The sequence below is a fragment of the Roseinatronobacter domitianus genome (assembly GCF_023336755.1).
GTDB lineage: Bacteria > Pseudomonadota > Alphaproteobacteria > Rhodobacterales > Rhodobacteraceae > Roseinatronobacter > Roseinatronobacter domitianus.
In genome coordinates this window covers 1-55,776 of sequence record NZ_JALZWP010000011.1, presented here as the reverse complement: position 1 = coordinate 55,776, position 55,776 = coordinate 1, and the positions used below count along the sequence as shown (strand labels likewise).

Here is a 55,776-nt window from a genome sequence, read left to right as displayed (position 1 = left end):
CAGCCTTGTCACTGCCATGCAATCGGCCCCTTCGGGTGTGTTGCGGCTGGCGGTGCCAACAGATTTCGGGGCCACCCATCTGTCCCCGATTTTGGGCGAGTTCCTGAACCGTTACCCTGATGTCTCGGTCAATATGGTGCTGAAAAACCGCTATGTCGAACTCATCTCCGAAGGGTTCGATCTGGCCATCCGCATGGGCGAGATGGATGATAGCACCTTGCGCGCCCGCAAGGTTTGTGAAACCACACAGCGCCTGATCGCATCGCCCGCCTATCTGGCGGAACATGGCCGTCCAGACCGGCTGGATGATCTGAACGCGCACCGCTTGCTCTATTATTCGCACAATGCCGCGTCTTCGATGTGGAAGATCACCGCCCCATCGGGTGAAGTGCGGCAAGTGCGTTCGGCAACATGGTTCTCTGTCAATGACGGGCAGTCGCTGCTGACAGCGGCAATCAACGGGCTTGGCATCGCTTATTTGCCCAGCTTCCTTTATGCGGATGCCATGAAATCGGGAATGGTTGAAGATGTCATCCCTGACCTGCCACGCGATGTGCAGGGCTTGCACGCGGTCTACCCGTCGGGCCGCTACACCCAGCCCAAGGTCCGTGCGCTGATTGATTTTCTGGTCGAGAAATTTGGCAGCCGCAATGCCGATGGCTGGTAAAAATAGGCCTGTATGAGGCTATGGCGCAACCCTTGTTCGATGTCCTCAAGGGCCGCTGCCGCGCATTCTGGCTTTTTCATTCCCGATGATAGGGACTACCCGACAGAATGGTCGCGGCGCGGTAAATCTGTTCTGCCAGCATAACGCGCGCCAGCATATGCGGCCACACCATCTGCGAAAAAGACAATAAGGTATCGGCCTGCGCGCGCATTTCCGGGCTTAGCCCATCTGCTCCGCCTATGAGAAACGCCATGTCGCGTGTGCCCCGGTCGCGGGTTTCCGCCAACAATCGCGCAAAATCAGGGGATGTCAGAGATACCCCACGCTCATCCAGCGCCACCAGATGCGCACCATCCGGGGCAGCGCGTGCCAGTAATGGTGCTTGCGCCGATGGGCTGGTCGCCTTGCGCTCATCTATCTCGTGTTCCTCGCACGGGCCAAGCGAAAGGGCGCGCCCGGTGCGATCAAAGCGGCTGCGGTAATCGTCGATCAATGCGCGTTCCGGGCCTTTGCGCAGCCGGCCCACCGCGCAGATATGCAGGCGCATGGCTTAGGCGCCAGATCGCCCGATATCCTGCCACATCTTTTCAAGCTGGTAGAATTCGCGCACTTCAGGGCGGAAGATATGCACCACCACATCGCCCGTGTCGATCAGCACCCAGTCGCCGGTGTCTTTGCCTTCAACGCGGGCGGTCAGGCGGAAGGTCTCTTTCAGGCGGTCCATCAGCTTTTGGGCCATAGCGGCTACCTGCCGAGTTGATCGACCAGAGGCAACGACCATCGTGTCCGCCATCGCGGATTTACCCTTGAGGTCAATCTGGACCACATCCTCGGCCTTGTCATCGTCCAAGGACGACAGAACCAGTTCCAGAACCGCAGCGCTGCTCAGCGGCAGGGCAGAGGCGGGGTGTGCCGCGAATGCGGTCGGGTCGGAGTAGGACAGGGGTTGATCCTCCAGAAATTGCGATAAAAGCACGATAACATTCGCGCGGCCTTATCTCAATCACCCTGCACGGCGCAACCGCGTTATTGATGAAGAAATGCGCAAACGTGAAACCGTTGCCATGGGGCCGGAATGGGCGTATCTAACATGGCATGTATCGCTTTTTCGACATGACAGATCACGCGCGCCTGCCGCAGCGTTTTACCCGAGAGAACCGATCGGTTTTGGCACGGCTGCCCTGATCGTCCGCGCGCGCAGTATCGGCGCGCCCTGAAAGCCAAGCCAAATTTCCGCTTTTCCCGAGAGATATCGCCATGCCAAAGACCCTCTATGACAAGATCTGGGATGCCCATGTCGTGCACGAAGATGCCGATGGCACCAGCCTGCTGTATATTGACCGCCACTTGGTCCATGAAGTGACCAGCCCGCAAGCCTTTGAAGGGTTGCGGATGGCTGGCCGCAGCGTTCGCGCGCCAGACAAGACGATCGCTGTCCCCGACCATAACGTGCCCACCACCGAAGGGCGCGACAACCCTGACCAGATGCCCGAAGACAGCCGCATTCAGGTCGCAGCGCTCGACACGAATGCGAAGCAATTCGGCATTCACTATTATCCGGTATCGGATGTGCGTCAGGGCATCGTGCATATCGTTGGCCCCGAACAAGGCTGGACGTTGCCGGGCATGACCGTGGTCTGCGGCGACAGCCACACGGCCACCCATGGCGCGTTTGGCGCGCTGGCGCATGGCATCGGCACGTCCGAGGTGGAACATGTTCTGGCCACCCAGACCCTGATTCAGCAGAAATCCAAGAATATGAAGGTAGAGATCACCGGCTCACTGCCGCCCGGCGTGACTGCCAAGGATATCACCCTCTCCGTGATCGGTGCCACCGGCACGGCGGGCGGCACGGGCTATGTCATCGAATATTGCGGGCAGGCGATTCGTGAACTCTCGATGGAAGGGCGCATGACCGTGTGCAACATGGCCATCGAAGGCGGCGCGCGCGCGGGCCTGATCGCACCCGATGAAAAGACCTTTGCCTATGTGCAGGGCCGCCCCCATGCGCCCAAGGGCGCGCAATGGGACGCGGCACTTTCTTGGTGGAAAACCCTCTACTCAGATGACGATGCGCAGTGGGACAAGGTCATCACCTTGCGTGGCGAAGACATCGCGCCGGTTGTCACCTGGGGCACCTCTCCCGAAGATGTGCTGCCCATTACCGGCACAGTTCCCGACCCCGCCAGCTTCACCGGCGGCAAGGTCGATGCCGCACGCCGTGCGCTCGATTACATGGGGCTGACCGCGGGTCAGAAACTGAACGACATCGAAATCGACACCGTGTTTATCGGGTCTTGCACCAATGGTCGGATCGAAGACCTGCGCGCCGCTGCCGACATTCTCAAGGGCCAGAAGATCAAGGTCAAACGCGCCATGGTCGTGCCCGGATCGGGCCTTGTTCGCGCACAGGCCGAAGAAGAAGGGCTGGCGCAGATATTCATCGACGCAGGCTTTGAATGGCGTTTGGCGGGCTGCTCCATGTGCTTGGCCATGAACCCGGACCAGCTTGCACCGGGCGAGCGCTGCGCCGCCACCTCGAACCGCAATTTCGAGGGGCGCCAGGGACGGGGCGGGCGCACGCATCTGATGTCACCTGCCATGGCCGCCGCTGCCGCCATCACCGGGCGTCTGACCGATGTGCGTGACCTTATGGTCGAACCCGCCTGATTTCATCCTTGCAAAAATATCCTGGGGTCTGGGGCAAAGCCCCAGTTCTTCCAGCCAGGAGAAGACCTATGGAAAAATTCACCACCCTCACAGGCGTCGCAGCACCCATGCCGCTGGTCAATATCGACACCGACATGATTATTCCCAAGCAATTCCTGAAGACCATTAAACGGTCGGGTTTGGGCGTTAATCTGTTCGACGAGATGCGCTACACGCAAGACGGTGCAGAAATCCCCGATTTCGTGCTGAACCAACCAGCCTATCGCAACGCGCAGATCCTTGTCGCGGGCGACAATTTCGGCTGCGGCTCGTCGCGCGAACACGCACCTTGGGCGCTTCTTGATTTCGGGATCCGTTGTGTGGTTTCGACCAGCTTTGCCGATATATTTTACAATAACTGCTTCAAGAACGGCATTCTGCCGATCGTTTTGCCGCAAGAGCAAGTGGACTCGCTGATGGAAGACGCTCGCAAGGGCGAGAATGCGCGCATCACCGTGGATCTGGCCGAACAGACCGTCACCGGGGCCGACGGCCGCGTGTTCAACTTCGAGATTGACCCGTTCAAGAAGCATTGTCTGCTGAACGGGTTGGACGATATTGGCTTGTCGCTTGAGAAAGTAGCTTCAATTGACGCTTTTGAGGCGCAGGCGGCACAAGCTCGTCCTTGGGTCTGAATCCTGAAATATAACGATTTTCCAGCGGCACCTTATTTTGGTGCCGTTTTTTTTCCACAAATTTGATGCAAAGACGCGACAGTTCGAACTCGAAATTGCCTCATCTCTTCCGGATAGTAAGAGTGCCTCTTGCTAGGATGACCAAAAATGAGCAACATTGTGTCAACATTAAGGCAGTTCCGTTTTAACGGACTGACCGAAAAACTGAGAACAATGAAAACGTTGCGGGGATCAACTCTGCATCAGGCACCGAGACGAGGCAGTCGAGCGTCCATGTCACATGTGGCACAAAGTTTCTTGCGCGGCCTGCTGGTCGCGGCCTTCGTTTTGCTGCCGGCAATGTTGTTGCCCGCAATCTCGCAGGATGTCGCGCAGGCGGCAACGCTGATTGCGCTGATTTCCGCTGCGGTTGTCATGGCGGAATATGCCGCTGCCTATCCTGGATTGATAGAGTTTCGGGATGCCAAGCCCTATAACCGCTTGCGTTTCGGTATGTTGGTTGCCGTTGTTCTTGCGCTGGCCTTGTTGCAGCGCGGGCTTGAGAGTGGCGATGGTGGCGCGCTGGGCGCAACTGCGCTTTGGCTGGCTTCGGCGTTCGATTTTAGCTTCAGTCCGATCCGTCTTTTGGTCTTGTCCTTGCCGCAGGGCTTGCCGGTCGAGCATCTGCTGAACGTAATGGCAAGCGCGGCTCTGGCTTTCGTCATGTGCTTTGTCGGCCTGCTGGTGTTTATCGGCGCGATGGCAACGGGGTATTGGCCCGCGAAGGGCAGTTCCTTCAATGTCTGGATCAATTTGCCCAATTTTGACCCGACCAAAGGGGTCGATGTCGTGCAGCGACTAGAGCGGGATGCGCAGATTAACGGTCTGTTAGGGCTTGTTCTGCCATTCTCGTTGCCGGTGTTGCTGCATCTTTCCAGCTTGCTGGTGCAGCCCATCACGTTTGAAGTGGGTCTAACGCTGGTCTGGGGGGTGGCATTCTGGGCATTCATTCCGTTCAGCCTGATTATGCGCGGCATCGCGATGTATCGTGTCGCACAACTGATCCGCCTGCAACGCCGCCGCATTGCAGAGGAAGAGGCAGCTGTGCCTTTGCCTGCGCGGTCTGCCTATTCCTGATTTGCCTGTGCGGGCCGGTCGCGGCCTTTCCGCCGGCTCCGGATGGAAATTCCTTGCGCGTTGCTTTCTGGCGGATCGACTTTGCCGCAGCCGGGCCGGGGGCTGCCTTGGGAGCAATTCTGGAGCGACGCCCGAATACTGTTGCGATGGCGCAGGTCATTGCCGGGCTCGTGCCTGACATTCTGGTCTTGTCCGGTGTGGACTATGACGCGCAAGGCCACACGGCGGCTGCGTTCAATAGCCTGATTGCCGAACAGGGTCATCATATGCCCCATATGTTGGCGCCCACCCCGAACGCCGGTATGCCAAGCGGGGTTGACCTGAACGGCGATGGCTGGGCGCATGGCGAAGACGACGCGCATGGTTACGGAGGATATCCGGGTGCGCGGGCATTGTTACTTTTGTCGAAGCATCCATGGGCAACTGAGAGGTTGCGTGATTTCAGTCAAACGCTCTGGCGCGATGTGCCCGATGCCCGGCTGTTTTCCGGCGCAACCTCGTCGCAACTTGCGGTGCACCGCTTGTCGAGTGTCGCACATATTGCCTTGCCTGTCCTGTTGCCAACTGGCGCGGAACTCTGGCTGCTGGCCTATCATGCGGGTCCGCCACGGTTTGGCGACCATCCTGACCGCAATCTGAACCGCAACCATGACGAATCCGCGTTCTGGTCGCTTTGGCTGTCGGGAAAATTGGCGGATGTGCCGCCGGATGCCCCTTTCATTCTGGTCGGCGGCAGCAATCTTGACCCGTTCGACGGGGACGGCATGTCAGACGCGATGCGCCACCTGCTTGCTCATCCGCGGCTGCAAGACCCACGTCCATCCGGGCCGGGCGGAAAGTTGGCTGCCGACCCCGACCATCTTGGCCCGCCAGAGCACGACACTGTGGACTGGGATGGCCCGCAGGGAAATTTACGGGTCAGCTATGTTCTGCCGTCATCTGATGTGACGGTGCACGCATCGGGTGTGCTATGGCCGCTGCCGGACACGCCTTTGGCAGATTTGCTTAAAGCTACGAACACCGCGCATAAACCGGTCTGGGTCGACCTATCGCTTAATTGAGCAACCCGGCATGGCGCATGGCGGCATCCATGCGCGCCTGTGCGGCTGCCGTCAGGCCGAGCAACGGCAGGCGAACATCGGTGCGGCATTTGCCCAGACGCGACAGGCCGTATTTCGCACCAACCAGCCCCGGTTCGGCAAAAATCGCCACATGCAAAGGCATCAGCCGGTCGTGAATTTCCAGCGCGCGGGCATAATCACCTGTCAGTGTCGCCTCTTGAAATTCGGCGCACAGTCTAGGTGCCACGTTTGCCGTAACCGAAATGCAGCCTATCCCGCCCTGGGCATTGAACCCCGGCGCGGTTGCATCCTCGCCCGAAAGCTGGATGAAATCGGGGCCGCACGTCATGCGTTGCAAGCTGACGCGTTCCAGCCTGCCGGTGGCGTCCTTTACCCCGATGATGCGGGGCAGCTCTGCCAGACGCGCCATCGTATCGGGCATCATGTCGACCACGGAGCGACCGGGGATGTTGTAGATGATGATTGGCAGATCGCATGAATCGTGCAGCGCGGTGAAATGCGCGATCAATCCGTCTTGCGTCGGCTTGTTGTAATAGGGTGTGACGACTAGGGCAGCATCGGCGCCGACCGCCTCGGCATGGCGCAGAAATCCAATCGCCTCGGTCGTGTTGTTGGACCCGGCACCCGCGATCACCGGCACGCGGCCCGCCGCTGCCTGCACGACCTCTTCGATAACCCGCTTATGCTCATCATGGCTGAGCGTCGGGCTTTCGCCGGTTGTCCCCACAGGCACCAGACCGTGTGAACCTTCGGCGATCTGCCAGTTCACAAGGGTATGCAACGCATCAAGGTCCAGCCCATCATCTTTCAAGGGTGTGACCAAAGCCGGTATCGAACCCCTGATCTGCATGTGCCTGTCCCCCAAGGTTGCGCGCCCGATTGCGCGATTGTGTGTTGTCGCAGGATTTGTGGCGGTTAGAACGAAGCTGCATGATTTTCAAGCTCAAAAGAGGAGTTGCCATGCAACTGCGCCGCGCCAAGACATGGGCGACAGCCTGCCTTTTCGTGGGCTTGGGCATTGGGGTATCGCCCGTGCTCTCGCAAGACACGCCGCCTCCACCGCGTATTTTGGGGGTATTGGGGAACGCTCTGGACGCCGCGCAAGCGGGTGATCTGGACGCCGCGCGCAGGCCATTGGCGCCCTTGGGGGCGGTCGCTGAGAGCCTTGTGGACTGGACATTCCTGCGCAACGGCACCGGAAGTTTGGAAGCCTATGCGCGCTTTCTGGATGGTCACGCGCATTGGCCCTTGGCAGATCGGTTGCAACGCGTGGCCGAAGCGGAATTGGAAAATGCCGATGCCGCGCAGGTGCGGGGGTTTTTCGAAGGACGGGCCCCTGTAACGCATGAGGGCAGGTTTGCCTTGGCCTTTGCCCTGCGCGAGGTTGACCGGGGACGCGCAAATGCCTTGGCGCGCAACCTATGGCTTGAGGCGCCACTGACGGACGATTCCGAGGGGCGATTGCTTGACGCATTCAGCGATGAACTAAGCGCCCTGCATGCAGATCGGGTGGACGCGCTGCTATGGGATGGCGCGCGCGACGCGGCGGAACGCAGCCTGCCACGCATTGATCCTGACCGGCAGGCGCTGGCCCGTGCGCGTATTGCGCTTCAGCAGCGGCAATCGGGGGTGGACGCACTTGTGGCCGCAGTTCCAGAACCTTTGCGCAACCATCCGGGCCTTGCTCATGACCGGTTCGATTTTCGCTATGACCAGGTTAGCCGCGACAGCGCCGCCGACCTGATGTTGCAGCAATCGCGCGCGCCTGAAGGTTTGGGGCGCCCCGAGGCTTGGACGTCGCGGCGCGTGGCACTTGTGCGCGGTGCAATGTCGGATGGCGACTATGCCAAGGCCTATGCCCTTGCCACACCAAATGGGCTGGAAGACGGGATCGCTTTCGTCGATCTGGCATTTCTGGCCGGTTTCTTGGCCCTGGAGCATCTGGACGACCCGCAACAGGCGCTGGAACATTTTCGTGCCTTGCGGGTGCGTGTGTCCAGCCCAATCTCTTTGGGTCGGGCGGGCTATTGGGAAGGGCGCGCCCATGAGGCTTCGGGCGACCCGATCTCGGCGCGGGCGGCTTATGAATTCGCGGCAGAACATCAGACAGCCTATTACGGGCAACTGGCCGCCGACCGGATCGGACTGTCTTTTGACGCGGCGTTGATCGATGGCCCGGTCTATCCTGATTGGCAAGAAACGGCTTTGGCCCAGTCTGATCTGCTGGCGGCTGCCAAGCTGCTTTACGATATGGGCGACTGGTATGAGGCACGCCGCTTTTTGATGCATCTGGCCACGCAATTAACGGCAGAGGCCGAACTTGGTGCGCTGACTGACCTGATGCTGGCTTGGAACGAACCGAATTTCGCGTTGAAACTGGCCAAGATCGCGGTTCAAAACGGCATTGTTCTGCCACGCGCCTATTTCCCGCTGCCCGCCGAGCCCGTGGATGCAAGCTCTGCACCGGCGGACCTGATCCTTGCAATTACGCGGCGCGAAAGCGAATTTGACCCCCGCGCGCGCAGCCGCGCAGACGCACGCGGCCTGATGCAGCTTTTGCCGGGCACCGGGCAGATGATGGCGCGCAAACTGGCGGTTGCGTTCGATCCGCTGGACCTGACGCTTGATCCCGCCCTGAACATGCGGCTGGGGGCCGCCTATCTTGCCGAGTTGCGTGATGAATTCGGGCCCTCATTGGGGTTGGTCGCGGCAGGGTATAATGCCGGGCCGGGGCGTCCGCGCCGCTGGGTGTCCGAAATTGGCGACCCGCGCGACCCACGGGTGGATTTCGTGTCATGGGTGGAACGGGTGCCCTTCGCTGAAACCCGCAACTACATCATGCGTGTCGCCGAATCGCAGGTCGTCTATCGCAGCCGCCTGGCAGGCAGCGTGCAGCCGATTGGACTTGAAAGTCTGATCCGGGGTCGTTGATCCCGGCTAGCCGCCCAGACAGGCCCAATGCGGCGGATGCGGATCTGCCAGGCGTTGATTGATCGCGTCCAGATCCAGCGGGTGCGTCGCGGTTCGCTGGGCAGGTTCGAAAGCTGCGTAGCCGAACAGGTCGAAATCCCAACGGTAAATCTCGTGCACAAGATGCAGGGTCAGGTCGTCGAAGTAGCTTTCGGTCGGCAGGTCGGGTCTGCGGGTGACGTTGAACCGGGGCAACAGGGCAGGCCGCCTGTCGGGTGGTATCCGTGTCAAGATCGGCGCGACCCCGCTGGCGAAGGTTTCGACTGTGAACAGGTGATCGAACAGCAGCCCGTTCACCGTGAAAGACCGCAAGTGCTGCGCTTGCGGGGTCCAGTGGCGATCATACCAAAACCTGTCCCGGTTGCGCAGCGTGTCGCGTATGAACAGCACAAAACGCCGGAAGGCCGGGCGCGGATCTGCCTTGGCGTCCAGATCAGCGCCATAATGCTGTGTCAGCACGTCGCGCAAGTTCCCCCTGTAGAAACTGCCGTCACGCTGCTGGGTACTGACTTTGTCGAAAAAGCAGGCCAATAGCCGCGAATAGGGGTTCCGCACTGCCGCGAAAATCATACGATCGGGCTGGCCAAGGGCAGTGTCGAAGGCCGGGTCCGGCCATTGCAAGGCTTCGGGGCCGGCATCGTGAATATCGCCCGTGAAGAAGTTGCCATGATCGGCGTGATATAGAAGCTGGCCTATGGTCGAGCATGCCGCTTTCGGCACCTCTCGGTAGACCAACGCGCATGTCCGCGACGCACGACCGCCAGCCAGTCGGCCGGGATGCAAACTCATACCGCTCGCGGGCCTTTGCATGGCTGTCCCTTTCCTTTGGACCGTCAGGCGCGTATCATCTTGAAAAAGCCAGAACGCCGGAAGGTTCCATGCCCTACACCTATGACGACCAAAACATTTTCGCCAAGATATTGCGAGGTGAAATCCCCTGCAACAAGGTCGCAGAGACCGAGCACACTCTGGCCTTTCACGATATTGCCCCGCATGCCCCGCACCATGTGCTGGTCATCCCCAAGGGTGCCTATGTGAATTACGATCATTTCGCAGACATGGCATCGGATGCAGAGATTGTGGATTTCACCCGCGCGGTCGGCGCTGTCTGTGTGCAGCTTGGGGTGTGCCCGACCAATGAACAGGCGGGATACCGGCTGATTTCGAATGCCGGGCCTGACGGGATGCAGGAAGTGCCACACCTACATGTGCATGTTCTGGCTGGCACCAGAATCGGGCCGCTGACTGCGAAGCGCACTTGACGTCTGTCTGACAAGTCCCTAGTTCCGGCATCCAGAGGCGAGTTGGCGGAGTGGTTACGCAGCGGATTGCAAATCCGTGTACACCGGTTCGATTCCGGTACTCGCCTCCAGCTTTCCAGCCTTTCGGATAAATCATCCGCAGCCAAAGCGCGAAGCTGCTTCGCGATATTGGTCCGCTGTCGTTGCCTCCCTTGCCGCGTAAGCCGCGCAAGCCTGTCTCGCCAAGGTATGTCGCCTTTGAACAGGTGATGGCGCATCCTAATGTCGCGTTGTTCGGCAGGCTGCACGCATATGACCGAATTGCCGATGGGGTGTTTTCTTGGACAAGACACGACACTTTGCCTGTGACCTGCCCCTTTCACAGGCAAATGTTGCGAATTGTAGGGTATAACCTGTTTAACGGCTTGACCGTTTGGCCAAGCTTGTCGCAGATTGATTAGGCAGATGGTGAAAAATGCGCCATCGCTAATCGCCCACAAGGGCAGACCGCCGCCAAGGCGGCGTCAACAGAGAGGAAACAATGAGAAAATCCGTATTTTACGGCACTATTGCTGCATCCGCACTTCTGGCTGGTGCTGCAAGCGCCCAATCGACGTTGGAAACCGTGCAATCGAATGGCGAAATTGCGTGTGGCGTGTCCACCGGTTTGGCTGGCTTCTCGGCTCCTGATGCAAATGGCGTCTGGCAGGGCTTTGACGTGGCGGTTTGCCGCGCAGTAGCCGCTGCTGTGCTGGGCGACCCGATGGCTGTCAACTTCGTCTCGACCACCGGCCAAACACGCTTCTCGGCGTTGGCATCGGGCGAAATCGACATGCTGGCCCGCAACACCACGTGGACCTTCTCGCGTGATGTGGACCTCAATTTCACCTTCGCTGGCGTCAACTATTATGACGGTCAGGGCTTCATGGTGAACCGCGAGTTGGGCGTCAGCTCTGCGATGGAACTGGACGGCGCGACCGTCTGCATCCAGACCGGCACCACGACGGAACTGAACCTTGCTGATTTCTTCCGTGTCAACGGCATGAGCTATGAGCCGGTTCCGATCGAAACCAATGCCGAAGCACAGCAGCAGTATCTGGCTGGCGCCTGTGACGTTTACACCACCGACGCATCGGGTCTGGCTGCAACGCGCGCGTCCTTCCCGGAGCCGGGTAACCACGCAATCCTGCCCGAGATCATCTCGAAAGAGCCGCTTGGGCCAGCCGTGCGTCAGGGTGACGACCAGTGGGCAGACATTGTCCGTTGGACCTTGAATGCGCTTATCGCAGCTGAAGAGCTCGGCGTCACCTCTGCCAATATCGAAGAGTTGGCTGCTGGCACTGACAACCCGGAAATCAACCGGATGTTGGGCAGCGCTGGTGAACTGGGTGCGATGCTTGGTCTGGAAAATGACTGGGCCGTGCGTGCGATCTCTGCGGCAGGCAACTATGGCGAAATCTTCGCCTCGACCATTGGTGAGCAAACCCCGATTGGCCTTGCTCGCGGTCTGAACGCACAGTGGACCCAAGGCGGCCTGCTGTACGCACCACCCTTCCGCTAAGGTTTAAACAGTAACCGCGCCCCGATTTGGGGCGCGGTTTTTTCGTTTTCATCGAATCCCTGAGCGCCTTTGGCCAGACGTTGCAGCTTTGCAGCGACAGGAGAGTTTTATGTCGAGCACTAGCGATCTTCGCACGCGGACCGCGCCGCCGAAAACGGCTTTCCGGTTGAGCATGTTGCTGTATGACCAGCGCTACAGGTCAATCACGATCCAGATTGTGTTTCTATTTGCCCTGATGCTGGGGATTGCCTGGTTGGTCGACAACACGATCAACAACCTGCGTGCGTTGGGCAAGGATTTCAGTTTCGCATTCTTGTCAGCCCCCGCCGGCTACGACATCAACCAACGACCAATAGAATATGACAGCCAGATGACCCATGGTCGGGCCGCGTTGGTCGGCTTGCTGAACACGGCCATTCTTGCGGTCATGGCCTGCGCCTTGGCAACTGTGCTAGGGGTTATCGCGGGTGTGTTGCGGCTGTCCAATAACTGGATCGTAGCGCGGCTTATGACGGTGTATGTGGAATTGTTCCGCAACATTCCAACGCTGGTCTGGATCATCATATTCGGCGCGATCATGACCGAATCAATGCCCGCACCGTCGGCATTCCGGGGCGATACACCAACCGCGAGCATGCTGTTCAACGACTCCGTGGCCGTGACCAATCGGGGTGTCTATGTCCCTGCCATCCAGTTTTCAAACGACCTGGGTAATTTGCCGCTTGGTGTGGTTGCGCCGTCGATCAACTGGTTGCTGGTGCTGGTCGCGATCATTGTAGGTATTTATGCCCACAAGGTCATTCTGAAGAATGCGACGGCGGTTCAGAATGCGACCGGGATCCGTCCGAAAACCTGGTGGAAAAGCCTGGGCGTCCTGTTCGGTCCGGTTGCACTGCTGTTCATCTTCTTCGGGGCACATCTGGAATACCCTGAATTGCGCGGTTTCAACTTCGCTGATGGTATTCATATGCGCAACTCGTTGATTGCCATGTGGCTGGGGCTTGGCATTTACACCGGCGCTTTCGTGGCAGAGAATGTGCGTTCCGGTATTCTGGCCATTTCGCGTGGTCAGACCGAAGCGGCCTTTGCGCTGGGGATGCAACCGGGCAAGACCATGCGCCTTGTGATCCTGCCTCAGGCGCTGCGGGTGATTATCCCACCGCTGATTTCGCAATACTTGAACATTACCAAGAACACGTCACTGGGCTTGGCGGTTGGATATATGGACCTGCGCTCGACGCTTGGGGGTATCAGCATCAACCAGACCGGGCGCGAGTTGGAGGGGATGCTGCTGATGATGCTGATCTACCTTGCGGTCAGCCTAAGCATCTCTGGTGCGATGAACGTCTACAACAATCGCGTCAAGCTGAAGGAACGGTAAGATGAGTGATACCCATTCCAACACCGTCAGTTATGTGCGTGACACCATGCTTGACCAGCAAGAGCCACCTGTCACCGAGCGGGGCGTTATCAAGTGGCTGCGCGAAAACCTGTTCTCTGGCTGGCTCAATTCCGTCCTCACGATTGCCTCCTTGGGGGTGATCTGGTTCATCATCATCGAAATCGGGCCGTGGTTGTTGAACACAGTCTGGAACGCCGAATCATTGCGTGAATGCCGCGCAATTCTGGATGGAACCTCTGGCGCCTGTTTCGCGGTCATTAAAGACCGTTGGCATCAGCTTCTGTTCGGCTTCTATCCGCCAGAGCATTACTGGCGCCCGGTTCTGGCAATGGTGCTGATGTTGGTCGCGCTGGCCCCGATCCTGTTTTCGGAAGTGCCGCGAAAGATGCTCTATTTCTCGGTGCTGTTCCCCTTCATCGGCTACCATCTGCTCTGGGGCGGGTCGGTCTGGCTGCCCATTTCGGTGCTCTTGGGGTTTGTCGTGGGCTATGTGGCATTCAGGGCAACGGCGAAGCTGTCGTCTTTGGTCAGCGTTATTGCCGCAGTTGCCGGAACTTTCCTTTGGTGGGTGTTCCTTGCCGGACCCTTTGACGCTGCAATGTATTCCGTTGCGCCGATCGGGCTGGAATATGTGCGCTCGGATGCGTTCGGCGGTTTCCTGATCTCCATCGTGATCGGCGTCTCGGGTATCTCATTGTCGCTGCCGTTTGGTATCCTGCTGGCGCTGGGCCGCCAGTCGGACATGATTTTCCTGAAATCGGTCTGCGTTATCTTCATCGAGTTTATTCGTGGTGTGCCATTGATTACGCTGTTGTTTACAGCGTCGTTGCTGCTGAACTACTTCCTGCCGCCGGGCACCAGTTTTGACCTGATCCTGCGGGTTATCATCATGGTGACGTTGTTTGCGTCGGCCTATATGGCAGAGGTCATTCGCGGCGGGTTGGCAGCATTGCCGAAAGGCCAATACGAGGCCGCCGATGCGCTGGGTCTGGATTACTGGAAGGCGCAACGGTTGATCGTCATGCCGCAAGCGCTGAAGATCGCAATTCCCGGCATCGTGAATACCTTTATCGGGTTGTTCAAAGATACGACGCTGGTGGTCTTCATCGGCCTGCTCGACCCTATCGGGCTGTCCAACGCCATCCGCGCCGATACGGACTGGAACGGCATCTATTGGGAGCTGTTCATCTTCATCGGGGCTTTGTTTTTCATCTTCTGCTTCGGCATGTCGCGCTATTCCATGTATCTGGAGCGCAAGCTGAAGACCGATCATCGTTAAGGAGTGCGACCTATGTCGGAAGTAGCTGCCGCCGAAATGCCCGTTGATCGCAGTATCGACACCAGCAAAATGCAGATCAGCGATGAGCTGGCGATCCAGATCACGGGAATGAACAAGTGGTATGGCTCGTTCCATGTTTTGCGCGATATCAACATGACGGTTTACCGTGGTGAGCGGATCGTCATTTGCGGTCCCTCCGGGTCCGGTAAATCGACGTTGATCCGCTGCATCAACCGTCTGGAAGAACATCAGGCCGGGCAAATCATCGTCGACGGAACCGAATTGACGGGCGATTTGAAGAACATCGACAAGGTCCGTTCCGAAGTTGGGATGGTGTTCCAACATTTCAACCTGTTTCCGCATTTGACCATTTTGGAAAACTGCACGCTGGCGCCCATCTGGGTGCGCAAGGTTCCCAAACGCGAGGCCGAGGAAACGGCCATGCATTTCCTGGAAAAGGTGAAGATCCCGGAACAGGCCCATAAATATCCTGGTCAGCTATCGGGCGGTCAGCAACAGCGCGTTGCGATTGCGCGGTCCTTGTGCATGAAGCCGCGGATTATGTTGTTCGATGAACCGACATCAGCGCTTGACCCGGAGATGATTAAAGAGGTTTTGGACACCATGATCAGCCTTGCAGAGGAAGGCATGACCATGCTGTGCGTGACGCATGAAATGGGTTTTGCACAGGCCGTTGCGAACCGGGTGATCTTTATGGACCAAGGTCAGATCGTGGAGCAGAACGAACCCAAAGAGTTCTTCAACAACCCGCAATCCGACCGCACCAAGCTGTTCCTGAGCCAGATTCTAGGACATTGAGAACGACTACGCCACACATCGAAACGGGGGCCGGTTGGCCCCCGTTTTCATTTGGTCAGGATCAGTTTGCCCGCGCGGGTAATGCGCAACTGGTAGGTTTTTCCGTCCAGTATAATCTGTGCCAGATTGCCGCCGCGCGTCAGGCTATAAACATCATGCACCGGCGCTGTGGGCGTTGTTTCTGGGATGAAACGGGTAATGGCGTTCATGGTATCTCTCTCGGGTCAGGAGTGGCATGGCTGACCTGTCGGTTGGCTGTGGACCAATCCTGACAAAATAAATCAGAATTGTCAAACCGGTTTTGCGCCGGGCATCGTGCCGCCCGTCGCCGCCGTGATTTCAGCCGCTGTTTTCACCACCAAACCCCCGATCCGGTCCAGATTGCCCGTCTCCAACCGAAAAGCCGGGCCAGACACCGACACCCCCGCCACCGGCTCTCCATGCGGGTTGAAGATTGGCGCGGCGATGCAACGCATCCCCGGTGCGCGTTCTTCGTCGTCAAAGGCAAAGCCGCGGGCACGGGTGCGAATACAATCTGCGCGCAAATCCTCTGCACAGGTCAGGGATGCGGGTGTGAAGGCTTCCAAGCCGCGCCGCGCCACAACCTGCGCAACGCGCCCCTCATCGAACCACGCAAGCAGTGCCTTGCCGATACCTGACACATGCATCGGGCCTATCGTGCCGGGCGGGAAAAAGGCGCGAATCGCCTGATGGGTTTCGACCTGCGTCAGGAACAAAACCTCGTCCTGCTGTTCAATACCCAGATTGGCAGTCTCGCCGCTTTCGCGCATCAAGGCTTGCATGGGCGCACGCGCACGCTCCACCAGCGATGTGCGGCGCAGAAATGAGGTGCCCGCGCGGAACGTTCCGACGCCCACATGCCAGACCTGCCCGGCGGGCTCCAAATCCACCATTTCGCGCTGTTGCAGGGTAATCAGCACGCGGTACACCGTGGCGGTGGACTGCCCGCACGCAGCGGCGAGATTCGACAAGGTCATCCCCTCAGACCGTGCCAGCGTTTCCAGAATCGCCATCGCGCGATCCAGTGACTGGATGGTGTTCTGTGTTGTCTTGTCATGAAAGGCGCGAGGCCGTCCGCGTCGGGATACCTGTGTCATAGACTACCTTTTTACCGTGTGCTGCACTGCAGGCAGGGAAATGAAAAACACTTACCCTCTGATAGATAATACGAAATTCTCTTTTTTCACAGATAGTAATTATTTTTCAAAAAAATTGAAAAATGCGGCTATGAGTGGCAAACCAATGTCAACACTATGAGGGGGACACTATGTCTTTACAAAACCCGGTTTTCATCCCCGGTCCGACCAATATGCCCGAAAGCCTGCGTAAGGCTTGCGACATGCCGACCATCGACCACCGTTCGCCCGCTTTCGCGGCGGTGTTCCAGCCTGCCGTTGCGGGCGTGAAAGAGGTGTTGGGCATGAGCGCAGGCGAAGTGCTGCTGCTGCCCGCCACTGGCACCGGCGGCTGGGAAGCCGCGATCAGCAATACGCTGTCACCCGGTGACAAGGTTCTGGCGGCGCGCCATGGCATGTTTAGCCATCGCTGGATCGACCTGTGCCAGCGGCACGGGCTGGATGTTCAGATTATTGACGCGCCGTGGGGCGAGGGTTGTCCGACCGACGCTATGGGGGCGGCACTGGCCGCCGATGCCGACCACAGCATCAAGGCGGTTCTGGCGACGCATAATGAAACCGCGACCGGCGTGCGCTCGGACATTGCGGGCCTGCGCGCCGCGATGGACGGGGCAAACCACCCTGCATTGCTGCTTGTCGATGGCGTCAGCTCCATCGCGTCCATGCCCTTCGAGATGGACGCCTGGGGCGTTGATATCGCGGTCGCAGGCTCGCAAAAGGGGTTCATGCTGCCCGCCGGTCTGGCGATTCTGGGTGTCTCGCCCAAGGCGCTGGCGGCGCGTGACAGCGCAAAGCTGCCGCGCACCTATTTCGATTTTGGCGATATGCTGAAAGGCTATGCTGCGGGTGGCTATCCGTTCACCCCGCCCGTGGGTCTGATTAACGGTCTGGCGGCCAGCATTGCCATGCTGAAGGCCGAGGGACTGGAAAACGTCTATGCCCGCCACCACCGGCTGGCCGAAGCGACCCGCCGCGCGGTGGGTGGTTGGGGTTTGCAGGTTTGTGCCGCGCGGCCTGACTTGTATTCTGACACCGTAACCGGGGTCATGGCGCCTGAAGGGTTCAATGGCACCGATGTGGTCACGCTTGCAGCCAGCAAATACGGCGTCGCTTTCGGTGTGGGCCTAGGCGAGGTCGCGGGCAAGCTGTTCCGCATCGGCCATTTGGGCAGCCTGACCGATGTCATGCTGCTGTCGGGTCTGGCCACGGCAGAGATGTGCATGGCCGATCTGGGCTGGCCGGTGAAGCTGGGCAGCGGCGTGGCGGCAGCGCAGGAGTATTTGCGCGGAACCGCGGCAGAGCCAATTGCCAAAGCGGCGTAATGGTGGGGCCGGGCACGCGGGGCTCTGCCCCGCACCCCGGAGTATTTTCGGCAAGATGAAATGAGGGCGAGATGAAAGATCATACAGACGCGCCGTTGCCGACATATCAAGATGTCGTGGACGCGCATGAGCGGATCAAACCATATATTCACCGCACACCGATTCTGACCTCCGAATTCATGAACAAGCTGACCGGGGCGGAGTTATTCTTTAAGTGCGAGAATTTCCAGAAAGCGGGCGCCTTCAAGGTGCGCGGCGCGTGCAACGCTGTTTTCGGCCTGTCCGACGAGGAAGCCGCCAAAGGCGTTGCCACGCATTCCAGCGGCAACCACGCCCTGTCGCTTAGCTATGCGGCCGGTCGGCGGGGGATACCGTGCAACGTCGTTATGCCGCGCACCGCGCCGCAGGCCAAGAAGGACGCCGTGATCGGTTATGGCGGCACAATCACCGAGTGCGAGCCGTCCACGACCAGCCGCGAGGCGGTCTTTGCCGAAGTGCAGGCCCGGACCGGGGCGGATTTCGTCCATCCCTATAACGACCCACGTGTGATTGCCGGACAGGCGACCTGCTCGCGTGAGTTCATGGAGCAGGTCGAAGGGCTGGATGCGGTGATCGCGCCGATTGGTGGCGGTGGCATGATTTCGGGCTGTTGCCTGACGCTGTCGAACATCGCACCCGGTGTCGAGATTTATGCAGCCGAGCCAGAACAGGCCGACGATGCTTATCGCAGCTTCAAGGCGGGGCACATTATTGCCGATGATGCGCCCAACACAATCGCCGATGGCCTGAAGGTGCCGCTGAAAGAAAACACGTGGCATTTCGTGTCACACCATGTGACCGATATCCTGACGGCGTCAGAGCAGGAAATCATCGACGCAATGCGCCTGACATGGGCGCGCATGAAGATCGTGATGGAACCGTCCTGCGCGGTTCCTTTGGCGACCATTCTGAAAAACCCCGAGGTGTTTCGTGGAAAGCGCGTAGGCGTGATCATTACCGGGGGCAATGTGGATCTGGACAAGCTGCCTTGGATGGCAGGCTGACCGATATAAAAGGGGTTAATCTTATGAACGCACCGACCAAATTTGACGGCCTTGAAGTAGGCTTTGATGTTCCTGCGTTGCCGGGTATGGACGAGGCTGACATCCAGACGCCTTGTCTTGTGCTTGATCTGGACGCGCTGGAGCGCAACATCAAGAAGATGGGCGATTACGCCGCTGCGCATGGCATGCGTCACCGTGTGCATGGCAAGATGCACAAATCCGTTGACGTGGCAAAACTGCAAGAAAGCCTTGGCGGCGCTTGCGGTGTCTGCTGCCAGAAGGTGTCAGAGGCAGAGGTCTTTGCGCGCGGCGGCATCAAGGACGTGCTTGTGTCGAACCAAGTGCGCGACCCGGCCAAGATCGACCGTTTGGCGCGCATCCCGAAATTTGGCGCGCGTGCGATCTGCTGTGTCGATGACGTAGCCAATGTGGCTGACCTGTCGGCAGCCGCCGTCAAGCATGGAACCCAGATCGAATGTCTGGTCGAGATTGACTGCGGTGCGGGCCGGTGCGGCGTGACCACCACGCCTGCTGTGGTCGAGATTGCCAAAGCCATCGACGCCGCTGAAGGGCTGAAATTTGCCGGCATCCAAGCCTATCAGGGTGCGATGCAGCACATGGACAGCTATGAAGAGCGTAAGGCAAAGGTCGATATTTCCATTGCCATGGTGCGCGACGCCGTTGAAGGGCTGAAAGCCGAAGGTCTGGACTGCGACATCGTTGGCGGCGGCGGCACCGGATCGTATTACTTCGAGTCCAATTCGGGCGTGTATAACGAACTGCAATGCGGGTCGTATGCTTTCATGGATGCCGATTATGGGCGCATTCTGGACAAGGACGGCAAGCGCATTGACCAAGGCGAATGGGAAAACGCGCTGTTCCTGCTGACCAGCGTGATGAGCCACGCCAAGGCCGACAAGGCAATTGTCGATGCCGGTCTGAAAGCGCAATCCGTGGATAGTGGCCTGCCGTTCATCTACGGGCGCGATGATGTGAAATACGTCAAATGCTCGGACGAGCATGGCGTTGTGGCCGATCCTGACGCGGTGCTGAAGGTTGGCGACAAACTGAAACTGGTCCCCGGCCATTGCGACCCGACCTGCAACGTGCATGACTGGTATGTCGGTGTCCGGGGGGGCAAGGTCGAAACCCTCTGGCCCGTCAGCGCGCGTGGCAAGGCTTACTGAGCTTGCCGCAAAGGACCGCGAGGCTCCGGATCAGGTCCGGAGCCCAAGCACCTACTCTCCGTGCCCCGGACCTGATCCGGGGCCTCTTTCTCTGCGAACACCCATAACAGGAGGCTGTCCCATGTGGATCGTGCCCGAATCCGCCATTGGCGGGCTTGTCGATGACCAAAGCGCGTTCGATGCTGTCGAAGCCACTTTCTCCGCCATGGCGCGTGATGACGCCTATAACTTCCCCGTGGTGCGCGAGGCGCTGGGCGAGGGGCGTCAATATGGTTTCAAGTCCGGCTTGGACCGTGCGGGCGCGCAACTGGGCGTGAAGGCAGGGGGCTATTTTCCGGGCAATGCCGCCAAGGGCATCATTAATCACCAGTCAACCGTATTCCTGTTCGACCCGGACACCGGTATTCTGCAAGCGGCTGTCGGCGGCAACCTGCTGACAGCTTTGCGCACGGCGGCGGCGTCTGCCATTTCGATCGCGCATTTGTCACGGCCTGAAAGCAAAGTGCTGGGTATGGTTGGCGCAGGCCATCAGTCGGTATTCCAGATGCGCGCGGCGCTGCGGCAGCGCAAGTTCGAGAAGGTCGTGGCGTGGAACTACCACCCCGACATGATGGACCGTCTGGCGGCTGCCGTTGCTGATGCTGGCCTGCCGTTCGAGGAGGTCAGTCTAGAGGATTTGGGCGCGCAGGCGGATGTGATTATCACCATCACCTCCAGCCCTGCGGCCAGCCTGATGGATGCGCATGTCCGCCCTGGCACGCATGTCGCTTGCATGGGCACCGACACGATCGGCAAGCAAGAGGTAGACCCGGCGCTTCTGGCCCGCGCCACGGTGTTCACCGACGAGGTCGCGCAATCCATTTCTATTGGCGAGGCGCAGCACGCGATTGCGCAGGGGTTGATTACGGCGGATGCGATTACGCCCATCGGTGCGGTCATCAACGGCACCCATAAGGGGCGTGCCAGTGCCGAGGAGGTGACGTTGTTCGACGGCACCGGGGTCGGTTTGCAGGATATCGCCGTGGCGTCGAAAGCCGTGGAACTGGCGCGTGCCAATGGGAGCGCGATAGAGGTCGCGCTCTAGCCTTGCAACTGACCCGCGCGCGGGTCTAACTGCGCGCGTGGCAGCGGAAGGGCACGTTATGAAAGTGGTTCTGAACGGCTTTGGTCGCATTGGCCGCACTGTGGTGCGCGCGTGGCTGAAAGGCGGTTGGCCAGGCATTGAGATCGTTGGGATCAACGATATTGCCGATGCCGAAACCTGCGCCTACCTGTTTGAATATGACAGCGTGTTCGGACCGTGGCCACAGTCGGTAAAGGCCGCTGACGGCAAGTTGCATATCGGCGCGCAAAGCCTGCGCCTGACGCATGAGCGCGACCTGTCGCGGCTGGACCTGTCTGGTGTCGATCTGGTCATGGAATGCACCGGTCGCGCCGACACAGCGGAGGTTGCAGAACGTGGCTTGCGCGCGGGAGCGTCGCGGATACTGATCTCTGGCCCGTCCGAGGCGGCTGAGGTTACGGTTGTGCTGGGTGCGAACGAGGGCATCTTAACCCGTCGGCACAAGCTGATCTCTAACGCATCCTGCACCACCAATGCGCTCGCGCCCTTGGCGCGGTTGTTGCACGATCAATGGGGTGTTGCGACGGGCTTTATGACCACAGTGCATTGCTACACGGGCAGCCAACCTACGGTGGATGCCCCGCGCGGCGATCCGGCACGCTCGCGCGCTGCGGCGCTGTCGATGGTGCCCACAACGACCAGCGCGCAAAAGCTGGTGGAACGTGTCTTGCCCGAACTGGAAGGTCGTTTACTGGGGGCCGCGGTGCGGGTGCCGACGGCCTCTGTCTCGGCGGTCGATCTATGTGTCATGTTGGAGCGGCCCGCGACCGTCGATCAGGTTAACCACGCCATGCAAAGGGCGGGCGGGGTGATCGGCTGGACCGACCGGCCGCTGGTGTCCACCGACCTGCGGGCACGGCCAGAAAGCATCGTCATGGCGTTGGCAGAGACTCAACAGACCAGCGGCGGCATGCTGCGGGTCTTTGGTTGGTATGACAATGAATGGGGCTTTTCCTGTCGTATGTTGGATATGGCCGCGCGTCTATCGGCGCTACCCTGAGCGAATTTCCTTGCCAGACGCATGGTGCCCATGTATGGAAATGCCTGCGATGTTACCTCTATCGACGACTGTTCTCCTTTACCGGCCACAGTGATATCGATCTTGCACTGACTGAGCCGAGCTGCCGCATTTCGTGGGCAGTGACACACTATTAGGAGAATTCACATGGCCACTGGCACCGTGAAATGGTTTAACGCAACCAAAGGTTTTGGCTTCATTCAACCCGATGGCGGTTCCAAGGATGTGTTCGTGCACATCTCCGCTGTTGAGCGCGCTGGCCTGCGCGGTCTGGACGATGGTCAGAAAGTGACTTTCGATCTGGAAAAAGGTCGTGATGGCCGCGAATCTGCGTCGAACCTGGCACTCGCCTAAATCGACCGCCCATTTTGTGGGCAAGAATTTTAGAAACCGCCCATATTTTGGGCGGTTTCTTTTTTTGGTGAGGTTTCGTATCTTCCTGTCCGGGCTTGGCTTGGACCCAAGCCGCGCAGCGTCCATCTTTGCTCTATGGATACCCTGTCACACCGCCCCATGGCCGGGCAGAGCACCCGAATGGTGCTGGCCACCGATCTGGACGGAACCTTTCTGGGCGGTAGCCCGCAACATCGTCGCATGCTTTACGATTGGTTGCGCGAACAGCCCGATGTCCAGCTAATATTCGTCACTGGCCGCGATCCGGACTTCATTGGTAGCCTGTGCGCGGATGGCACCGTGCCCAGCCCGGAATTTGTGATCGGGGATGTCGGAACGACCATCGCGCGATTCGAGTCTGGCCGCGTCCAGCCCATGATCGACCTTGAAATGCCGATCACACAAGCTTGGCACGGATTGGCGACAGAGGTGCAAGCGCGGCTTCTGTCGGTCGGTGGGCTACGGTTACAAAATGTCCCTTTTCGCCACCGGTTATCCTACGAATACGATACCAGCTTTGATCGCGCGGCGCTGACCGTGCTTGAGGATTTGGCAGTCGATACCATCGTCTCGCATGGGTGCTTTGTTGATGTATTGCCGCGCGGCGTCAGCAAGGGGCCGTCGCTGCTACGGCTCATCGCGCATCTGGGGCTTGAAGCGGAGCGCGTGCTGGTCGCGGGCGACACGCTCAACGACCTGTCCATGTTTGAAACGGGTCTGCATGGCGCGCTGGTCGGTGGCTCTGAAGCTGAACTTTTGAACGCGACCGCCCATCTGCCGCGCGCGCATCGCTGCCGCCATATTGGCGCAGGTGGAATTATCGAAGCCATTCACGCCCACACCCTGCACGCAACCCCACCGGAGCTGCCGCTATGAAATCGGACCTTGTGATCGTTTACCACCGCCAACCCTATGAGGAGGTGATCGAGGATGGGCAGGTGCAGTATCGTGAAAACTCCAGCCCGAACGGGATTGTGCCTACGATGAAGGGGTTTTTGGGGCAGGCCAATCGTGGCGCATGGGTCGCGTGGAAAGAGGCCGAGGATACCGCCAATCCCGGTTTCGAGCCGGTGATAGAGATTTCAGACAGTTTCGGCACCTACACTGTCAGCCGACTTCCACTGACAAAAGAGCAGGTCAGCAGCTTTTACCACGTGACCAGCAAAGAAGCCTTCTGGCCGATCCTGCACGGGTTCAAGGAACGCTACAATTATGATCCTGTCGATTGGCCGACCTTTCGTGCTGTGAACTGGGCTTTTGCCGAAGCTGCCGCCGAACAGGCCACCGATGAAGCTGTGATCTGGGTGCATGACTATAACCTGTGGCTGGTGCCGGGCTATCTGCGGCAGTTGAAACCTAATGCCACGATCTGTTTCTTTCATCACACGCCGTTTCCGGGGCCGGATATGTTCAACGTGCTGCCGTGGCGCGAAGAGATTATCGGCAGCTTGATGACCTGCGACAGCGTGGGCTTTCACATCCCGCGCTACGCCCAGAATTTCGCCGCTGTGGTGCGATCCATAAAGGGTGCAAAGCTGGTGTCAGAGGCTGAAACACCCAGCACGTTGTCCGCCACGGGTGTTGCGTTGAATGACCGGCGTATGCCGCTGATGCTGGAGCATATGGGGTCCACGACCTGCGTGCATACCAATCCTGTCGGGGTAAATTTCGACTACATTCAGGAACTGGCGCAAAAGCCGGAAGTGGCAGAGCGCGTGCGCGAAATTCGTGCGGAGCTTGGCGAAACAAAGTTAATCTTATCAGTATCGCGGACCGACTATACCAAGGGAAATATTGAACAGCTTGAAGCCTTTGAGCGGCTTTTGACCCGTCGTTCCGATCTGCGAGGCAAGGTTCGGCTGATGTTGGTTTCGGTTGGCGCGAACCGCAACATGACTGCCTATGCCGAAGTTCAGGACGCGATCGAAGGGCTGGTCGGGCGGATCAATGGAAGCTTTGGCAGTTTCGACTGGCAGCCTGTCACTTTGGTCAGCAAGGCGATTCCGCTCGCGCAGCTTGTGGCTTATTACCGTGCGGCCGATATGGCATCTATCACGCCGCTGGCGGATGGGCTGAACCTTGTGGCGTCCGAATTTTGCGCCGCGCGGGATCTGACCCACCCAGGCGCGCTGATCTTGTCGGAATTCGCCGGCTGCGCGGTGCTGCTGGATGGGGCAATCCCAGTCAACCCGTTTTCGCATTCCTCGATGGACTCGGCTTTGGAGCAGGCATTGTCCATGGGGATGGAAGAGGCCAGCGCGCGCATGGCTGCCCTGCGCCGGTCTGCCCGGACTTGGGACATTGCCGCATGGACCCATTCCGAAATGGCGCATTTCCGCACGCTGCAACGCGAGCGCCATGGAACAGGTCCACATATGGCCCCAGCCGCCTAAGCCCTCGCCCCTCTGTGCCGCCGACATTCAGTCGGCATTGTCCGGCTTGCCCTGAAGCGATTTCGTGCGCTTCGCATGGGCGCGTCCGATCATATGCGCCGAAATCGGGGCGGTCAGCAGTAGGAACAGCGCTGCCGCAATAACCTTGCTGATGATATCGCCCGTCCCTTGATGCAGGGCAAGACCCGCTAGAACAAGCAATGCGCCCAGCGTCCCGGCCTTGGTCGAGGCATGCATCCGCGTCAGCAGGTCAGGCAGACGCACAATGCCGATTGCGGCGATCAGCACAAACCCAGAGCCAGCCAAAAGCAATGCACCGATCACAATATCAGCCATCTGACTGCTCCTTTTCGGGGTCGGCGCGTTCCGCGTCTTCTTGTTGAAAGCGCTTTTCAGCGTAGCGCGCCAGTGCGACAGTTGCCAGGAACCCGACCAATGCCAGCACGATGGCCACGTCCAGAAATGATGGTTCATCCATGAATACGGCATAGACGCCGCAAAAAGAGATGATCGTAACGGTCATCATATCAAGGGCAACCACACGGTCTGCCAAGGATGGTCCCTTGACCAGGCGGATCAGCGCAACGGCCAGCCCCAGAAGGATCAGGAACAACGAAATCTGAATTGCCATGGACAGAAATACGGCAGATGTCATGTCTCAAACACTCCCATGATTAGGCGCTCGAACCCATCCTTGATATCTTTACATAGCGCGTCGGGGTCATCCGCGAACATGGCGTGCACGGTTAGTATCTTACGGTCCTCGGACACATCTACGCTAAGCGTGCCCGGTGTCAGGGAGATGAGATTGGTCAGCAGCAATATCTCGAAGTCGTTCTTGACCGTCAGCGGGATGTCGATCAGCCCAGGGTTGTTGCGGGGCACAGGGCGTATCACGTCCCACGCGACCTCTACCGAGGACAGCAGCAATTCCCACAGGAAAAACAGGCTCAGATATATAATGCGATACAGACGTTTGAAATACAGCCGGTCAATGCCTGTCAGAGGTTGCGACAGCCAGAGCGCGACAAACCCAAGGACAGCGCCAGTCGTAAGCGAGCTAAGGCTGTAATCCCCTGTCATCACGGCCCAAGCAAAAGCCAACAGCAGATTGAACAAGAAGCCGTTCATGGTTGCACCCCCAGAACAGTCGTGACGTAGTCAGTTGGGTCCAGAAGCTGGTTTGCCGCTGTCTCGGCAAATTGAACGAAGGGTTCCGGGTAGAACCCGATGACGATGGTCATCGCGGCCAGCGCGGCAATCGGCAGGATCATGGCCCGTGTTACCTGCGGCGGTGCGCGGTTGGGGGTGGGGTCAATTCCGTCTGGATGCGGTTTCCAGAATGCCATGGCCCAGATCTTGGTCATGGAATAGATGGTCAGCAAACCGACGAACAAAGACACGAAGGTCACGAACCAGAAATTCAGTTCCAAGGCCGCCTTCACGATCAGGTATTTCGCCCAGAAACCGGACAAGGGCGGGAATCCGGCCAGCGAAAAGGCCGGGATGATGAACAAAGCCGCCAGCAAGGGGGCGGATTTATACAGCCCGCCAATTCGGTTCAGATCGGTGCTTCCGGCATACTGTCGGGCGAGGCCTGCGACAAAGAACAGGTTTGCCTTCACGATGATGTGGTGCACGAGGTAGAATACGCCGCCCATCAGTGCCAAAGGCGTGAACAGGGCCAAGCCCAAGGTCATGTAGCCGATCTGGCTGATGATGTGAAATGACAGGATTTTGCGGAAATCCGTTTGTGCGGCCGCACCGATCACCCCTGTGAACATGGTCAGCAATGACACCCAGAGCAGTATTTCATGGGTAAAGCCAATATCGCCAACAAAGACGAGGCTGAACATGCGCATCAATGCGTAGACACCCACTTTCGTCAGCAACCCGGCGAATACCGCCGACACCGCGAAATAGGGGGTGTGATAGCTGGCGGGCAACCAGAAAAACAATGGAAATACCGCGGCCTTCACACCAAAGCCCACCATGAACATCATCGCGATCACGGTTATCAAACCTTGGTTTTCTGCCGCGGCAACGGCGCCGCGCAGGTCGGCCATGTTCAACGTCCCGGTGACACCGTAGAGCATGCCGATCCCGGACAGAAATACCAAGGTAGAGACAAGGTTGAGCGCAACGTATTTGATGCCCGCATCCAGCCTTTCTTTGCCGCCCCCGATGACCAGCAAAGAGAAGGATGCGATCAGCATCACCTCGAACCAGACATATAGGTTAAACAGGTCGCCTGTCAGAAAGGCCCCTGTGACCCCGGCAAGCAGGGTCTGGAACAGGGCATAAAAGCCAAGTTTCTCTGTTTCTTCTGGGATCTCGCCAAGTGCGTAGACAGTGGTTGCCAACCCTGTGATCGCGGTGATGACAACCATGACTGCACTTAGGTAATCCGCCACCAGAGTAATGCCAAATGGAGCGCTCCAGTTCGACATCTGCGCGGCGACGACCCCTTCTTTCAGAACGGAAACCATCAGGACCGCGGCGGCAACAAGTGCCAGAACCGATCCGACAACGGACACCCACCGATTGGCTGGGGAATTGCGTAATATGAACGCGATCACCGCCGTGATGAACGGAATCACAAGCGGCATAACCAGAACCCAACTCATTTCGTGGTATCCTCCTTGGGTTCTGCATGGCGCATCGCGTCGGTATCGACGACGTGCAGGCGGCGATACGCTTCGAACACCAGTGCCAACAGGAACGCCAGCAATCCAAAGCCGATCACGATGGCGGTCAGCACCAGGGCTTGGGGTAGGGCATTTCCGATGTCAGTCAGGGGTGCGTCCTGACCATAGGGCACCAGGGCCGGTTCACCCTTGGTCATGCGACCGGCGGTAAAGATGGTCAAGTTCACAGCATTCGACAGCAGGATCAGACCGAACATGAAGCGCATGATGTTTCGCGCTAACATCATGTAGACGGCCGCAGCCGTCAGCACGCCTATTAAAATGGCAGTCAGGCTTTCCATGGTTCAGGTCTCCTCGTCGAAAGCAAAGGCGAGGCTGAGGATTCCGCCCAGCACCACAAGGTAAACGCCAATGTCGAACACCAGGATGCTGTTTGGAGCAAAGACGGCGGTGTCGTAGCTGTCCCCCCCAATCCAGAACCACTGGCCGGTGAAGAGCGGATCGCCCATGAAAAACGAAAGCAACCCGGCCAGAAGCGCAATGCCAAGGCCAATGGCAGCGATGGTTTCCGGCGCCATGTGAAGCGCCTTGCGGGCTTCGGCCGGGCCTTTTGCCAAGGAGTAGACAATGAATGACACCGCCCCCAAAAGCCCGCCGATAAAACCGCCACCGGGCAGGTTATGCCCGCGCAGCAACATGAACAGTGAGAACACGAAGATCAGGGCAACCAGCAAGCGCGCCCCGGTTTCAAATATGACCGATTTCATTTCTTGGCCTCATCTGCTTTGCCGCTTCGCGCAAACCCTTTCAGCAGGGCCGCCGCGCCGATTGCGGCAATCATGACCACGGCGATTTCGCCAAATGTGTCGATTGCGCGGAAATCCACCAGGATCACATTCACGATGTTGCGCCCGAAGGCTTCGGTCCAACTGGCCGCTTCAAAAAATTCTGTCAGGCGTCGGTCGAAGGGTTGGTCGACAACCAGCAGCAAGGTCAGCGTTGTTCCGACACCGACTGCGCAAGCCAGGGCGGCATTTGCAAAGCTGTGCTTTTGTACGCCGTCCGGGTCCAGATTCGGCATTTTAAGGAAAGCGAAGGCCATCAGAAGCACCACCAGCAATTCTACCAGCAATTGCGTGATGGCCACGTCCGGCGCAGAGAATATGATGAAAATCATGGCAACGCCTACGCCAACCACGCCAAGCGCGACAAGGGCGACAATGCGCGACGATGTCAGCGCAGTCACCACTGTTCCCGCCACGATGAGGAGCGCCACACCCCATTCCATAAAGCTGAGGCTTGCTAGCCGCAGCTCTATGCCGCCCACGTCGCGTAGCACCAGCGTAACCAGTACGGTTGCCGCAAAGACGCCAAAGGTAGCGAATATGTATTGGCGTAGAACCCCTGTCTGGATCAGCGCAGTCTGTGCTTTTGTGAATGTGACGAAACGGTCCAGCAGCGTGTCCCAGCCTGCATCCAGATCGGGGCCGCGTGCCTCTATCCAGATAAGCGCGCGGCGCAGTTTCTGGTGGCCCAGATACAGCGCGAAGCCGAGTGCGAAGGTTACAAGGCTTAGAACCAGTGGCAGGTTGAACCCGGCCCAGAGCTTGACTCTGCCGCCCTTGTCGGGCGCACCCATAACGGCGTTTACTGCGGGTTCGATCAGGTAATAGGCGCTAATTCCGGGCAGAACGCCAAACGCAAGGCCCAGCGTGCCCAGCACCACCGGGCCGAATAGCATTGGCCACGGCCCCTCATGCGGGGCATGGGGCAGTTTGCCTTGCGGGCCGAAAAATGGCTTATAGGCCACGATACCGGCCACAGCGAACATCAGCGCGAAAGCAGCCAGCGCCATGGGCAGCACAAATACCGACAGTTGCATTTCCAGCGCCCCTGCATAGGCGACCTCTTTGGCTATAAAGCCCAAGACGGGCGGCACACCGGCCATTGCCAGCCCGGCCGCAATGGCGGCGGCGGCGGTGATCGGCATGGCACGCGCCAATCCGCCCAGGACATCCGCGTCGCGGGTATGTGTTGCGTGATCGACGATGCCGATAATCAGGAACAGACCGGCTTTGTAGAGCGAATGCACCAACAGAAAGGTCATCGCCGCCGTGATCGCGTAGCCGCTGGACCCGGCAAGGAACATGACCAAGGTGCCCAAGGCCATCAAGGTCGTATAGGCAAGCGTCTGCTTCAGATCGGTTTGGCGCAGCGCCATGAAAGAGGCAAACACCGCCGTAACGGCCCCGAAAATGGACAATGTCCAGACCCAGACATCGCTGCCCGACAGGGATGGGTGCAGGCGCGCCAGCAAGTAGACCCCAGCTTTGACCATGGTTGCGGAATGCAGATAGGCGGAAACCGGCGTTGGCGCGGCCATGGCGTTCGGCAACCAGAAATGGAACGGCACTTGTGCAGATTTGGTAAACGCACCGCATAGCACAAGAATCAGGATCAGCAGGTAGAATGGATGCTCTGCCATGCTGCCCGCCGCATTCAGTTGCGACAACTCAAACGTGCCTTGTGTGGCGCCGATCAGGATGAAGCCTGCCAGCATGGCCAGTCCGCCCGTGGCTGTCAGCAACAAGGCCTGCAAGGCGTTGCGGCGCGATTTCGGGTCGGTATGGACGAACCCGATCAGCAAATAGGACGTGAAAGTGGTTAACTCCCAGAATACGAACAACGCGATCAGGTTGTCCGCCAGCACCAGCCCCAGCATGGACAGCATGAAGCTGAACAGGTAAATCGCAAACCTGTTATATTGCGGATGTCCGGCCAGATATTTCGCAGCATACAGCATGACCATGGCGCCGATGCCGGTAATCAGCAGCGCAAACATCAGGCTTAGCCCGTCGATCCAGAACGATAGCTGCACACCTAGCGATGGCACCCAATCCCAGACGACCCGCACAGGCTCGCCGCTGGCCACAATGGGCAGGAATTGCAGGAAAAATACGAAAAGCAAGGCTGTTACAGCCGTTGTTCCCAGACCAGACAGGGTCTTCCACTGGGCATTGGGGTCCGAATGATCCGCCATTGTCGGGTCTGGGCTCCTTGCTGGTGCTTCGAATATTGTGGGTCTGATGCCGCCATGGCACGATGCTGTGTATCTTACATTCCACGGTGTCCACAATTCGGTTTGGCACGAAAACGACCCAAAATCGGTATTGCGCAGGTTGAAAGTTGCCAAATCCTGACAAAACCGCCTAACGTTTACCCCACAAGACGCAGCATTGATCGTCATGACGTGCTGTATTGGTTCGAGGCAGACTGAATGAGTGGTAGGATTCCGGCGGAAAGGTGCGCACCCCCCAGCTTGGCGTCTCAGGTCGCCGACGCGCCGGCAACAGAGCCCCAGATAGAGCAGATGACTGCCTATGCGTGCGATGCTGTGGCGGATGTGTCGTTTGCCTTGGCAGCTTTGCCCGTGGAGCTTGCACGCTTGGCGCCGACGGTGCCGGCGTTGCAACTCGTCCTTGTCCTTGCCTCTGCCGCAGATGCCACGCAAAGCATGTTCGGCACGACAGGCCCAAGCGGCCAGCGTTCACAGGAATTGTGGAAACAGGCGGCGCTTATTGGGGTCGATGTGCTTTACCTGTCGCTTCTGGGTCGGCAATCCGCGACAGCAGGTGATCTGCTGGAATATTGGTCACAACAAAATGATACGTCGAATGCCGATGATTCCCTCTGACCGGCCCGGCCTCCGCAATCGGTTGACCGATGTGTGCGGTTTGCGGGTCGGGAACGCGCACGACGCCGCTCTGGCCAGCGGGGTAACGGTTGTGACAGCCGATGCGCCTTTTGCGGCCGGGGTACACATAATGGGTGGTGCGCCCGGCACCCGAGAGACAGAGTTGCTGGCCCCGGATCGGCTGGTGCAGCAGGTGGATGCGCTTGTGCTGTCCGGAGGATCGGCCTTTGGGCTGGACGCTGCGTCGGGCGTGATGGACGGCCTGCGCGCGCAGGGCCGTGGTTATCAAGTCGCAGGCAAAAGCGTGCCCATCGTGCCCGCCGCGATCCTGTTCGATCTGGCAAATGATGGCGCAAAAGACTGGGACGCGAATCCTTATCCGGGGCTTGGGCGCGCAGCATTGCAGGCCGCTACCCCCGATTTCGCCTTGGGCAGTCAGGGCGCCGGGATGGGGGCGACAACGGTTAATTTTGCCGGAGGGCTTGGTTCTGCGTCATGGGTTCTAGAAGGCGGCGCCACCGTGGGCGCGCTGGTGGCCGCCAACCCGGTAGGCAGTGTAACGGTTGGGCAGGGGCCGCATTTCTGGGCTGCGCCGTTCGAGTGGCAGGATGAATTCGGCGGGCTTGGCCCCGCGCCACGGGCGGATTACGCGGCGCCACCCGTGACCAAACTGGCGCGCGAGGCGACGACTTTGGCCATTGTCGCCACCGACGCCTTGCTGACTCAGGCCCAACTTACGCGGATGGCCATTGCCGCGCATGACGGGATGGCGCGCGCCATTGTGCCTTCGCATACGCAGTTCGACGGGGATATCGTCTTTGCAATATCCACGGGCACCGGACCTGCCGCATCGGCGAGAGACATGGTCGCTTTGGGCCATGCTGCGGCCACTTGCCTTGCCCGTGCGATTGCCCGCGCCGTGTATTTGTCCAACCCGCCTGCCTGTATGTCGCGTCCGGCGTATCGAGACGCGCATCTGCGGCTTGACTAGGCCACATGCGCGCCCGACAAAGGCGCTATGAGTGAACATGTTAAAGGTCTGGCCCTGACCACATTGGGCGTGCTTTTCATTGTGCCCGATTCGCTGTTTGTGCGGTTGATCGATGCCCCGGCCATCACGACCGCCTTTTGGCGCAACCTGATCGCGGGCGCGTTGATTCTGGCCTTTGTGCTGGCCACACAAGGGCCGCGGTCGATCACGTCCCTTGCACAGACGGGCCGGGCGGGTCTGGCCTATCTGATCTTTTTCGGCATTGCTGCCAGTGGTTTCGTCTTGGCCGTGTCGCTTACCAGCGTTGCGAATGTGGTGTTCATCCTTGCTGCAACGCCAGTTTTTGCCACGGTGTTCAGCCGGATATTTTTGGCCGAACCGATTTCCATGCGGATGGTTCTGACCATGGCAGGTGTTTTCGCGGGACTGGGCCTTATTCTGCGAGGGTCGCATGAAACTGTCGGCGCAAGCTGGCAAGGCGATCTGGTGGCCCTTGGCGTGGCCGCTGCCTTTGCCGCTGCCATGACCGCGCTGCGGGTGCTGCGCGGCCGCTCGATGCTGGCGGCCGTGCCGGTGTCGCTGATCGGAGCGGCGTTGGTGCTGTTGCCCTTCGCCGATGTCATGGGGCCACTGGCCGCGCAATGGCCACTCCTGCTGGCGCATGGCGCGTTCATTGCCTGCGCCTCATCGTTAATGACGATGGGGCCACGTTACATCACCTCTGCCGAAGTGTCGTTGCTGCTGCTGCTGGAATCGGTGTTGGCACCGCTGCTGGTCTGGGCACTTCTGGGGGAAGACCCCGGCATCTGGGCGATCTGGGGCGGAGCGGTCGTAATCGCGGTTCTGCTGATCTCGAACCTGTGGCTGCTAATGCGGTTTCAGTCGTCCAGAAGGTAGTCTTCCCAGTCGTCCAGTGGCACCACACTTTCAGAAACGGTTTGGTCGTGCATGGACACGCCTGCCTGCCGGACCGTGTCCGGGTCGCCCGTTATCAGGGGATGCCAGAGCGGCAGTTTATGCCCTTCATGCAGCAAACGATAAGCGCAGGTCTCTGGCATCCAATAGGCGATATCCGGCAAGGTGCTGGGCGTTAACACCACGCATTCCGGAACCAGAGACTTGCGGTTCTCGTAGCTTGCACATCGGCACGTGCTGTCATCGAACAGGCGACAGGCAACACGGGTGAAGACCAGTTCATCCGTGTCGATATCTTCCAGCTTGTTCAGGCAGCACCGCCCACAGCCATCACAAAGCGCCTCCCATTCGGGGGCGGTCATTTCCGTCAGGGGCACTGTGTGCCAAAATTCTGGGCGCAGGGTCATGCGCGGCGGGATAGCGCGCTTTTGCCCAGCACAAAAGACCTTTTCGGCACGCGTGGGGCGAGCGCCGTGTCGTGAGTATTTTTGGCAAGATGAAGTCGCAAAGGGTTAGCCCGCCAGCATTTGGCGGCGCAGCTGGACGCCGTTAAGGCTGTCGTTGAGCGCCACATCCTGCATGCGCAGTGTGGTCCCTGCGGGAATGTCGCGGGTCAGGGCTACGCTATGCGCAAGCCCGATGGGCAGAAGCGCTTGCGCGCGGCTAGCTTGGGCCGAAGTGGCGCGGGCGTAGACGGTCCATCCGCCTTCGCCATCCAGAACCTCTCCGGCGCGCAGGTCGCGCTTGGCCACCGCCACGGCATCGCCGCGCCAATCACGGGTCTGCCCGGTGGGTTCACCCCGCAGCGCGACTGACAGGACCGAGACCGACAATTCCAGCCCGATCAGGTGGAAGGGTTTATACATCGCGGCATAGCGCCCCGTGCTGTCGGTGGGCAGGCCGTATTGTTTGAAACAGGCGGCGGCGTAGTCATTCGGCGCTTTCAGCACCACATAGACGCCCCAGCGCAGGTCGCGAAACACGGGCCGCCCGTCGCGTTCGAGTGATGAGACGACCTCAATCATACCATCGCGGGCAAGCTGCCCGCCCGCGCTTTCGGGGCGCAGCACATGGGCCAGATCATCGACCCCGCAGGCCGGAAAGCCGAGGCCCTGTTCCGGCACGTCCAAGCCGCAGGCATTGGCCATGGCCGCCGCTTCGATTGCGGATTTTGTGCCGTCCAGGAACGAGTTGAACATTTGTGGGTTCATGCCCGCGGCTTTGGCAGCGTCGGGCGTCAGGCCGTAATGCGACCACACCTCATCAGGCGTGACATGGTGATAGGCGGGCAGGTATTTGGTGCCTTTGCCGGCGGCTGCCACGTCAAACCCGGTGGCGCGGGCCCAATCCACCATTTCGGACACCAGCGCGGGCTGATCGCCATAGGCCATGGAATAGACGACGCCTGCTTGTGTCGCACGCCGGGCCAGTTCCGCGCCTGCCAACACATCTGCTTCGACATTGACCATGACGATGTGACGGCCTGCATTGATGGCGGCAAGGGCATGGGCGATCCCGGCCTCTGGGTGGCCGGTGGCTTCGATCACCACGTCCACGTCGGCGCAGGCGGCATCCTGGCCATTGTCGGTGAAACGCGTGGCGGCGATGCGCGCGTCATCCCAGCCCACGGTGCGGCAGGCGGCACGGGCGCGGTCGGGGTCCAGATCGGCAATAACGGCGACCTCCAGCCCGGCGATGGTCGGCACTTGCGCAAGAAACATAGAGCCAAACTTGCCTGCGCCGATCAGGGCGGCGCGGATGGGGCGGTCACGTTCAGCGGCCAGACGTGTGAGGTTCATGGCGTGTCCTTTCGCAGCGCGGGAAGGCCCACACCGGTGCTGTCGAAGCCGCCATCGGCGGCCAGAACCTGCCCGGTAATGTAGCTTGCGCTTTCCGAGGCAAGGAAAGTGATCGCGGCCGCGATCTCTGCCTCTGACCCGTAGCGATTGAGCGGGATTGCGTCGTGATACGCGTCGATAATCTCTTGGCTGTGGACTGCCATAGCAAGCTTGGTGCGTACCGGGCCGGGGCAGACGCAATTCGCGCGGACGCCGTATTCGCCCAGTTCCGCCGCTTGCTGTTTGGTTAATTGGATCACGGCAGCCTTGGATGTGCCATAGGCCACCCGCAGGGTCGAGGCACGCAGGCCAGAGATAGAGGCGATATTGACAATGTTCCCGCGGCTGGCCTTCAGCAGCGGCAAAGCTGCCTGAGAACACAGGAAGGTGCCGTCCAGATTGGTGGCCATAACACTGCGCCACAAGGCAAAATCGCAGGCTTCGATCGGGCCGAACTGCGCCACGCCGGCATTGTTTACAAGGCAGTCAAGTTGGTCGAGTGCGGTAAAACTGGCGGCCACGGCATCCGGGTCGGAAATGTCGCAATCGAGCGCGGTCGCTCTGGGGACATCGGCAACCACGCGCGCAAGCTCGGCATGGTCGCGGTCCAGCATCAACACGTTCCAGCCTTGCGCTGCGAAGCTTTGTGCGGTGGCCAGCCCTATGCCGCGCGCCGCCCCCGTGACAAGCGCAACCTTTTGCGTTGACATGTGATCCTCCCTCATTCCGTCGGGCAGAGTTTGGCCGTCGAATTTGTGAAAGACAAGCGCTGTCATGGCCGTTAGGCTTGGTCTGTAAGCAAAGCAAGTGGAGTGTGTCATGCGTCTTGTCAAAGCCCTGTTGGCGGTTGTCTTCGGCCTTGTCGCCTTGGTGGTGGCAGCGTTGGTTTTCATTCCGACCGAACGGCTTGCCACACTTGCGGCGCAGCAATTCGAGGCCGCGACCGGGCGCAGCTTGACCATCGGAGGCGAGATCGGGCTAAGTGTTTACCCGGTCATCGGGGCCACAGCGCAGGATATTTCCATCGGTAATCCCGACTGGGCAGGCGGGGGCGACATGCTGCGCGCCGAGGAGATGGATGTCGGACTGAACCTGATGCGCCTTTTGTCGGGCACGGTTGCGGTGGAACGTGTGGTTCTGCAATCGCCAGTAGTCGTGTTGCGGCGCGGGGCGGATGGGCGCGCGACATGGGAGTTCGGGTCGCCGGAAGCGGCAGAGCCAGTGGCTTCCGGGTCTGGTGGCGTACCTGGTCTGACCTTGGCGCGGGCAGAAATACGCAATGGCAGCCTGAGCTATGTAGATGATGCCAGCGGAATGGATTTACAGGTGACACGGCTGGACGCCACGATGTCGCTTCCGGTTATGGATGGGCCGCTGTCACTGGACGGCTCGGCGCAATTGAACGGCCAACCGGTTTCGGTGGTGTTTCGAGCCGGGAACGCAGGCAACTTGCTGAATGGTGGTTTGACGGCAATCGACCTAGAGGCCGAGATCGCCGGGGCAGAGGCCCGTTTCGAGGGGCGCGTGTCCTTGGCCGACATGGCGGCGGAAGGGCAGGTCAACACGGTGGTTCCTGCGCTGGCGCCGGTCATGGCTGCGATTGGGCAATCGGGCGCGGAATTGCCTGCAAACTTGCGGCCGCTGACATTCTCGGGGCAGCTTACGCATACCACGGGCGGGGAAGTGTTTGTGCGCGGTGGCGCGGCAAATATTGGCGATATCGCCCTGACCGCGGCGGCGGATATTACCCTGACCGGCCCCCGCCCGCACGTGGATGCACAAATCACGGTTCCAGTGCTGGACCTGCGGGGGGCCGGTAGTGGGGGCGCACCACAGGCAGAAGCGGGTTGGTCACGCGACCCGATAGACGCTTCGGCCCTGAGTGCTCTGGACGGCGATATCTCTATTTCCCTGAACGAGTTGCGCAGCGACAGTGGCACATTTGGCCCGATCCGTCTGCGCAGCACCATCGACAACGCGCGTGCGGTGACAGAGATTCGGGAAGCGCGGCTGTTCGGGGGTGGCGTGACGGGGCAGGTCGTTGTCAATAATCGGTCCGGCCTGTCGGCACGGGCTGATCTGCAAGCCAGCGGCATAAGCCTGTTGCAACTCTTGCGCGACACAGCTGGGTTCGAGCGTCTGGAGGGCACGGCCGAGGGGCGTCTTGACCTTCTGGGGTCTGGCAACAGCCTGCACGCAATCATGAACAGCCTGCGGGGCGAGGGGGCGCTGTCCTTTTCCGAGGGAGAGATCCTTGGGCTCGACCTTGCGGGCATGTTGCGCAACCTCGACTTGGGGTATGTCGGGGAAGGCACCAGCACTATTTACAACAGCATCACAGGTAGCTTTGTGGTCACGGATGGCGTGCTGAGCAACGACGACCTGCTGTTCGATTCGGCACGCGTGCAGGTCACAGGCGAGGGGCAGGTCGGGCTTGGTGCGCAGACGCTGGACTACCGTCTTGTTCCGTCGGCATTGAGAGACGAAGAGGGCAATGCGCTGCGGGTGCCCCTGATGGTTACAGGGCCATGGAGCGCGCCGCGCTTCCGGCTGGACATGGAGGCGTTGGCCCGTGAACGGCTTGCCGAGGAACGGGAGCGATTGGAATCGCTCGCGCGTGAAGAAGCCCGGCGACTGGAAGAGCGTGCGCGCGCAGAAGCCGAGGCCAAGATCGCGGATGAACTCGGCGTGACAGCCGAAGAGGGTGAAACGCTTGAAGACACATTGCGGCGCGGCGTCGAACAGCGATTGGGCGAAGAAATCGGCGAAGGGCTGCGCGGGTTGTTCGGGGGGAACTGACGCTAGCCCATCACCAGCGTCACGGCCATCATGGCGGCGAAGGCCAGCGTTACGATCACCCCGATGGTGGAGTTGTCAGCCTGTTCCTGCGCTTCGGGCAGCAGTTCGGAAAAGATCATCCACAGCATTGCCCCGGCGGCCAAGCCAAGCCCGACGGGCAGAACCGGTTCGAAATACAGCACGAACAGGAAGGCCGGAACTGCCAGCAGCGGTTGCGGCAGCGATGACACGATCGCCCACCAGCCAGCCTTGGCGACAGATGCCCCGCGCGGGACCATGATTAGCGCGATTGCCAGCCCCTCGGGGACATTGTGCAACGCAATCGCCAGCGTTATCAGATCCCCCAAGGGGCGCCCGCCGCCAAAGGCGACGCCAACACCGATGCCCTCTGCGGCGGAATGCGCGGTCATCACGCCCATAATCATCAGGATTTTTGCGGCATCCGCGCCTTGCAAATCGCCCAAGCTGACCTCGCCTTGCCGGTCCAGCAATTTCTTGACCAGCCAGATCAGCACGACCCCCAGCACAATGCCGCCCACGGTGCGCAGGGCCGATAAGTCGAACCCTTCCATAACAAGCGTCACGCTGGCCGCCAGCATCAGCCCAGCCGCAAGCGCGTTGCCCAAGGCCAAGCTGCGCGCGGACATGGATTTTACCGCCAATAAGGGCAAGGCACCCAACCCGGTTGCCAGCGCGGTGACAACAGCGGCGATGAAGACGATCAGAAGGGTTGGCTCGGTCATCCTGGCTATCCCAATATTAGAATAATTCTAAGCTAGTCTTGACCCTGAGGAAGTGCAACCAAAAAGATGCATCCGTAAATTGATACATTATTGATTTATATAAATCGCTTTGCTACGGTCTGGCGAAAGTGCTCGATTTAACAGGGCGCAGAGGGGGAAGATCATGACTATCGTGCCGGTAACTTCGGGCGATCTGGATGCGGCCGAGGTGTCGTGGTTCGCGGCGCTGTGTTCGGATGATTACCGCTTTCTGGGCGTGCCCGAAGGCGAGCTGCGTTCCAGTTGGGAGCATTGCAGCGACATCGTGACATCAGCCGAGGCTCAAGGCTTTCGCAACATCCTTTGCCCGTCCAGCTATCAGGTCGGGCAGGATACGCTCAGCTTTGTTGCCGCCGCCTCTCAGGTGACAGACCGCATTAATATGCTGGCCGCCATTCGCTGCGGTGAAATGCAGCCGATCATGCTGGCGCGCACGGTGGCCACCTTGGACCACATGCTGAAGGGGCGGCTGACGCTGAATGTCATCAGTTCCGATTTTCCGGGCGAAGTGGCAGACAGCGCCTACCGCTATAAGCGCAGCCATGAAGTGGTGCAGATTCTGCGTCAGGCGTGGGAACGCGATGAGATTAACCACGACGGCGAGATTTACCAGTTTAAAGGCGTGCCGACCGCGCCTGCCAAACCCTACCAGCAAAATGGCGGCCCGCTTTTGTATTTTGGGGGCTATTCCCCTCATGCGCTGGAGCTGTGTGCGGCGCAATGCGATGTCTACCTGATGTGGCCCGAAACCGAAGATCAGTTGGCAGAGCGTATGCGCGCGGTGCATGCTCGCGCCGAGGCGCATGGCCGGACCTTGGATTACGGGCTGCGCGTGCATGTCATTGTCCGCGACACCGAGGCCGAGGCGCGCGACTACGCAGACCATCTGGTCAGCAACCTGGATGATGAATATGGCCAGCTTATCCGCGAACGCGCGCATGACAGCGACAGCCTTGGCGTGTCACATCAGGCCCGCGCGCGGGAACTGGCTGACACGTTCGGGTATACCGAATCCAACCTTTGGACAGGTGTGGGGCGCGCGCGCTCTGGCTGTGGGGCGGCTTTGGTGGGCAGTGCCGATCAGGTGCTGACCAAGCTGGAACGCTATCGCAAAATGGGCATCCGCGCTTTTATCTTCTCTGGCTATCCGCATTTGGACGAATGCCAGCATTTTGGGCGGCTGGTTATGCCGCATCTCAACACCTGCTCGCTGCCGCATGAATATGGCCGCGTGCCAAATGAAATACCGGCAACGCCCTTGGGCGTGGGGGAACGTGTGTGATGGACCGTATAAACCTAACCGACGACCTGACCCTGTCGCGTCTTGTCTATGGCATGTGGCGGCTGGGCGATGATGCAGATACCAGTCCAGCCCATGTGCAGGCCAAGGTCGAAGCCTGTCTGGCCCAAGGCATTTCGACCATGGATCAGGCGGATATCTACGGCGGATACGAGGCAGAGGCGATCCTTGGGGCCGCGTTCCGCGCTGCTCCCGGACTGCGCGATAAGGTCGAGCTGGTCACGAAATGCGATATCGTGGCACCCGTTGGGAAATATGCCAGCGCCCGCGTGAAGCATTATGATACCAGCGCACGGCATATCCGCGCCTCTGTCGAGGCATCGCTGACGCATATGGCGACAGACCACATCGACTTGCTGTTAATACATCGGCCCGATCCCATGATGGACCACCATGAAACAGGGGCTGCACTGGACGCGCTTGTGACGGAAGGCAAGGTTCGTGCCGTGGGTGTGTCGAATTTCCGGCCATGGGATTGGGATTTGCTGCAATCCGCGATGGCCACGCAACTTTGCACCAACCAGATCGAGATGAGCCTGATCGCGCGCGACAGCTTTACCAATGGCGATTTGGCGCATCTGCAACGGTTGGGCGTGCCGCCGATGGCGTGGTCGCCCTTGGCAGGGGGCGCTCTGTTCGGTGAGGGGGACGCAGCCACGCGCCTGCGCCCGCATTTGGAACGCCACGCGACAGCGCAGGGCGTGGGCACGGATGCCGTGGCAATCGCATGGTTGCTTGCGCATCCCGCGCGCATCCTGCCGGTTCTGGGCACAAATTCGTTGGAGCGGATCGCACGGATTGCAGACGCGACGCGCGTGACGCTTTCGCGGGAGGACTGGTTCGAATTATGGACCGCAGCGGCCGGGCAAGAGGTGCCCTGATAAAAAGGCCGGACTTTCATCAAGGGAGGAAGATGATGAAAACCACACTAACAACCACGGCCCTCGGGCTGGTCTTGGCGGCTGGTGCCGCAGGCGCACAGGAATTGCGTTTCATGTGCTATCAGGATGGCAGCGAATGTGCCGCCTGGGGTGCGCAAATGGCCACGTTCGAGGCAGAGAACCCCGGTATTTCCGTGATCGTGGATGAGGTGCCTTATGCCTCGATCATCGAATCTTTGCCGGTGCAACTGGAAGTGGGCGAAGGCCCCGATCTGGCGCGCGTGACCGATTACGGCGGTCTTGCCCGCTTCATGCTGGATGTGCGGCCCTATGTGTCCGACGCGGACGCGATCGAAGCGCGCTACGGCCAGTCGCTGGCTTGGGCGCGTGTGGGCGACAACAACGCAGATGGCATCTATAACATCGTCGACCAGCTGACCGCGACGGGCGGTTTTGCAAACAAGACGCTGTTTGACCAAGCGGGCGTCGAAATGCCGGGTGCGGGGGCCACATGGGCGCAATGGGCCGAAGCCAGCCGCGCGGTGCGCGATGCCGTGGGCGTCGATTTCGCCATGGCCATCGACCGCACTGGCCACAGGTTCGCCGGTCCTGCCATGTCTTATGGCGCGGCTTATTTCGACGCGAATGGCGACCCGATTCTGGTCGATGACGGCTTTCGCACATTTGCCGAGCAGTTCGTCGCATGGCACGAAGACGGCACTTTGGCGCGCGATGTCTGGGCGGGTGCGGGTGGTGGCACCTATCAGGACGCAGCCGCCGAATTCATCAACGCGAACCTTGTGATGTATTACTCTGGTAGCTGGCAGATCGGGCGCTTTGGCCGCGACATTGGCGATGCGTTCGATTGGGTTGCCACCGGCGGTATCTGCGGCCCCGTTGCTTGCACGGGTATGCCGGGTGGCGCAGGCATTGTCGGGTTCAAACAGACCGAGCACCCCGAAGCCGTGGGCAAGCTGATGGAGTTCATGGCGCGTGACGAGGTGCAGGGCGCGGTTCTGGCGCAGACCCGCAACATCCCGGCCAATTCCGTTCTGCAAGAGCAGGGGATCGCCTATCAGGATGTGAGCGATGATGTGAAAGCGGCCCTGACCACGTTTGCGGCGTCGATTCCGACCTTTGCGGACAGTGCCTATGCGCTGCAAGGCTATGCCAATAACCGGGCGATCTACACCTCGACGCCCGCGCGGATCACCCAAGCCATTGTGGGCGAGTTGAGCCTTGAAGATGCGCTGACGCGGCTTGATGCCGATATCGCCGAGGCGATCGCGCAGTAACAACGTCAGGGTGTCCTCCCGACGTGACCGGCCTGCCAGCTTGCGCAGGTGGGCCGGTCCTTTCTTCGCACAGGAAGTGACGCAAGATGCTGAAAACGCTTGCCACCCAAGCCTATGATGGCGCGTTCAACCTGTTCGAACGCCCGATGCTGGCCTTGCAACGCCTGTTCGGGCAAAGCCGGATCGCATGGGTATTCCTGCTGCCAAACCTGCTGATCTTCGGCCTGTTCACTTTTCTGCCGATCATCCTGAATTTCGTCTTTGCCACCACCGGTGGCGACCGCATTCTGCTGGCCGACCGTCCCTTCGTGGGCACCGAGCATTTCGCCAGCCTGCTGGATTGCGAAAGCTATTTCGACCCGAACTCCTGCCATCGCGACCTGTTCTGGCGCGCGGTCGGCAATACCGGCTGGTTTGTGCTGATGCAGGTCGGGTTCATGATCCTGTTCTCACTGATTACCGCGCTGATCCTGAACCGCGACATTGTGCTGCGCGGGTTCTTCCGGGCAGTGTTTTTCTACCCGGTGCTGCTATCGCCCGTGGTCGTGGCGCTGATCTGGAAATGGATATTGCAGCGCAATGGCGTGTTGAATGCCGGGCTTGAAGGCGCAGGCTTTGGCACAGTCAACTGGCTGCTAGAGGCAGACTGGGCGTTCTTCTGGGTCGTGTTCGTATCGATCTGGTGCAACATGGGGTTTTATGTGCTGATCCTGCTGGCGGGTCTGCAATCCATTCCGTCCGATGTGTATGAAGCCGCCGAGATGGATGGCACACCGCGCTGGCGGTCGCTGTGGCGCATTACCTTGCCGCTCTTGATGCCGACGATGCTGGTCGTGATGGTCCTGTCGGTCATCCGCGCGGTGCAGGCGTTTGATGAAATCTATGTCCTGACTGGCGGCGGGCCGGGGTCGGCCACGACATTGTTGATCCAGTATATTTATGATGTGGGCTTTGCCACCCGACCGCGCCTGTATGGGCTGGCGGCTGCGGCGTCGCTTTTGATGGCCGGTGTGCTGTTCGTTTTGACGATGATGCAGCTTGCCGCCACGCGCAAACAATCGGGGGATAACTGATGTTTGGGTGGATATTAGGGCGGCGTGGGCGCCATGGGTTTGACCTGACAGACTGGCTCTCTTTCGGGTTTCTGGGCCTTGGCGTGGTGTTGATGTTGGGACCGGTGATGTGGCTGGTGTTGTCCAGCTTCAAAACCGAAGCGGCCTTGCAGGAATACCCGCCCAAATTCCTGCCGCTGGTGCCGATAGAGGTGCAGGTCGACGGTTTTGAGCAACCGCTGCAGTTATTCACCATCACCGCGGGCGAGCATGCAGGCCGCGAACTGGCGCAGGTGCGCCGCATTGGGCTGAATGCGCAGATGGTCGATCCGGCCAACCCCTCCGAGCGGTTGAACGTGGCGATCGGCGACCGCGACGCCTTGCGGGAATTCGGTGTCGCCACCGAGAATTACACCGGTGTCTTTGAGCGCTTCAACTTTATGCTGTATTTCTGGAATTCGACCTTCATCACCGTGGTTGCGACCGTTCTGACGGTCTTGTTCAATTCGATGGCCGCCTTTGCGCTGGCCAAATACAAGTTCACCGGGCGCAACGCGGTCTTCGTTCTGATTATCGCAACATTGATGATCCCGCCGACGATCACGCTGGTGCCTTTGTTTTTGGTGATTTCCGAAATGGGCATGGTCAACAGCCACTGGGGCGTGATCTGGCCTGCGATCGCGACGCCCACGGGCGTGTTCCTGCTGCGCCAATACATGCTGACGATCCCGGATGATCTGCTGGATGCCGCGCGGATGGACAATGCGAGCGAATGGAAGGTCTACTGGAAGATCGTTCTGCCGCTGTCTGCCCCGGCGCTGGCTGTCTTGGTGATCTTCTCGGTCATGTGGCGCTGGAACGAATTCCTGTGGCCCCTGATCGTGCTGAACCGGTCGGAAGTGTTCACATTGCAACTGGCGCTGAACAGCTTTCAAGGCGAATTGCAGACAAGCTGGTCCAGCTTGTTGGCGATGACCGTGCTGACGCTGCTGCCAATTACCATCGTGTTCGCGTTCTTGCAGAAATACATCACGCAGGGCATTGCCCAATCTGGCGTAAAATGAGCGCCTGCGGCGCAAGGCTTTTGTTGAGGGGGCTTTGCCCCCGTCGCGCGGACGCGCGACTCCCCCAGGATATTTGGGGCAAGGATGAAGGGGAGGAGGCGTTATGGCTGGGCTGTCGCTGAAGGGGATTGTCAAGGAATACGGCGCTGTGCGGGTGATCCATGGGGTGGATCTGGAGATCGCGGATGGCGAGTTCTGTGTTTTCGTTGGCCCGTCCGGTTGTGGGAAATCGACCCTGTTGCGGATGATTGCGGGGTTGGAGGAGATAACTGGCGGCGACCTTTTGATTGGGGGGGAGCGGGTGAATGACCAGCGTGCCAGCGAGCGCGGCCTTGCGATGGTGTTCCAGACCTATGCGCTCTACCCGCATATGAGCGTGCGTGCGAATCTTGCTTTCGGGTTGGAGAATATACGAATGGCGCGGGCCGAGATTGACGCGCGGGTGACTGAGGCCGCGCGCATGTTGCAGCTGGAGCCTTATCTGGACCGAAAGCCCAAGGCGCTGTCGGGGGGGCAGCGACAGCGTGTGGCCATCGGGCGTGCGGTGGTGCGCGAGCCCAAGGTATTCTTGTTTGACGAGCCTTTGTCGAACCTTGATGCCGAATTGCGCGTGACCATGCGCGGTGAGATCGCCGGTCTGCACCGGCGCATTGGCAATACGATGGTGTATGTCACGCATGACCAGGTCGAGGCGATGACCATGGCAGACCGCATCGTGGTCTTGCGTGATGGCCGGATCGAGCAGCAGGGCGCGCCGATCGATTTGTATAACCGGCCCGCGAATAAGTTCGTGGCCGGGTTTATCGGGTCGCCCCGGATGAATTTCATTGCCTGCGAAGTGGTTGATGCGGATGGTGTTGGTGTGCGCCTGCGCGACCCGTCTGGGCGGGAATTGCAGGCCAGCGTCGATGGCCGGGGCTTGAACCCCGGCAACAGGGTCGATCTGGGGGTGCGCCCGGAGCATTTGCACCCTGTCGCAGAGGGCGAGAACGGAATTACCGCCACGGTCGAGAATATCGAGCAATTGGGCGGAGAGAGTTACCTCTATTGCTGCGGCCCGGACGGGGTTGAGGTGACGGTGCATATGTCGGGCCAGACCGGGCTTGCACGCGGCGCAGAGGTGGTGCTGGGCGTGCAGCCCGACCTATGCCATGTGTTCCGCTCTGACGGGATTGCGCAAGCTCGGCTGCGGCTTGGCGAAGCCGTGGACTGAGTGCCATGACCGACGCGCCAAGCGGCGCCTTGCCGCGTTACCAGCAGATCAGTGAGTTGTTGATCCGGGACATTGCCGCCGGGCGCCTTATGGACGGTGCGCGACTGGCGCCGGAGCGTGAGATGGCGTCTGACTTGGGCGTGGCTGTGGGCACCTTGCGCAAGGCGTTGCAAGACTTGGCGGACAAGGGCTTGCTGGAACGGGTGCATGGGTCCGGAAACTACATTCGCGCTCTGCCAGAGGTGGACAGTATTTATGCCCTGTTCCGGCTGGAACTGGTTGCAGGAGGGGGCTTGCCCTCGGCCAAGGTGCTGGACGTGGCGCGCTGCCCCAAGCCTGCGCATCTGCCCGACTTCGGGAGCGCGTCCGATGCGCACCGCATTCGCCGGTTGCGGCTGCTGTCGGGCCAGCCGGTGGCCGTAGAGGAAATCTGGCTGGACGGTGCCTATGCGCGGGAATTGCATGCGGATGAGTTGTCGCAATCTCTTTATCTGCATTACCGTATGCAGCTTGGCCTGTGGATCGCACGGGCAGAGGACCGGATCGGCACCGGCCTCGTCCCCGATTTTGCGCCTGCAGCCTTCGGCCTGCGGCCCGGCGCGGTCGCGGGCCATATTCTGCGCATCAGCTGGGGGCAGGACAACCAACGCGCGGAAGTGTCGGAAACATGGTTTGACCCGAATGTGGCGCAGTATGTGTCGCGCCTGAAATAAGGACAGGAAAATGAGCAAGGCAATTTGTTACGGCATGATCGGCTGTGGCATGATGGGGCAGGAACATTTGCGCAATATCGCGCTGGTCGAGGGCGCGCATGTCGGTGCGATCTTTGAGCCGGATGCGGGCATGCGGGCCGAGGCTGCTGCTTTGGCGCCCGGCGCGCGATTTGTGGATAGCGTGGAAGAGCTGTTGGCCGATAGGATGGTCGAGGCGCTTGTCGTCACCAGCCCCAATCATATGCATTTGCCGCAGCTGGAACAAATCGCGCAGGCCAGCCCGCGCCCGGTATTGGTGGAAAAGCCCTTGTTCACCGACCCCACCGACCTGGACAGGGTTCGGGGGCTGGGTCTTTCTGCACCTGTCTGGGTGGCGATGGAGTATCGTTACATGCCGCCCGTCGCAGCACTTATTGATACGGCAGAGCAGGCGACTGGCGGGATCAGGATGCTGACGATCCGTGAACACCGCTTCCCCTTTTTGCCAAAGGTTGGTGACTGGAACCGGTTCAACGCTCAGACCGGTGGCACTCTGGTAGAGAAATGCTGCCATTTCTTTGATCTTATGCGGCATATCCTGAAGGATGATCCGGTGCGGATCATGGCCTCGGGTGGGCAAGACGTGAACCATCTGGATGAAAGCTATGACGGACAGACGCCTGATATCTGGGATAATGCTTATGTCATCGTGGATTTCAAACGCGGCGCGCACGCCATGCTGGAATTGTGCATGTTCGCCGAAGGGGCGCGGTATCAGGAAGAGATTTCCGCCATCGGCCCCAAGGGCAAGATTGAGTGTCTTGTGCCGGGGCCGGGACGCTTTTGGCCCGCGCATCTGGGCGCGCCGCCGGTCCCGCAATTGATTGAGAGCCCGCGCGACCCGAAAGGTCCGCGTGCCATAGATATCGCGGTCGATCCCGCGCTACTGGCGGCGGGCGATCATAACGGGTCGACCTACTACCAGCACGCCCGTTTTGCCGACGTGGTGCGCGGGCAAGGTGCGGTCGAGGTGTCGTTGGATGATGGCATCTGGGCAGTGCTGATGGGGATGGCCGCACAAGAATCCGCCCGCACGGGGCGCGCTATGGCAATCTCTGACCGGGGCTTCACGCCTGTCTGATGCCTTTGGGCTGGATTGACGGCCTGTTTCGGGGTAGGGTGTGCACCAGACCCGGAAAACGGGCATAACAGGCAACCCGAGCAGGACAGCCCAATGACGGAAATGGTCTATGGCACCGCACCCGTGCGCGTGGAAGATCCGATTCTGCCGCGCTGGTGGCGAACCATCGACAAAATGACACTGACATCTGTGCTGCTGCTGATGGCAGTGGGCATCTTGTTGGGGCTGGCGGCGTCTCCGCCGCTGGCGCAGCGCAACGGGTTGGAACCCTTTTACTATGTCGAGCGTCAGGTCGTTTTTGGCGGCCTTGGGATCATGGCAATGTTGCTGATTTCAATGGCATCGCCCGAACGCGTGCGCAGGCTGGGCACCATCGGCTTCCTGCTGACCTTGACCGGGCTGATCCTGTTGCCGTTTTTCGGGACCGATTTCGGCAAAGGTGCCGTGCGCTGGTATAGCTTCGGGATCGGCTCTATCCAGCCGTCGGAGTTTCTGAAACCGATGCTGGCTGTGTTCGCCGCCTGGCTGATGGCCGCAAGTTCGGACGTGGGCGGTCCTCCGGGGCGCGCCTTGTCCTTCGGGGTCACGCTTTTGGTGGTGGGCCTGTTGGTCATTCAACCGGATTTCGGGCAGGCCGCGCTGGTCGCCGCAGGCTGGATGGTGGTGTATTTTGTGGCCGGGGCTTCGATCGCCGTGCTGACTGGGCTGGCGGCCCTGGCGATTGTTGGTGGTTATGTCGCCTATCAAAATTCAGAGCATTTTGCGCGTCGCATAGACGGGTTTCTGGCCCAGGATGTCGATCCCCGCACTCAGATGGGCTATGCGCAAAACGCCATTTCGGAAGGCGGTTTCTTCGGCACGGGCCTTGGCGAAGGGCGGGTTAAGTGGTCCCTTCCAGATGCGCATACCGATTTCATCATTGCGGTTGCGGCCGAAGAATACGGGCTGGTGTTGGTCGTGTTCATCATCGGGCTTTATGCGACAATCCTGCTGCGGTCGCTGTTTCGCCTGATGCGCGAACGCGACACGTTCATCCGTTTGGCCGGGACCGGCATCGTCGCCGTTTTCTGCCTGCAAGCCATGATCAATATGGGGGTGGCGGTGCGGCTGCTGCCCGCGAAAGGCATGACTTTGCCGTTCGTCAGTTACGGTGGCTCGTCGCTGCTTGCGACAGGCATTGCAATCGGTATGCTTCTGGCACTGACGCGCCAGCGCCCGCAGGGCGAGATGGGCGAAATCCTCGCCCGGCGCGGATAGGGCAGGGGGGATATCCATGGCCAAGACACCGCTGATCTTGATCGCGGCAGGCGGCACCGGGGGGCATATGTTTCCCGCGCAGGCGCTCGCCGAGGCGTTGCTCGCGCGCGGCTGGCGGGTCAAGCTGTCAACTGACATTCGCGGCGCGCGCTATGCGGGCGGGTTTCCCGACGCTGTTCGTATTGACACGGTGAGTGCCGCGACCTTCGCGCGCGGTGGCTTGGCAGACAAGGTCAAGGTGCCGTTCAAGCTGGTATTTGGTGTTTTGGCAGCGGCGCTGGGAATGGTGCTTGACCGCCCGCGCGCGGTGGTGGGCTTTGGCGGTTATCCGTCTATCCCGGCGCTTGGGGCGGCGTGGCTGCTGCGCGTTCCGCGTATGATACACGAACAAAACGGCGTGCTGGGCCGTGTGAACCAGATCTTTGCGCGCCGCGTGAATAAATTGGCTTGCGGCACTTGGCCGACCGAAGGGGCAGATGGGCTGAATGCCGAATTTACCGGCAACCCGGTACGCGCGGCGGTTCTGGATCGTGCCGGCGCAGGCTATATCTCGCCAGGCGATTACCCGATGGACCTGCTGGTTATTGGCGGATCGCAAGGCGCGCGCATCCTGTCGGATGTGGTGCCAGAGGCGATCAGCGCCTTGCCCGACGATCTTAAACGCAATCTGACCGTGGCGCATCAGGCGCGCGAGGAAGATATGGACCGCGTCGTCGCCGCCTACGAGGCTGGCGGTGTGAAAGCCGACATTGCACCGTTTTTCTCCGACATCCCGCGCCGCTTGTCAGAGTGTCAGTTGGTCATCAGCCGGGCGGGGGCGTCCTCTGTGGCAGATATATCGGTGATAGGACGCCCCGCGGTTCTGGTGCCCTATGCGGCGGCAGCGGCAAACCATCAGGTGGCGAATGCCCGGATGCTGGGCGGGGTAGATGCGGCAGTGGTCTTTCCCGAAAGCAAGTTCACCGCACCTGCCTTGACCGAAACCTTGCATTCGATCCTGACCACCCCAAACGCCGCAGCGCGCATGGCCCAGGCCGCGCTGGGCGCGGGCCGTGCGGATGCCACCGAAGCGCTGACCGGCTTGGTCGAAGCCCTTGCCCGAAAGGAACGCCCATGAGCCCCGCGACCAAGCTGCCCACCGATATTGGCCCCATTCATTTCATCGGCATTGGTGGCATTGGCATGTCGGGGATCGCTGAAGTGCTGATGACGCATGGCTATCGCGTGCAAGGGTCTGACCTGAAGGCAAGCGCCATCACGGAACGGTTGCAAAGCCTGGGGGCAGAGGTGTTCATCGGACAGACGGCCGAAAATGTCGACGGTGCTGCCGTGATCGTGGTGTCGACCGCGATCAAGCCGGACAATCCCGAATTGCAAGCTGCGCGCCGCGCGGGTTTGCCCGTTGTGCGCCGGGCAGAGATGCTTGCCGAATTAATGCGCCTGCGCTCGAATATCGCCGTGGCGGGCACGCATGGCAAAACCACCACAACGACCATGGTCGCGGCGCTGCTGGACGAAGGTGGGCTGGACCCGACCGTTATCAATGGCGGTGTGATTCATGCCTACGGGTCCAACGCCCGTGCAGGCGAAGGCGAATGGATGGTCGTCGAGGCGGATGAAAGCGACGGCAGCTTCAATCGTCTACCCGCGACCATTGCCATTGTGACGAACATAGACCCGGAACATATGGAACATTGGGGCGATTTCGATGCCCTACGCAAAGGTTTCTACGATTTTGCCAGTGGCATACCTTTCTACGGGCTGGCCATCTGCTGCACCGACCACCCCGAAGTGCAGGCGCTGGTCGCCAAGCTGACCGATCGCCGGGTCGTAACATTCGGGTTCAACGCGCAGGCCGATATTCGTGCTGTGAACTTGCGCTATGAAGCAGGTGTGGCGCATTTTGACATCGCGCTACAGGACGAGGACCGCTTGATCGAAGGGTGTAGCCTGCCCATGCCGGGCGATCACAACGTGTCGAACGCGCTTTCTGCTGTCGCTGCTGCGCGCCACCTTGGTATGAACCCGGCAGAGATACGGACCGCGCTGGCGAAGTTCGGCGGCGTCAACCGCCGCTTCACCCGCGTGGGCGTGGTGGGTGGCGTCACCATCATCGACGATTACGGCCACCACCCGGTCGAGATTGCCGCCGTGCTGCGCGCCGCGCGGCAGGCTTTGGGCGGCACGGGCCGCGTGATCGCCGTGCACCAGCCGCACCGCTACACGCGCCTGTCCAGCCTGTTCGAAGATTTCTGCACCTGCTTCAACGAGGCCGATGTCGTGGGCATTGCCCCCGTCTATGCCGCCGGGGAAGACCCCATTCCCGGTGCCAGCCGCGACGACCTATTGGCAGGATTGGCCGCGCATGGCCACCGCAACGCGCAAGCCGTGGACACAGAGGAAGCCTTGGAAGCACTGGTGCGCGCCCATGCCAAGCCCGGTGACATGGTCGTCTGCCTTGGCGCGGGCACGATTTCAGGCTGGGCACATGGGCTGGTGCCGCGCCTGAAGGCGGCGGCTTGATCTTGGTGTTTGGCGCTCGGTGAAAGAATGCGGTTGAGGGCTTCGAGTCCATTTTGACCGATGCTGCGGTTTCCCCGAATGTCGGGTGTCTGGATGCTTCAAACGTTCGAGACCTTTCATTTGTATCGCCACTTGGACCACATTCGGGAAGCCTTTGTTCGAGGACAGCTAATGACATATGGCGATTTCGCTGAACCTGAGATTCCTGACGACCTTTTTGAATGTGCGCTATTTTTTAAAAACAATATCATTGGCCTAACGACCCAAGGGGGGTCGGAGGCCGCGTACAAACTAGCCAGGCTAAGGCTAATGGAAGACCCGGCAAGTAAGCGGCTTCTGCCGAACTTCGTGTGTTTCTCAAATGATGCCACTTCTGTGCGGTCAGCATTATCGAGCGTCGCAAGTGGTTCAGGTTCGTGGGCCATCCGTCGAGGCCACGTTACTGACGCCTTCATACCGCTATTGACCTTCCTCGAGTCAGGTGGCGGTGCGGCAGACGCCACAATCACAGACGGTCTTGATGTCTATGATGCTCCCGCTGTGCAAGCTTTTTGGGCGAAGGCTTTGGAACGGCGAACAACCGACCCTGACGGCGCCGTAACCGCCGCAAGCACCCTCCTCGAAGAGGTCTGCAAACACATCATTGAGGACAGCGGTGCAAAGTGGGAGGCAAAATGGAATGTGCCGAAACTTTATTCTGAAGCTGCAAAAGTTTTAAAGCTCGCACCATCCCAGCACCAAGAAGAAGTGTTCAAAACGATTCTGGGAAACTGCCAAAGAGTCGTTCAAAGTATTGGTTCCTTGCGCAACAAAGGCGGTGATGCACATGCTGGGGGGCGCTCACGAGTGCCATTCAAGCCGCGTCATGCCGCTTTGACGGTTAACCTTGCTGGGTCCATGGCCCTTTTTCTGATTGAAACATGGCAAGCGAGAATTGAGGAGCAACGGATCGACGATCAATAGCCATGGCAGAACTTTGAAAAAGAGATTCGCGCAGACTCTGTAAACGGCAGCAACGTCCGCATAGCAGCCGTTCTTCCATGTAAGGAAATCGCATGGTTGCTGCGCCGGGCTTAAAGCCAATCAAAGAACCCGGCAGGCGCGCGCCCGCGTAGCTCTGCCGCCAACTCGCGGCCCAAGGCGGCCCCGTCCGCCAGTAAAGCCCGCCCTTCGGTTGCCAGTTTTTGCGAGCCGTCGGGCCGCAGGATTTCGCCGCGCAGCCAGATCTCGTCGCCTTCGATCAGCGCAAGCCCCGCAATGGGGGTTTCGCACGATCCGTCCAGCCCGGCCAGAAACGCGCGCTCTGCATCCAGCCGCTGTCCTGTGGGGGTATCGTGCAAGGGCACGAGCAATTCTGCCGTGGCCGTATCCGCAATGCGCCATTCAATGCCAATTGCACCTTGGGCAATCGCGGGCAGCATGTCCTCGGGCTCAATTCCGCCATTGGCCAGATCGCTCATGCCAAGGCGGTTCAACCCGGCCATGGCAAGGAAGGTGCAATCTGCCACGCCGTCATGCAGCTTTTTCAACCGGGTCTGCACATTGCCGCGAAATTCCACAACCTTCAGGTCGGGGCGTTTGTTCAGCAGTTGCGCGCGCCTGCGCAAAGACGAAGACCCGACCACCGCCCCGCTGGGCAGATCGGCAATGCCCTGTGTGCTGGGCGAAATGAACGCATCGCGTGTATCTTCGCGCGGCAGGTAACAGCCCAAGGTCAGCACGTCTGGCTGTTCCGTGGGCATGTCCTTCATCGAATGCACCGCAATGTCGATTCGTCCCTCGACCATCGCCTCTTCGATTTCCTTGGTGAACAGGCCTTTATTCCCGATTTCTTTCAGCGGGCGGTCCGCGTCGATCAGCGTGCGGTCATCGCCCGTGGTCTTGATGACCATGATTTCGAACGCCGCCTCTGGCAGGCCATGCGCCGCCATCAGGCGGCTTCGCGTTTCATGGGCCTGTGCCAGCGCCAGCGGGGAACCGCGCGTGCCGATTTTCAGGGGCTGGTCGGGGGTCGGGAATGTCTGTGTCATGGCAATTGCATAGCGCCGCACATGGCACCTTTCAAGCACAGAGTGTCATGCAGACTTGACAACTTGCGCCCGACTTGTGACGACAAGAGCGACCAAGGAGAAAACCATATGACAAAGACCATTCTGCGCGCCCTTGCCGGTGAAACCCTACCCACACCGCCCATCTGGATGATGCGCCAGGCTGGTCGCTACCTGCCGGAATATCGCGCAACCCGTGCGCAGGCCGGGGATTTCCTGTCGTTGTGCTATAATCCTGAACTGGCGGCAGAGGTCACGCTGCAACCGATCCGCCGTTATGGGTTTGATGCCGCAATCCTGTTCGCCGATATCCTGCTGGTGCCGCAAGCCCTTGGGGCCGATTTGTGGTTCGTGACGGGCGAGGGGCCGCGCCTGTCCACTATCAGTGACCAAGCGGGCGTTGATGCGCTGAAGCCAACCGATGCTATCCACGACACGCTCAACCCGATTTATGAAACCGTGCGCATCCTGTCGCGCGAATTGCCGAGCGAAACCACGCTGATCGGTTTCGCCGGTGCGCCTTGGACGGTCGCCACCTATATGATCGCAGGCCGTGGCACCAAAGATCAAGGCCCGGCCCATGCCATGCGCGAGGGTGCGCCGGAAGCGTTTGATGCGCTGATCGACCGGATCACCGATGCCACGATTGAATATCTGTCGATGCAGATCAAGGCCGGGGCAGAAGTGGTCAAGATTTTTGATTCTTGGGCGGGCTCGCTGAAAGGCGACGCGTTCCTGAAATACGCGCTTGCCCCCACAAAGCGGATTATTGATGCGCTGAAAGCCCGCCATCCCGGCATTCCCGTCATCGCCTTCCCGCGTGAAGGCGGAGAGCATTACATAGGCTTTCATAAGGCCAGTGGTGCGGATTGCGTAGCGATTGACGATTCGGTCACGCCGGAATGGGCCGCAGCCAATGTGCAAATAGACGGCTGTGTGCAGGGCAATCTGGCGTCACGCCACATGGTGACAGGGGGGCAAGAGCTGGTGGATGAAACCCGCAAGGTCGTCGCGGCCCTGCGCAACGGTCCGCATATTTTCAACCTTGGCCACGGAATAACCCCCGATGCCGACCCCGAGAATGTGGCGCTGATGATCGACACGGTCCGCAGCTTCAAGCCCTGACATGCAAACGGGCGGCCAGAAGGGCCGCCCGCAGCGTTTCAAGTTAACGAGTGATTATTCGGGCAGGATAACCGAGTCGATCACATGGATCACGCCGTTCGAGGCTTCGATATCGGCAATGATCACATTCGCGCCGTCCACGGTCACGCCGTCACCCACTCCGATGGTCACGGTCTGGCCATTCACGGTTGCTGGCATCATGCCATCGCTCAGATCACCCGACATGACGGCACCTGGCACAACGTGATAGGTCAGAATTGCGGTCAAGGTGGGGATGTCATTCAGCAAACCCTCGACCGTGCCCTCTGGCAGCGCTGCAAAAGCGTCGTCCGTCGGTGCAAACACGGTGAACGGTCCTTCGCCCGACAATGTGTCGACAAGGCCAGCAGCAGTCACGGCAGCAACAAGCGTCTCAAAACGGTCATCGCCTGCTGCGATATCGACTATGGTGCCTTCGGCGCCATTGGCGACAACCGGTGTTGCCAAAGCCATTGCGATTGCAGCGCTGCTGAGTGTGGTCTTGAACATAGTATAACCTCCATTGGTCATTTCCGTAATGACACCAGCGATACGCCCCCCGTGCAGGATTGGATTGCGCTCAACTTTCAGGGAAGCTGCCTTGACGTCACAGGGCGCGCCGCTAAGCGGTCGCGCCCTGGTGTTTCAAATCAAAGGAACGTGTTCGTTTGTGACTGATCCGCGATCAATCAGAGGCATCCGCCACGATCTGCTGCAACAGGTAATTGACCGGCTGCATGCTGCGGTCACTATATTCGCGGTAGCCTATCATGACGGGTGCGCCATCTTCGGCAGGCTGGAACACATAGATCCCGTAGGGGCAATATTGGATGTTCATCAGATCATCTTCCATAACCTGACGCGAGACATCGGCCGAACAGAAGGACATCACCTGCGCACCTGTGAACAGATCCTCGGTCCCGCCGACATCTTCCTTGGTGCGGGCAAGCATTGCGCCGATGTGATTGACCGAATCTATCACAAGGCCGCGTCCGGTGATGGCCATCTCCACCTCGAAGACCACGTCCTCGAAAGTGCCGTTGGCTTCGAATGTAAAGAAGCTGTCGGCCTGTGCAGGGCTAGCTGCAGCAAAAGCAAGACCCAGAGCAAGCGCTTTGTAAGACATGTGTTTTCCTTTCCAAGAAGTTCGCACGCTAAAGAACCTATAAGATCTTTGTTTTTCTGCCGTGATCTGGATCAAACCTGCCGGAAGATCGGGCAATGACAAATTTTTTGCCCAATTTGTCATTTTCCTGTTGCGTGTAAAAAGCGTGTGGCCTAGATAGCGCTTCACCGGCGGCGGGGACGTTGTTGGTTGGCTGAGGCGGCGGGAAGCATTGCTGTTTTGGTTATCATGTCAGGAGATGAGGTTGCATGGGTTGC

At 59.7% G+C, this 55,776-nt stretch carries 56 protein-coding genes and 1 tRNA gene (1 of these 57 only partly in view); 37 read left to right on the top strand and 20 right to left on the bottom strand.

The window, feature by feature from the left end; translation table 11 throughout:
* Positions 1-667: the 3' portion of a LysR family transcriptional regulator gene (locus tag M3N55_RS11740; protein ID WP_249059223.1), read on the top strand. 239 nt of this gene lie to the left of the window's left edge; the window shows 667 of its 906 coding nt (coding positions 240-906); the start codon falls outside the window, past its left edge; it ends in the stop codon at positions 665-667.
* Between the two features lie 76 nt (positions 668-743).
* On the opposite strand, the gene rlmH is transcribed toward M3N55_RS11740, so the two are convergent.
* Both rlmH and rsfS read right to left on the bottom strand, forming a co-directional pair.
* Positions 744-1,214: a 23S rRNA (pseudouridine(1915)-N(3))-methyltransferase RlmH gene (rlmH, locus tag M3N55_RS11735; RefSeq protein ID WP_249059218.1), complete on the bottom strand. Its 471-nt coding sequence runs from the start codon at positions 1,212-1,214 to the stop codon at positions 744-746.
* Between the two features lie 3 nt (positions 1,215-1,217).
* A complete protein-coding gene (rsfS, locus tag M3N55_RS11730) occupies positions 1,218-1,610 on the bottom strand; it encodes a ribosome silencing factor (RefSeq protein ID WP_428982647.1) in 393 nt (130 codons plus the stop codon).
* Between the two features lie 314 nt (positions 1,611-1,924).
* Here rsfS and leuC point away from each other — a divergent pair, with 314 nt between their 5' ends.
* The 4 genes from leuC (at position 1,925) to M3N55_RS11710 (ending at position 6,188) form a co-directional block, all read left to right on the top strand.
* Complete coding sequence (gene leuC, locus M3N55_RS11725; protein ID WP_249059214.1) at positions 1,925-3,337, top strand: 3-isopropylmalate dehydratase large subunit; 1,413 nt, start codon at positions 1,925-1,927, stop codon at positions 3,335-3,337.
* Positions 3,338-3,405: 68 nt separating this feature from the next.
* On the top strand, positions 3,406-4,011 hold the full coding sequence (gene leuD, locus M3N55_RS11720; protein ID WP_249059212.1) for a 3-isopropylmalate dehydratase small subunit: 606 nt from the start codon (positions 3,406-3,408) through the stop codon (positions 4,009-4,011).
* A gap of 273 nt (positions 4,012-4,284) precedes the next feature.
* Entirely contained in the window at positions 4,285-5,127 is an 843-nt protein-coding gene (locus M3N55_RS11715) for a hypothetical protein (RefSeq protein WP_249059210.1), read from the top strand.
* A 53-nt stretch (positions 5,128-5,180) separates the two neighbouring features.
* Positions 5,181-6,188, top strand: a complete 1,008-nt coding sequence (locus tag M3N55_RS11710; RefSeq protein WP_249059208.1) for an endonuclease/exonuclease/phosphatase family protein — start codon at positions 5,181-5,183, stop codon at positions 6,186-6,188.
* Here the strand turns inward: M3N55_RS11710 and dapA are convergent.
* A complete protein-coding gene (gene dapA / locus M3N55_RS11705) occupies positions 6,181-7,059 on the bottom strand; it encodes a 4-hydroxy-tetrahydrodipicolinate synthase (protein ID WP_249059206.1) in 879 nt (292 codons plus the stop codon). The genes M3N55_RS11710 and dapA overlap by 8 nt on opposite strands.
* Positions 7,060-7,169: 110 nt before the next feature.
* Here dapA and M3N55_RS11700 point away from each other — a divergent pair, with 110 nt between their 5' ends.
* Entirely contained in the window at positions 7,170-9,140 is a 1,971-nt protein-coding gene (locus tag M3N55_RS11700; protein WP_249059205.1) for a lytic transglycosylase domain-containing protein, read from the top strand.
* 6 nt (positions 9,141-9,146) lie between these two features.
* On the opposite strand, the gene M3N55_RS11695 is transcribed toward M3N55_RS11700, so the two are convergent.
* Positions 9,147-9,968, bottom strand: a complete 822-nt coding sequence (locus M3N55_RS11695) for a sulfotransferase family 2 domain-containing protein (protein WP_249059203.1) — start codon at positions 9,966-9,968, stop codon at positions 9,147-9,149.
* An 89-nt stretch (positions 9,969-10,057) separates the two neighbouring features.
* On the opposite strand from M3N55_RS11695, the gene M3N55_RS11690 reads away from it, so the two are divergent.
* From M3N55_RS11690 to M3N55_RS11665, 6 genes are all read left to right on the top strand, one after another.
* Positions 10,058-10,441 carry an HIT domain-containing protein gene (locus M3N55_RS11690; protein ID WP_249059200.1) on the top strand — a complete coding sequence of 128 codons (384 nt, stop codon included), beginning with the start codon at positions 10,058-10,060 and terminating at the stop codon, positions 10,439-10,441.
* Positions 10,442-10,477: 36 nt separating this feature from the next.
* A tRNA-Cys gene (locus M3N55_RS11685) sits at positions 10,478-10,551 on the top strand.
* Positions 10,552-10,961: 410 nt separating this feature from the next.
* Positions 10,962-11,981 carry an amino acid ABC transporter substrate-binding protein gene (locus M3N55_RS11680; protein WP_249059197.1) on the top strand — a complete coding sequence of 340 codons (1,020 nt, stop codon included), beginning with the start codon at positions 10,962-10,964 and terminating at the stop codon, positions 11,979-11,981.
* A 109-nt stretch (positions 11,982-12,090) separates the two neighbouring features.
* Positions 12,091-13,362 carry an amino acid ABC transporter permease gene (locus M3N55_RS11675; protein WP_249059193.1) on the top strand — a complete coding sequence of 424 codons (1,272 nt, stop codon included), beginning with the start codon at positions 12,091-12,093 and terminating at the stop codon, positions 13,360-13,362.
* Between the two features lies 1 nt (position 13,363).
* Positions 13,364-14,662: an amino acid ABC transporter permease gene (locus M3N55_RS11670; RefSeq protein WP_249059191.1), complete on the top strand. Its 1,299-nt coding sequence runs from the start codon at positions 13,364-13,366 to the stop codon at positions 14,660-14,662.
* 12 nt (positions 14,663-14,674) lie between these two features.
* Positions 14,675-15,481, top strand: a complete 807-nt coding sequence (locus M3N55_RS11665; RefSeq protein ID WP_283163954.1) for an amino acid ABC transporter ATP-binding protein — start codon at positions 14,675-14,677, stop codon at positions 15,479-15,481.
* Between the two features lie 47 nt (positions 15,482-15,528).
* Here the strand turns inward: M3N55_RS11665 and hemP are convergent, their stop codons facing one another.
* Together hemP and bhcR are read right to left on the bottom strand one after the other, a co-directional pair.
* Positions 15,529-15,690 (bottom strand): hemin uptake protein HemP, encoded by a 162-nt coding sequence (hemP, locus tag M3N55_RS11660; protein WP_249059190.1) that lies wholly within the window; start codon positions 15,688-15,690, stop codon positions 15,529-15,531.
* An 81-nt stretch (positions 15,691-15,771) separates the two neighbouring features.
* Positions 15,772-16,599: an HTH-type transcriptional regulator BhcR gene (gene bhcR / locus M3N55_RS11655; RefSeq protein ID WP_249059187.1), complete on the bottom strand. Its 828-nt coding sequence runs from the start codon at positions 16,597-16,599 to the stop codon at positions 15,772-15,774.
* A gap of 170 nt (positions 16,600-16,769) precedes the next feature.
* Between bhcR and bhcA the strand changes: the two genes are divergently transcribed.
* The 8 genes from bhcA (at position 16,770) to ggpS (ending at position 25,117) form a co-directional block, all read left to right on the top strand.
* A complete protein-coding gene (gene bhcA / locus M3N55_RS11650; RefSeq protein ID WP_249059186.1) occupies positions 16,770-17,960 on the top strand; it encodes an L-aspartate--glyoxylate aminotransferase BhcA in 1,191 nt (396 codons plus the stop codon).
* 71 nt (positions 17,961-18,031) lie between these two features.
* Positions 18,032-19,003: a beta-hydroxyaspartate dehydratase BhcB gene (gene bhcB / locus M3N55_RS11645; RefSeq protein WP_249059185.1), complete on the top strand. Its 972-nt coding sequence runs from the start codon at positions 18,032-18,034 to the stop codon at positions 19,001-19,003.
* A gap of 23 nt (positions 19,004-19,026) precedes the next feature.
* Positions 19,027-20,190, top strand: coding sequence for a 3-hydroxy-D-aspartate aldolase BhcC (gene bhcC / locus M3N55_RS11640; protein WP_249059182.1), 1,164 nt, complete (start codon positions 19,027-19,029; stop codon positions 20,188-20,190).
* 121 nt (positions 20,191-20,311) lie between these two features.
* On the top strand, positions 20,312-21,274 hold the full coding sequence (gene bhcD / locus M3N55_RS11635; protein ID WP_249059181.1) for an iminosuccinate reductase BhcD: 963 nt from the start codon (positions 20,312-20,314) through the stop codon (positions 21,272-21,274).
* Positions 21,275-21,332: 58 nt separating this feature from the next.
* Positions 21,333-22,313 carry a type I glyceraldehyde-3-phosphate dehydrogenase gene (locus M3N55_RS11630; RefSeq protein ID WP_249059180.1) on the top strand — a complete coding sequence of 327 codons (981 nt, stop codon included), beginning with the start codon at positions 21,333-21,335 and terminating at the stop codon, positions 22,311-22,313.
* Between the two features lie 165 nt (positions 22,314-22,478).
* The gene (locus M3N55_RS11625) at positions 22,479-22,685 is read left to right on the top strand and encodes a cold-shock protein (protein ID WP_072244567.1); all 207 of its coding nucleotides are present in this window, start codon (positions 22,479-22,481) and stop codon (positions 22,683-22,685) included.
* Between the two features lie 135 nt (positions 22,686-22,820).
* Positions 22,821-23,600: an HAD family hydrolase gene (locus M3N55_RS11620; RefSeq protein ID WP_249059179.1), complete on the top strand. Its 780-nt coding sequence runs from the start codon at positions 22,821-22,823 to the stop codon at positions 23,598-23,600.
* The gene (ggpS, locus tag M3N55_RS11615; protein WP_249059178.1) at positions 23,597-25,117 is read left to right on the top strand and encodes a glucosylglycerol-phosphate synthase; all 1,521 of its coding nucleotides are present in this window, start codon (positions 23,597-23,599) and stop codon (positions 25,115-25,117) included. The genes M3N55_RS11620 and ggpS overlap by 4 nt, the downstream gene beginning before the upstream one ends.
* 27 nt (positions 25,118-25,144) lie before the next feature.
* Here the strand turns inward: ggpS and mnhG are convergent, their stop codons facing one another.
* The 7 genes from mnhG to mbhE are packed head-to-tail and all read right to left on the bottom strand — an operon-like array spanning position 25,145 to position 30,805.
* Positions 25,145-25,453, bottom strand: a complete 309-nt coding sequence (gene mnhG, locus M3N55_RS11610; protein ID WP_249059177.1) for a monovalent cation/H(+) antiporter subunit G — start codon at positions 25,451-25,453, stop codon at positions 25,145-25,147.
* Positions 25,446-25,772, bottom strand: a complete 327-nt coding sequence (locus M3N55_RS11605; protein WP_249059176.1) for an MrpF/PhaF family protein — start codon at positions 25,770-25,772, stop codon at positions 25,446-25,448. Before M3N55_RS11605 ends, mnhG begins: the two co-directional genes overlap by 8 nt.
* Positions 25,769-26,248: a Na+/H+ antiporter subunit E gene (locus M3N55_RS11600; RefSeq protein ID WP_249059175.1), complete on the bottom strand. Its 480-nt coding sequence runs from the start codon at positions 26,246-26,248 to the stop codon at positions 25,769-25,771. The genes M3N55_RS11605 and M3N55_RS11600 overlap by 4 nt, the downstream gene beginning before the upstream one ends.
* Positions 26,245-27,744, bottom strand: a complete 1,500-nt coding sequence (locus M3N55_RS11595) for a Na+/H+ antiporter subunit D (RefSeq protein WP_249059174.1) — start codon at positions 27,742-27,744, stop codon at positions 26,245-26,247. Before M3N55_RS11595 ends, M3N55_RS11600 begins: the two co-directional genes overlap by 4 nt.
* Positions 27,741-28,106: a Na+/H+ antiporter subunit C gene (locus tag M3N55_RS11590; protein WP_249059172.1), complete on the bottom strand. Its 366-nt coding sequence runs from the start codon at positions 28,104-28,106 to the stop codon at positions 27,741-27,743. The genes M3N55_RS11595 and M3N55_RS11590 overlap by 4 nt, the downstream gene beginning before the upstream one ends.
* 3 nt (positions 28,107-28,109) lie before the next feature.
* Positions 28,110-28,532, bottom strand: coding sequence for an MnhB domain-containing protein (locus M3N55_RS11585; protein WP_249059170.1), 423 nt, complete (start codon positions 28,530-28,532; stop codon positions 28,110-28,112).
* A complete protein-coding gene (mbhE, locus tag M3N55_RS11580; RefSeq protein WP_249059163.1) occupies positions 28,529-30,805 on the bottom strand; it encodes a hydrogen gas-evolving membrane-bound hydrogenase subunit E in 2,277 nt (758 codons plus the stop codon). Before mbhE ends, M3N55_RS11585 begins: the two co-directional genes overlap by 4 nt.
* Positions 30,806-31,135: 330 nt before the next feature.
* Here mbhE and M3N55_RS11575 point away from each other — a divergent pair, with 330 nt between their 5' ends.
* From M3N55_RS11575 to M3N55_RS11565, 3 genes are read left to right on the top strand one after another with little or no spacing between them, the layout of a single operon-like run.
* Entirely contained in the window at positions 31,136-31,459 is a 324-nt protein-coding gene (locus tag M3N55_RS11575; RefSeq protein ID WP_249059160.1) for a hypothetical protein, read from the top strand.
* Positions 31,440-32,450, top strand: a complete 1,011-nt coding sequence (locus M3N55_RS11570; RefSeq protein ID WP_249059159.1) for a P1 family peptidase — start codon at positions 31,440-31,442, stop codon at positions 32,448-32,450. Before M3N55_RS11575 ends, M3N55_RS11570 begins: the two co-directional genes overlap by 20 nt.
* A gap of 27 nt (positions 32,451-32,477) precedes the next feature.
* Positions 32,478-33,347, top strand: a complete 870-nt coding sequence (locus M3N55_RS11565) for a DMT family transporter (RefSeq protein WP_249059145.1) — start codon at positions 32,478-32,480, stop codon at positions 33,345-33,347.
* Here M3N55_RS11565 and M3N55_RS11560 read toward each other — a convergent pair.
* From M3N55_RS11560 to M3N55_RS11550, 3 genes are all read right to left on the bottom strand, one after another.
* Positions 33,329-33,772 (bottom strand): YcgN family cysteine cluster protein, encoded by a 444-nt coding sequence (locus tag M3N55_RS11560; protein ID WP_249059142.1) that lies wholly within the window; start codon positions 33,770-33,772, stop codon positions 33,329-33,331. The genes M3N55_RS11565 and M3N55_RS11560 overlap by 19 nt on opposite strands.
* Positions 33,773-33,877: 105 nt before the next feature.
* A complete protein-coding gene (locus M3N55_RS11555; protein WP_249059140.1) occupies positions 33,878-35,164 on the bottom strand; it encodes an NAD(P)H-dependent oxidoreductase in 1,287 nt (428 codons plus the stop codon).
* Entirely contained in the window at positions 35,161-35,913 is a 753-nt protein-coding gene (locus tag M3N55_RS11550) for an SDR family NAD(P)-dependent oxidoreductase (RefSeq protein ID WP_249059138.1), read from the bottom strand. Before M3N55_RS11550 ends, M3N55_RS11555 begins: the two co-directional genes overlap by 4 nt.
* Before the next feature lie 109 nt (positions 35,914-36,022).
* Between M3N55_RS11550 and M3N55_RS11545 the strand changes: the two genes are divergently transcribed.
* Entirely contained in the window at positions 36,023-38,002 is a 1,980-nt protein-coding gene (locus M3N55_RS11545; protein WP_249059135.1) for an AsmA family protein, read from the top strand.
* A gap of 2 nt (positions 38,003-38,004) precedes the next feature.
* On the opposite strand, the gene M3N55_RS11540 is transcribed toward M3N55_RS11545, so the two are convergent.
* Positions 38,005-38,745 (bottom strand): ZIP family metal transporter, encoded by a 741-nt coding sequence (locus M3N55_RS11540; protein WP_249059134.1) that lies wholly within the window; start codon positions 38,743-38,745, stop codon positions 38,005-38,007.
* 163 nt (positions 38,746-38,908) lie between these two features.
* On the opposite strand from M3N55_RS11540, the gene M3N55_RS11535 reads away from it, so the two are divergent.
* The 12 genes from M3N55_RS11535 to M3N55_RS11480 all read left to right on the top strand — a co-directional run bounded on the left by M3N55_RS11535 (position 38,909) and on the right by M3N55_RS11480 (position 52,165).
* Positions 38,909-40,066 carry an LLM class flavin-dependent oxidoreductase gene (locus tag M3N55_RS11535; RefSeq protein ID WP_249059131.1) on the top strand — a complete coding sequence of 386 codons (1,158 nt, stop codon included), beginning with the start codon at positions 38,909-38,911 and terminating at the stop codon, positions 40,064-40,066.
* On the top strand, positions 40,066-40,965 hold the full coding sequence (locus M3N55_RS11530) for an aldo/keto reductase (RefSeq protein ID WP_249059129.1): 900 nt from the start codon (positions 40,066-40,068) through the stop codon (positions 40,963-40,965). The genes M3N55_RS11535 and M3N55_RS11530 overlap by 1 nt, the downstream gene beginning before the upstream one ends.
* Before the next feature lie 32 nt (positions 40,966-40,997).
* Positions 40,998-42,260, top strand: a complete 1,263-nt coding sequence (locus M3N55_RS11525) for an ABC transporter substrate-binding protein (RefSeq protein WP_249059118.1) — start codon at positions 40,998-41,000, stop codon at positions 42,258-42,260.
* An 86-nt stretch (positions 42,261-42,346) separates the two neighbouring features.
* A complete protein-coding gene (locus M3N55_RS11520) occupies positions 42,347-43,333 on the top strand; it encodes a carbohydrate ABC transporter permease (protein ID WP_249059115.1) in 987 nt (328 codons plus the stop codon).
* Positions 43,333-44,376: a carbohydrate ABC transporter permease gene (locus M3N55_RS11515; RefSeq protein ID WP_249059112.1), complete on the top strand. Its 1,044-nt coding sequence runs from the start codon at positions 43,333-43,335 to the stop codon at positions 44,374-44,376. The genes M3N55_RS11520 and M3N55_RS11515 overlap by 1 nt, the downstream gene beginning before the upstream one ends.
* A 103-nt stretch (positions 44,377-44,479) precedes the next feature.
* Positions 44,480-45,589 (top strand): ABC transporter ATP-binding protein, encoded by a 1,110-nt coding sequence (locus M3N55_RS11510; RefSeq protein WP_249059108.1) that lies wholly within the window; start codon positions 44,480-44,482, stop codon positions 45,587-45,589.
* A 5-nt stretch (positions 45,590-45,594) separates the two neighbouring features.
* The gene (locus tag M3N55_RS11505) at positions 45,595-46,302 is read left to right on the top strand and encodes a GntR family transcriptional regulator (RefSeq protein WP_249059106.1); all 708 of its coding nucleotides are present in this window, start codon (positions 45,595-45,597) and stop codon (positions 46,300-46,302) included.
* 10 nt (positions 46,303-46,312) lie between these two features.
* Positions 46,313-47,422, top strand: coding sequence for a Gfo/Idh/MocA family protein (locus M3N55_RS11500; RefSeq protein ID WP_249059104.1), 1,110 nt, complete (start codon positions 46,313-46,315; stop codon positions 47,420-47,422).
* 93 nt (positions 47,423-47,515) lie between these two features.
* Positions 47,516-48,679, top strand: coding sequence for a peptidoglycan glycosyltransferase FtsW (locus M3N55_RS11495; RefSeq protein WP_249059096.1), 1,164 nt, complete (start codon positions 47,516-47,518; stop codon positions 48,677-48,679).
* 16 nt (positions 48,680-48,695) lie between these two features.
* On the top strand, positions 48,696-49,796 hold the full coding sequence (locus M3N55_RS11490) for a UDP-N-acetylglucosamine--N-acetylmuramyl-(pentapeptide) pyrophosphoryl-undecaprenol N-acetylglucosamine transferase (RefSeq protein WP_249059092.1): 1,101 nt from the start codon (positions 48,696-48,698) through the stop codon (positions 49,794-49,796).
* Positions 49,793-51,202, top strand: a complete 1,410-nt coding sequence (murC, locus tag M3N55_RS11485) for a UDP-N-acetylmuramate--L-alanine ligase (RefSeq protein WP_249059079.1) — start codon at positions 49,793-49,795, stop codon at positions 51,200-51,202. The genes M3N55_RS11490 and murC overlap by 4 nt, the downstream gene beginning before the upstream one ends.
* Before the next feature lie 171 nt (positions 51,203-51,373).
* Positions 51,374-52,165, top strand: coding sequence for an abortive infection family protein (locus tag M3N55_RS11480; RefSeq protein ID WP_249059076.1), 792 nt, complete (start codon positions 51,374-51,376; stop codon positions 52,163-52,165).
* A gap of 110 nt (positions 52,166-52,275) precedes the next feature.
* On the opposite strand, the gene hemC is transcribed toward M3N55_RS11480, so the two are convergent.
* Positions 52,276-53,232 carry a hydroxymethylbilane synthase gene (gene hemC / locus M3N55_RS11475; protein ID WP_249059074.1) on the bottom strand — a complete coding sequence of 319 codons (957 nt, stop codon included), beginning with the start codon at positions 53,230-53,232 and terminating at the stop codon, positions 52,276-52,278.
* 108 nt (positions 53,233-53,340) lie between these two features.
* On the opposite strand from hemC, the gene hemE reads away from it, so the two are divergent.
* The gene (gene hemE, locus M3N55_RS11470; protein ID WP_249059071.1) at positions 53,341-54,375 is read left to right on the top strand and encodes a uroporphyrinogen decarboxylase; all 1,035 of its coding nucleotides are present in this window, start codon (positions 53,341-53,343) and stop codon (positions 54,373-54,375) included.
* Between the two features lie 54 nt (positions 54,376-54,429).
* On the opposite strand, the gene M3N55_RS11465 is transcribed toward hemE, so the two are convergent.
* Positions 54,430-54,903 (bottom strand): fasciclin domain-containing protein, encoded by a 474-nt coding sequence (locus tag M3N55_RS11465; protein WP_249059068.1) that lies wholly within the window; start codon positions 54,901-54,903, stop codon positions 54,430-54,432.
* 175 nt (positions 54,904-55,078) lie between these two features.
* The gene (locus tag M3N55_RS11460) at positions 55,079-55,519 is read right to left on the bottom strand and encodes a DUF302 domain-containing protein (protein ID WP_249059065.1); all 441 of its coding nucleotides are present in this window, start codon (positions 55,517-55,519) and stop codon (positions 55,079-55,081) included.
* Positions 55,520-55,776: the final 257 nt, after the last annotated feature.

What these genes read in the sequence shown, in the direction of transcription:
- M3N55_RS11595 (WP_249059174.1), bottom strand. Translation starts at nt 27,744, where the DNA reads ATGAGTTGGGTTCTGGTTATGCCGCTTGTGATTCCGTTCATCACGGCG.
- M3N55_RS11695 (WP_249059203.1), bottom strand. Translation starts at nt 9,968, where the DNA reads ATGAGTTTGCATCCCGGCCGACTGGCTGGCGGTCGTGCGTCGCGGACA.
- M3N55_RS11600 (WP_249059175.1), bottom strand. Translation starts at nt 26,248, where the DNA reads ATGAACGGCTTCTTGTTCAATCTGCTGTTGGCTTTTGCTTGGGCCGTG.
- hemP (WP_249059190.1), bottom strand. Translation starts at nt 15,690, where the DNA reads ATGAACGCCATTACCCGTTTCATCCCAGAAACAACGCCCACAGCGCCG.
- M3N55_RS11555 (WP_249059140.1), bottom strand. Translation starts at nt 35,164, where the DNA reads ATGAACCTCACACGTCTGGCCGCTGAACGTGACCGCCCCATCCGCGCC.
- M3N55_RS11490 (WP_249059092.1), top strand. Translation starts at nt 48,696, where the DNA reads ATGGCCAAGACACCGCTGATCTTGATCGCGGCAGGCGGCACCGGGGGG.
- M3N55_RS11500 (WP_249059104.1), top strand. Translation starts at nt 46,313, where the DNA reads ATGAGCAAGGCAATTTGTTACGGCATGATCGGCTGTGGCATGATGGGG.
- bhcA (WP_249059186.1), top strand. Translation starts at nt 16,770, where the DNA reads ATGTCTTTACAAAACCCGGTTTTCATCCCCGGTCCGACCAATATGCCC.
- M3N55_RS11480 (WP_249059076.1), top strand. Translation starts at nt 51,374, where the DNA reads ATGACATATGGCGATTTCGCTGAACCTGAGATTCCTGACGACCTTTTT.
- bhcB (WP_249059185.1), top strand. Translation starts at nt 18,032, where the DNA reads ATGAAAGATCATACAGACGCGCCGTTGCCGACATATCAAGATGTCGTG.
- leuD (WP_249059212.1), top strand. Translation starts at nt 3,406, where the DNA reads ATGGAAAAATTCACCACCCTCACAGGCGTCGCAGCACCCATGCCGCTG.
- M3N55_RS11565 (WP_249059145.1), top strand. Translation starts at nt 32,478, where the DNA reads ATGAGTGAACATGTTAAAGGTCTGGCCCTGACCACATTGGGCGTGCTT.
- M3N55_RS11590 (WP_249059172.1), bottom strand. Translation starts at nt 28,106, where the DNA reads ATGGAAAGCCTGACTGCCATTTTAATAGGCGTGCTGACGGCTGCGGCC.
- mnhG (WP_249059177.1), bottom strand. Translation starts at nt 25,453, where the DNA reads ATGGCTGATATTGTGATCGGTGCATTGCTTTTGGCTGGCTCTGGGTTT.
- M3N55_RS11575 (WP_249059160.1), top strand. Translation starts at nt 31,136, where the DNA reads ATGACTGCCTATGCGTGCGATGCTGTGGCGGATGTGTCGTTTGCCTTG.
- M3N55_RS11715 (WP_249059210.1), top strand. Translation starts at nt 4,285, where the DNA reads ATGTCACATGTGGCACAAAGTTTCTTGCGCGGCCTGCTGGTCGCGGCC.
- bhcC (WP_249059182.1), top strand. Translation starts at nt 19,027, where the DNA reads ATGAACGCACCGACCAAATTTGACGGCCTTGAAGTAGGCTTTGATGTT.
- M3N55_RS11505 (WP_249059106.1), top strand. Translation starts at nt 45,595, where the DNA reads ATGACCGACGCGCCAAGCGGCGCCTTGCCGCGTTACCAGCAGATCAGT.
- M3N55_RS11665 (WP_283163954.1), top strand. Translation starts at nt 14,675, where the DNA reads ATGTCGGAAGTAGCTGCCGCCGAAATGCCCGTTGATCGCAGTATCGAC.
- M3N55_RS11700 (WP_249059205.1), top strand. Translation starts at nt 7,170, where the DNA reads ATGCAACTGCGCCGCGCCAAGACATGGGCGACAGCCTGCCTTTTCGTG.
- hemC (WP_249059074.1), bottom strand. Translation starts at nt 53,232, where the DNA reads ATGACACAGACATTCCCGACCCCCGACCAGCCCCTGAAAATCGGCACG.
- M3N55_RS11530 (WP_249059129.1), top strand. Translation starts at nt 40,066, where the DNA reads ATGGACCGTATAAACCTAACCGACGACCTGACCCTGTCGCGTCTTGTC.
- M3N55_RS11525 (WP_249059118.1), top strand. Translation starts at nt 40,998, where the DNA reads ATGATGAAAACCACACTAACAACCACGGCCCTCGGGCTGGTCTTGGCG.
- bhcR (WP_249059187.1), bottom strand. Translation starts at nt 16,599, where the DNA reads ATGACACAGGTATCCCGACGCGGACGGCCTCGCGCCTTTCATGACAAG.
- bhcD (WP_249059181.1), top strand. Translation starts at nt 20,312, where the DNA reads ATGTGGATCGTGCCCGAATCCGCCATTGGCGGGCTTGTCGATGACCAA.
- dapA (WP_249059206.1), bottom strand. Translation starts at nt 7,059, where the DNA reads ATGCAGATCAGGGGTTCGATACCGGCTTTGGTCACACCCTTGAAAGAT.
- M3N55_RS11680 (WP_249059197.1), top strand. Translation starts at nt 10,962, where the DNA reads ATGAGAAAATCCGTATTTTACGGCACTATTGCTGCATCCGCACTTCTG.
- M3N55_RS11535 (WP_249059131.1), top strand. Translation starts at nt 38,909, where the DNA reads ATGACTATCGTGCCGGTAACTTCGGGCGATCTGGATGCGGCCGAGGTG.
- M3N55_RS11545 (WP_249059135.1), top strand. Translation starts at nt 36,023, where the DNA reads ATGCGTCTTGTCAAAGCCCTGTTGGCGGTTGTCTTCGGCCTTGTCGCC.
- M3N55_RS11510 (WP_249059108.1), top strand. Translation starts at nt 44,480, where the DNA reads ATGGCTGGGCTGTCGCTGAAGGGGATTGTCAAGGAATACGGCGCTGTG.
- M3N55_RS11465 (WP_249059068.1), bottom strand. Translation starts at nt 54,903, where the DNA reads ATGTTCAAGACCACACTCAGCAGCGCTGCAATCGCAATGGCTTTGGCA.
- M3N55_RS11515 (WP_249059112.1), top strand. Translation starts at nt 43,333, where the DNA reads ATGTTTGGGTGGATATTAGGGCGGCGTGGGCGCCATGGGTTTGACCTG.
- ggpS (WP_249059178.1), top strand. Translation starts at nt 23,597, where the DNA reads ATGAAATCGGACCTTGTGATCGTTTACCACCGCCAACCCTATGAGGAG.
- M3N55_RS11630 (WP_249059180.1), top strand. Translation starts at nt 21,333, where the DNA reads ATGAAAGTGGTTCTGAACGGCTTTGGTCGCATTGGCCGCACTGTGGTG.
- M3N55_RS11675 (WP_249059193.1), top strand. Translation starts at nt 12,091, where the DNA reads ATGTCGAGCACTAGCGATCTTCGCACGCGGACCGCGCCGCCGAAAACG.
- M3N55_RS11540 (WP_249059134.1), bottom strand. Translation starts at nt 38,745, where the DNA reads ATGACCGAGCCAACCCTTCTGATCGTCTTCATCGCCGCTGTTGTCACC.
- rlmH (WP_249059218.1), bottom strand. Translation starts at nt 1,214, where the DNA reads ATGCGCCTGCATATCTGCGCGGTGGGCCGGCTGCGCAAAGGCCCGGAA.
- murC (WP_249059079.1), top strand. Translation starts at nt 49,793, where the DNA reads ATGAGCCCCGCGACCAAGCTGCCCACCGATATTGGCCCCATTCATTTC.
- M3N55_RS11670 (WP_249059191.1), top strand. Translation starts at nt 13,364, where the DNA reads ATGAGTGATACCCATTCCAACACCGTCAGTTATGTGCGTGACACCATG.
- M3N55_RS11625 (WP_072244567.1), top strand. Translation starts at nt 22,479, where the DNA reads ATGGCCACTGGCACCGTGAAATGGTTTAACGCAACCAAAGGTTTTGGC.
- M3N55_RS11495 (WP_249059096.1), top strand. Translation starts at nt 47,516, where the DNA reads ATGACGGAAATGGTCTATGGCACCGCACCCGTGCGCGTGGAAGATCCG.
- M3N55_RS11690 (WP_249059200.1), top strand. Translation starts at nt 10,058, where the DNA reads ATGCCCTACACCTATGACGACCAAAACATTTTCGCCAAGATATTGCGA.
- M3N55_RS11560 (WP_249059142.1), bottom strand. Translation starts at nt 33,772, where the DNA reads ATGACCCTGCGCCCAGAATTTTGGCACACAGTGCCCCTGACGGAAATG.
- M3N55_RS11605 (WP_249059176.1), bottom strand. Translation starts at nt 25,772, where the DNA reads ATGACATCTGCCGTATTTCTGTCCATGGCAATTCAGATTTCGTTGTTC.
- M3N55_RS11620 (WP_249059179.1), top strand. Translation starts at nt 22,821, where the DNA reads ATGGATACCCTGTCACACCGCCCCATGGCCGGGCAGAGCACCCGAATG.
- M3N55_RS11585 (WP_249059170.1), bottom strand. Translation starts at nt 28,532, where the DNA reads ATGAAATCGGTCATATTTGAAACCGGGGCGCGCTTGCTGGTTGCCCTG.
- M3N55_RS11550 (WP_249059138.1), bottom strand. Translation starts at nt 35,913, where the DNA reads ATGTCAACGCAAAAGGTTGCGCTTGTCACGGGGGCGGCGCGCGGCATA.
- M3N55_RS11460 (WP_249059065.1), bottom strand. Translation starts at nt 55,519, where the DNA reads ATGTCTTACAAAGCGCTTGCTCTGGGTCTTGCTTTTGCTGCAGCTAGC.
- hemE (WP_249059071.1), top strand. Translation starts at nt 53,341, where the DNA reads ATGACAAAGACCATTCTGCGCGCCCTTGCCGGTGAAACCCTACCCACA.
- mbhE (WP_249059163.1), bottom strand. Translation starts at nt 30,805, where the DNA reads ATGGCGGATCATTCGGACCCCAATGCCCAGTGGAAGACCCTGTCTGGT.
- M3N55_RS11520 (WP_249059115.1), top strand. Translation starts at nt 42,347, where the DNA reads ATGCTGAAAACGCTTGCCACCCAAGCCTATGATGGCGCGTTCAACCTG.
- leuC (WP_249059214.1), top strand. Translation starts at nt 1,925, where the DNA reads ATGCCAAAGACCCTCTATGACAAGATCTGGGATGCCCATGTCGTGCAC.
- M3N55_RS11570 (WP_249059159.1), top strand. Translation starts at nt 31,440, where the DNA reads ATGCCGATGATTCCCTCTGACCGGCCCGGCCTCCGCAATCGGTTGACC.